This is a genomic window from Methylibium sp. Root1272 (assembly GCF_001425905.1).
Taxonomy (GTDB): Bacteria; Pseudomonadota; Gammaproteobacteria; order Burkholderiales; family Burkholderiaceae_C; genus Methylibium.
In genome coordinates, this window is the sequence record NZ_LMDY01000003.1 from 57,672 (window position 1) to 115,342 (window position 57,671).

A 57,671-nucleotide genomic window follows, 5' to 3' on the forward strand; every position below is an offset into this window, starting at 1 on the left:
GCACCGAGGCCTGCGACTGGGCCAGCATGCTGCTGCGCCAGTACCTCAAGTACTGCGAACGCAAGGGCTTCAAGGCCACCATCGAGGACGAGACCGAGGGCGACACCGCCGGCATCAAGAACGCAACGATCAAGGTCGAGGGCGACTACGCCTTCGGCCACCTGCGCACCGAGACCGGCGTGCACCGCCTGGTGCGCAAGAGCCCGTTCGATTCCTCGGGCGGACGCCACACCAGCTTCGCGTCGCTGTTCGTCTACCCCGAGGTCGACGACTCGATCGAGATCGAGATCAACCCGGCCGACGTGCGCACCGACACCTTCCGCGCCAGCGGAGCGGGCGGCCAGCACATCAACAAGACCGACTCGGCGGTGCGGCTGACGCACATCCCGACCGGCATCGTCGTGCAGTGCCAGGACGGCCGCAGCCAGCACAGCAACCGCGACGTGGCGTGGAAGCGGCTGCGCTCGCGCCTGTACGACCATGAGATGCGCAAGCGCCAGGAAGAGCAGCAGAAGCTGGAAGACACCAAGACCGACGTCGGCTGGGGCCACCAGATCCGCTCCTACGTGCTGGACAACAGCCGCATCAAGGACCTGCGCACCAATGTCGAGATCTCCAACACGCAGAAGGTGCTCGACGGCGACCTGGACGCCTTCATCGAGGCCAGCCTGAAGCAGGGCGTCTGAGGCCCCCATTCCGCTCGACCCCCACGAAGTTCCCCTGGAGACACCGCACATGCGCGAAGGCACCGCTCCCCTCGTCCGCCGCGAGGACTACAGCGCCCCGGCCTACTGGATCCGCAGCGTCGACCTCACGTTCGACCTGGACCCGCAGAAGACGCTGGTCATCAACCGCATGGAGGTCGAGCGCAACCCCGACCTGCCGGCGCAGCCGCTGCGCCTGGACGGCGAGGACATCAACCTCACACGGGTGCTGGTCGATGGCGAGAGCATCTCCTTCCGCGTCGAAGGCGCGCAACTGGTGCTCGACGGTCTGCCGGACGGCCGCTTCACGCTCGAGCTGCGCAACACCTGCGCACCGGCGAAGAACACCCAGCTGTCGGGCCTGTACACCTCCGGTGGCGGCTTCTTCACGCAGTGCGAGGCGCAGGGCTTCCGCCGCATCACCTACTTCCTCGACCGGCCCGACGTGATGGCGGTCTTCACCGTCACGCTGAAGGCCGACGCGAAGACCTACCCGGTGCTGCTGTCGAACGGGAACCTGGTGGAGCAGGCCGAGCTCGACGGCGGCAAGCACAGCGCGAAGTGGCACGACCCCTTCCCGAAGCCGAGCTACCTGTTCGCGCTGGTCGCGGCCGACCTGGTGATGCGCGAGCAGAAGGTCCGCAGCCGCTCGGGCAAAGACCATTTGCTGCAGGTCTACGTGCGCGCCGGCGACCTGGACAAGACCGAGCACGCGATGAACTCGCTGATCGCCTCGGTGGCCTGGGACGAGGCGCGCTTCGGCCTGTCGCTCGACCTGGAGCGCTTCATGATCGTCGCGGTGAGCGACTTCAACATGGGCGCGATGGAGAACAAGGGCCTGAACATCTTCAACACGAAGTTCGTGCTGGCCAGCGCCGCGACCGCCACCGACTTCGACTTCGCGCACGTCGAGAGCGTGGTCGGCCACGAGTACTTCCACAACTGGACCGGCAACCGCGTGACCTGCCGCGACTGGTTCCAGCTGTCGCTGAAGGAAGGCCTCACGGTCTTCCGCGACCAGGAGTTCAGCATGGACATGGCGGGCGCTGCCAGCGCCCGCGCCGTGCAGCGCATCCAGGACGTGCGCCTGCTGCGCCAGGTGCAGTTCTCCGAGGACGCCGGCCCGATGGCTCACCCGGTGCGTCCCGACCAGTACCAGGCGATCGACAATTTCTACACCGCCACCGTCTACGAGAAGGGCGCCGAGGTGGTGCGGATGATGCACACGCTGGTCGGCCGCGACGGCTTCGCCGCCGGCATGAAGCGCTACTTCGAGCGCCACGACGGCCAGGCCGTGACCTGCGACGATTTCGCGCAGGCCATCGCCGATGCCAACCCCGGCAGTGCCCTGGCCGGACGGCTGGACGCCTTCAAGCGCTGGTACGCGCAGGCCGGCACGCCGCAGCTCGCCGCGCGCGGCCGCTACGACGCCGAGGCCCGCCGCTACACGCTCGAACTCACGCAGCGAGGCTTGCCCACGCCCGGCCAGCCCGACAAGCAGCCGTGGGTGATCCCGGTCGCGATCGGCCTGGTGGCGGCCGACGACGGCCGGGCGCTGCCACTGCAGCTCGACGGTGAACCGGCCGCGGACGGCAGCGACCGCGTGCTGGTGCTCGACCAGCCGAGCGCCACCTTCACCTTCGTCGGTGTCGAGTCCGAACCCGTGCCCTCGCTGCTGCGCGGCTTCTCGTCCCCGGTGGTCCTGGACGCCGCGCTGACGGATGCCCAGTTGCTGGTGCTGCTGGCCCACGACCGCGACGCCTTCAACCGCTGGGAGGCTGGCCAGCAGCTCGCGTTGCGCCGCCTGCTCGCGGCCGCGCAGCGGCAGGACGACGGCACACCGGTGCTCGACCAGCCCTTCGTCGCGGCGATGCGCAGCCTGCTGCGCGACCCCGCGCTCGACGCCGCCTTCAAGGAGCTCGCGCTCACGCTGCCGACCGAGACGTACGTGGGCGAGCGGCTCGGCGTGCAGATCGACCCGCAGCGCGTGCATGCGGTGCGCGAGGCCGCCCGCCTGCAGCTCGCGCAGGCGCTGCGCGACGACTGGGTCTGGGCTTACGACAAGCACCAGCCCGCCGGCGGCTACTCGCCCGACGCGCACAGCGCCGGCCAGCGCGCGCTGGCCAACCTGGCGCTGGCGATGCTGGTGCTCGATGCCACCGCCAGCGGTGACACCGTCTGGCCCGGCCGGGCCTACCAGCGCTTCAAGGACGCCGGCAACATGACCGACCGCTTCGGTGCGCTGTCGGCCCTGGTGAACGCGCACGCCGAGCTGGCGGTGCCGGCGCTGGAGCGCTTCCACGCGCTGTTCAAGGGCGAGGCGCTGGTGATCGACAAGTGGTTCGCGCTGCAGGCCGGCGCGAGCGAGCCGGTCGGCGAGCGCGCCGGCCGCGTGTTCGCGCGGGCCAAGGCCCTGTTGCAGCATGCCGACTTCTCGCTGCGCAACCCGAACCGGGCGCGCAGCGTGCTGGCGGCGCTGTTCCTCAACAACCCGGCCGCCTTCCACCGCAGCGACGCCGCCGGCTACGTGTTCTGGGCCGAGCGGGTGTGCGAGGTCGACGCCATCAACCCGCAGCTCGCCTCGCGGCTGGCGCGCGCACTCGACCGCTGGCGTGCGCTGGCCGAGCCCTACCGCAGCGCCGCGCGCGAGGCGATCGCCCGCGTGGCGGCCAAGCCGGAGCTGTCCGAGGACACGCGCGAGATCGTCACGCGCGCACTGCAGGACTGACCTCCCCTCTTCCCCTCTCTCTCACGTCCGAAGGAACCCCGAGATGACCCGACGCATCAGCCTCACGCAATACCTGGTGGAGGAGCAGCGCGAGCGCGGCCGCATCCCGGCGCAGCTGCGCCTGCTGCTGGAGGTGGTGGCGCGCGCCTGCAAGAGCATCGCCATCAGCGTCAACAAGGGCGCGCTGGGTGGCGTGCTCGGCAGCGCCGGCAGCGAGAACGTGCAGGGCGAGGTGCAGAAGAAGCTGGACATCATCGCCAACGAGGTGCTGATCGAGGCCAACGAATGGGGCGGCGCGCTCGCGGCCATGGCCAGCGAGGAGATGGACAGCATCTACGTCGTGCCCAACCGCTACCCCCAGGGCGAGTACCTGCTGCTGTTCGACCCGCTCGACGGCTCGAGCAATATCGACGTCAACGTCAGCATCGGCACCATCTTCTCCGTGCTGAAGAAGCAGAGCGACACCCCGGGCGTCAGCACCCAGGACTTCCTGCAGCCCGGCAGTGCCCAGGTGGCCGCCGGCTATTGCGTCTACGGCCCGCAGACCACGCTGGTGCTGACCGTCGGCGACGGCGTCGCGATGTTCACGCTCGACCGCGAGCAGGGCTCGTGGGTGCTCACCGCCGACGAGGTGCGCATCCCCGAGGACACCAAGGAGTTCGCGGTCAACATGAGCAACCAGCGCCACTGGGCGCCGCCGATGCAGCGCTACATCGACGAATGCCTGCAGGGCAAGGACGGCCCGCGCGGCAAGGACTTCAACATGCGCTGGGTCGCCAGCATGGTGGCCGACGTGCACCGCATCCTGTGCCGCGGAGGCGTCTTCATGTACCCCTGGGACAAGCGCGAGCCGGCCAAGGCCGGCAAGCTGCGGCTGATGTACGAGGCCAATCCGATGGGTTTCATCGTCGAGCAGGCCGGCGGCGCGGCCACCAACGGCAAGCAGCGCGTACTCGACCTGCAGCCGGGCCAGCTGCACGAGCGCGTCAGCGTGATCCTGGGCTCGAAGAACGAGGTCGAGCGCGCGAGCGCCTACCATCGCGAAGCGGGCTGACGGCGGCGGCCGCGACCGCACCACCACGGAGGACGAGTCGATGGCAAGTAAGAAGAGGAACGCGTTCTATGCCCAGTCGGGCGGCGTGACGGCGGTCATCAACGCGTCGGCCTGCGGCGTGATCGAGACGGCGCGCCGCCACAAGGACCGCATCGGCAAGGTCTACGCCGGCCGCGACGGCATCATCGGCGCGCTCACCGAGGACCTGATCGACGCCGGCAAGGAGTCGGCCACGGCGATCGCCGCGCTGCGCTCCACGCCGTCGGGCGCCTTCGGCTCCTGCCGCTACAAGCTCAAGTCGCTCGAGGCGAACCGGCGCGAGTACGAACGCCTGATCGAGGTGTTCCGCGCACACGACATCGGCTACTTCTTCTACAACGGCGGCGGCGATTCGGCCGACACCTGCTTCAAGGTCAGCCAGCTGTCGGAGGCGATGGGCTACCCGCTGCAGGCGATCCACGTGCCCAAGACCATCGACAACGACCTCGCCTTCACCGACTGCTGCCCCGGCTTCGGCTCGGTGGCCAAATACGTGGCGGTGTCGACGCTCGAGGCCTCGTTCGACGTGCGCTCGATGGCCAAGACCTCGACCAAGGTGTTCGTCGTCGAGGTCATGGGCCGCCACGCCGGCTGGATCGCCGCGGCCGGCGGCCTGGTCGAGGACCAGGGCATCCCGGTGGTGATCCTGTTCCCCGAGATCGTGTTCGACGAGCAGAAGTTTCTCGCGCGCGTCGACAAGCTCGTCAAGCAGCACGGCTACTGCACCGTGGTGGTGTCCGAGGGCTGCCACCACGCGGACGGCAGCTTCCTCGCCGAGCAGGGCGCCCGCGACGCCTTCGGCCATGCGCAGCTCGGCGGCGCGGCGCCGGTGGTGGCGAACCTCATCAAGCAGGCGCTCGGCCACAAGTTCCACTGGGCGGTGGCCGACTACCTGCAGCGCTCGGCACGCCACATCGCGTCGAAGACCGACGTGACCCAGGCCTACGCGCTGGGGCGCAAGGCCGTCGAGCTGGCGCTGCGGGGCCACAACGCGGTGATGCCGACGATCGAGCGCCTGTCCGATGCGCCGTACAAGTACCGCATCGGCGTGGCGCCGCTGGCGAAGGTGGCCAACGTCGAGAAGTTCATGCCGCGAGACTTCATCACCAAGGACGGCTTCGGCATCACCGAGAAATGCCGTCGCTACCTGCTGCCGCTGATCCAGGGCGAGGACTATCCGCGCTTCGCGAACGGCCTGCCGTGCTACGTGAGCCTGAAGAACGTGGCGGTACCTAAGAAGCTGCCCGTCTTCGACCTGAAATAGCGCAACGCCATCGGCTAGAATCTGCGTCTTCCCGGTGCGGCATCGACGCTCCGGGGGTCTGAAAAGACCTTGCCGGTGTAGCTCAGTTGGTAGAGCAGCGCATTCGTAATGCGAAGGTCGGGAGTTCGACTCTTCTCACCGGCACCATGATTCGAGAGCTCGGCGCTGCCCGGTCTCTTCCCTGGACGTCTTGCCAAGCGGCGCAGCGCCGCTGCGCAGGCGCTTGACCAGGTAGACGGAACGATCCCTGATCGTTTGCGAGCGCCCTTGACGATCGACGACGGCGTATTCGTTCAGGAACTCCACCGCGTCGGCGTCATAGCCGCGGCGCTCGTACAGCATGCGTGCACGAGGGTTGCCATGGCTGACGCCCAGCCCGATCGCTTCGCAAGCGCGCGCCGCTGCCAGCGACTCCATCTCATCCATCAGGCGCGAGCCAACCCCCAAGGAACGATAGCGAAGGGGGACGAACAGGCGATAGATCTCCGGGATGTCGCGCCAGCGCTGCGCGATCTGCGGCGCATGCAGGCGACGCCATCCGATGAAGCCGATACCGATCGGCACGCCGCGATACCACGCCACCAGAATATCCAGGTCGCCATCGGCCTGCTCCTGCAAGCTCGACGAGTAAGGCGACACGAGCGGCGCCGGAACCGCCCGCTGCACCGCGTCGATCTCGGAGGCGATGAGCCTCCGGATGGCGATGTCGTCGATCGCTCGACGCGGTACCCCGCGCTGCCAGCACCATTCGATCAGCGTCTTGAATCGCCTCACCAGCCATCGCATGTGTTCGATATGCCGCAGACCATCGCGAGGACGCTCTGCCGGACGAATTGTTGCTCTCGGGGTGGTGGACTCCATTGCATCAAGATTGTTCCGTCTCGACGCCCGCGCGGCACGGTTCGGGACGGCGACAGTCCGATGTTCCGGTCATATTCCCGGCCACGGCGGCGCTTTCACATCGTCCCGACTCTTCTCACCTTGGCCACCGAAGCGCTAGATCGATCGCATGCGCGAGGCCGGCAGCCGCCAACCACGCCACGATCCAGAGCCAGGAGGAGGCTGCCAGAGCCCCCCGCAGCGCCAGCATCAAGCACAGCCCCGACACCAGGTTGACCGCGAAGTCGCCGATGCGCACGCCTTTGCCGGTGTGGCGGTGATAGAGCGCCAGCGCGAGGCCTTCGATCACGGTCAGACCGATGACCAGATCGACGACGACGACGCTCGAGAGCGCTTCGATCACGGCGCCCTCAGGTCCCGAACGGGCCGTTGAGCCGGACGGTCGTGAGGTTCAGGAAGCCGGCGAACGCCACCCACGCGAGATACGGCAAGAGCAGCAGGCTCGCAGGGCGCGCATAGCGGGCCAGCACCCCCATCAGCAGCAGCACCGACAGCCAAAGCAACGCCACCTCGATCAGCGCCCAGTCGGGCCGGTGCAGGCGGAAGAACAGCAGGCTCCACAGCACGTTCAGAAAGCCGTTGAGCGCGAAGAGCGCCAGCATCCACTCGCGATCGACCTGCCGCGGCGCACGCCGCCACGCAACGACGCCGGCCATGGCCGCCAGCGCGAAGATCGCTGTCCACGCGGGACCGAACAGCCAGTCGGGCGGCTTCCAGGGCGGCTGCACGAGCTGCTGGTACCAGGGGCCCAGATCGGTCATCAGGCCGCCGAGGCCGGCCACCGCGAGCGCGGCGGCTGCCGCGATCAGGACAGGCTTGAGCAGGCCACCGCGTGAGGTCATGCGCGCACCAGCCCCAGCAGGTGCCCCATGTCCTTGAAGAAGATGCGCACGTGGGCCATCGGCTTCTTGCGCACCAGTTCCTTGTTCATGTACGACTCGAAGGTGAGTTGCTGCACGTCGCGGTCCTCGCAGATCGTGACGAAGCGCTCGCGGCGGCGGTCGCTGGAGTACCAGAACCACTGCATCACGCCGAGCACGCGGAACACGGTGCCGTGGGCCTTCATGAAGCGCCGCCGCGCCTGCTGCAGGCAACGGCCGTCGCCGGTCTGCAGCACCGACTCGACGGCCTCGGCCGCGAGCCGCCCGGAGGCCATCGCGTAGTAGATGCCCTCGCCCGAGGCCGGCGCCACCACGCCCGCCGCGTCACCGGCCAGCAGCACATCGCGGCCGTTGTCCCAGCGCCGCAGCGGCTTCATCGGGATCGGTGCACCTTCGCGGCGCAGCGTCTGTGCGCCCTGCAGGCCCGAATCGGAGCGCAGGCGGCCGACGGCGGCGCGCAGCGAGAAGCCCTTGTCGGCGCTGCCGGTGCCGATGCTCAGCGTGTCGCCATGAGGAAAGACCCAGCCGTAGAAGTCGGGTGACAGGCTGCCACGGTAGTAGACGTCGCAGCGCGAGCCGTCGTAGCCCGCCGGCCGGGCCTCGGGCGTGCGGACGATCTCGTGGTACGCGAACACGCAGGGGTTGCGCTCGGCGCCCACGATGGCCTGGCGGGCCACCGCCGAGCGCGCCCCGTCGGCGCCGATGACACAGCGGGCGCGCACGCTGCGCGCCACGCCGGCGGCGTCGCCGGCCCGCTCGCGGGCCTGGTAGTGCACGACGCTCACGCCGTCGTCGTCGCGCGTGAGCCGGTCGAAGCTGCCGATCTGCCGCTGCGCGCCGCCGCCGGCCGCGCGCTCGCGCAGCCATTCGTCGAAGTGATCGCGGTCGACCATGCCGACGAAGCCGTTCTCGATCGGGATGTCGACCCGCTTGTCGGTCGGCGACACCATGCGCGCCGACGTGGCTCGCGCCACGAGCAGTTCGTCGGGGATGGCGAAATCGCGGATCAGCCGCGGCGGGATTGCCCCGCCGCAGGGCTTGGTGCGCCCGGCCCGGTCGAGCAGCAGCACGCTGCGGCCGAGGCGGGCCAGGTCGTGCGCCGCAGTGGCGCCGGCGGGCCCTCCGCCGATCACCACGACATCAAAAGTAACCGACGACGACGTTGCTTCCATGACCTCACCTCGCTTCCATGCCGACGCCAGAAGCGGCGTCGAGCGATCGATTCCGGACCTCGCGCGCGGGCGCGTGCTCCGTCTCGACCCTCGCCGCGAGCAGCGCGGCACCGACGAACAGCAAGGCCTCGAGCGCGAACACGGCGGCATAGGCCTGGGCCGGCGTTCCGACCAGCCACCGAGCCAGATCGCTCGCCGCCGTGCCGACCAGTCCGCCGAGCCCGAAGGCCACCGCCTGCGCGCCACCCCACAGACCCATGCGAGTTCCTTCGCGGGCCTGCCGGCCCTCGCCGGCCAGCCGCATCATCGAGGCGATGGCCGCGATCGAGAACGCACCGTTCGCGGCCCCGAGCAGAAAGACGGTGAGCCCCAGCCATGTGCCCTCGCCGCTCAGCCCGATCCTGACCAGGCCCATCAGCGCGACCCCCGAGGCCAGGCAGCCGCCCACCGTCCAGGCACGCAGCGAACCCCAGCGCTGTCCCGCCAGACCGCTGCCGGCCGCGGCGACGAGCAGCATGCCGACCAGCACGCCGCCATGCTGCACCCCCGACAACTGCGTCGATGCGCCGGGCGTGTAGCCGAACACGGTGCCGGCGAAGGGCTCGAGGATCAGGTCCTGGGCGCTGAACGCCAGCATCGAGACGAAGATGAAGAGCGTGAACCGGCGCGCCGCAGGTTCGGCCCAGACCTGGGCCAGCGCGTCGCGGAACGACGTTCGTGGGGCCGCGTCCGCCGCCGCGCCGACGGGCACCGCATCGTCGCCTTCGAGCCGATACAAGGCCAGCAGCGTCATGGCGAAGGCGATCGCGGACACGCCGAACGAGACCTGCACCAGACGCCACGGCGTGTAGGGATCGAGCAGCCTGCCGGCGAGCCCGGCCGTCACCGCAAAGCCCGCGATCATCATCAGCCACACCACGGTGGCTGCCGCGGCACGGCGCGACGGAGCCACGCGCTTGGCCAGCAGCACGAGCAGCGAGGTCCCGCTGGCGCTGACGCCCAGACCGATCATCAGGAAGGCCACGACGGCCAGCGCGATGCCGGCCGCCGGGTGGCTGCCCATCCAGGCGGTGGCCACCGCTGCGGCCACGCCGCCCGACGCCAGCACGGCCATGCCGCCGACGATCCACGGCGTGCGGCGCTGGCCGAGATCGGAGCCGTAGCCCATGCGCGGCCGTGCCACCTGCACCAGGTAGTGGATCGCCACCAGCAGGCCCGGCAGCAGCGCGGGCAGCGCCAGCTCGACGACCATCACGCGATTGAGCGTCGACGTGGTCATCACGACTACCGCCCCGAGCGCGGCCTGCACGAGGCCGAGCCGCAGGATGCGACCCCAGCCGAAGTTCTGCTGCGGCGTCATGCGCGCCCCGCTTCCAGCGATCGCAGCGCGAAGGCGCTGACCATCATGCCGGCCACGAACAGCGGCACGCCGAAGCCGCTGTACCAGGTGGCCCGCTCGCTCGGGCTGTCGAGGAAGCGGTCCATCATCAGCAATTGCAGCAGCAACAGCAGCCCGACCACGAGCGCCGGCACCGGCCGGCCCCAGTGCACCAGGGCCAGCACCACGAGCAGTTGTGCCAGGCTCATGATCCAGCAAGCCACACGCGCGGCCGGCTGCACGCCCAGGCGCACCGGCAGCGAGCCGACGCCCATGCGCCGATCGCCCTCGACCGACTTGAAGTCGTTCAACGTCATGATGCCGTGCGCACCGCCGCTGTAGAGCGCCGCCAGCAGCAGCGAGCGGCCGCTGGGCATGCTGCCGCCGGCCATCACGGCCGCGCCCGTGGCCCAGGCCAGGCCTTCGTAGCAGATGCCGCAGGCGGCATTGCCCCACCAGCCGTTCTCCTTGAGCCGCAGCGGCGGCGCGCTGTAGGCCCAGGCGAGCAGCAGCCCGACGACGGCCGCCCCGAAACCCCAGGGGCCGAGCAGGCTCGCCACCGCAAGGGACACGCCGGTCCAGCCGATGGCCAGACCCAGACCCCAGCGACCGGGCATGCGACCGGAGGGGATCGGCCGCTGCGGCTCGTTGATCGCGTCAACGTGCCGGTCGAACCAGTCGTTGACCGCCTGGCTGGTGGCGCAGACCAGCGGCCCCGCCAGCAGCACACCGACGATGACCACCGGCCAACGGTCTGCAACCGGCGCGCCCGAAGCGATCACGCCACAGCCGAACGCCCACATCGGAGGGAACCAGGTGATCGGCTTGAAGAGCTCGATCACTGCGGACAATGCCGGACGTGCCATGCCAAAGATTCTTGGCATGACATTAAACACTGTCAATTAGAACTTACACATCGACGGCAGGGCGCGGTATGTCGCTCACCCACCGCCACGAGCGCGAGGAGCTAGCTTTCGCTCTCGACCGTGGCGTCGCCGAGGCCGTAGCGGCGCAGCTTCACGTACAGGCTCTGACGTGACAGGCCGAGCATCTCGGCCGCCGAGGCGCGGTTGTCGCGTGTGAGTTGCAGTGCGGCCTCGATGCAGAGCTGCTCGATCAGGTCGGTCGTGTCGCGCACGATCTCGCGCAGGGGCACGCGCCCCACCAGTTCGGTCATCTGCCCCACCGAACGCGGCACCTCGCGGCTGGCGCGGGCATCGCTCGGCAGGCGGCGGCCGACGTCGCGGATGGTGAAGCCCAGGCAAGGCTGCTCGCCCTCGGTCACCGCAACGGCCGAGATCTCGACCTCAGAGGTCGAGCCGTACTCGCCGCGCATGCTGGTGGCGAACAGCCGTACCGCGCCGCGCTGACGCAGGTTGCTGATCAGCACGCTCAGATCGACCCCGGTGCGACCCAGCCATTTCTCGAGCGAGACGCCGCGCGCCTGCTCCTCGGTGGCGAGCTGCGCCAGATCGAGGAAGGCCTGGTTGGCAGTGAGGATCAACCCGTCGAGATCGGTCACGACGAAGCCGTCCGGTGCGCTCTCGACCAGGCGCAGCAGCATGTCCTTCGGGCTCGGCTTGGGCAGCTCGGCGGCATGGCGCAAAGCCGACAGCCGCACCAGGAAGTGCGACGACTTCTCCTGCCTGAACAGCGACGCCGACACCGTCCATTCGCTGCCGTCCTTGCCCAGACGCGCCTTCACGGTGTCGGATCGTCCGGTGGCGCGCACCGCAGCGAACAGTTCGTCGACCGCCGCCTGGCCCGCGGCATCGAAGGCGCGCGCCAGCGACCAGCCGGCGCGCTGCGTGGCGTCGCCCAGCAGCTTGCTGGCCGCGGGGTTGGCGTCCTCGAGCTTGAGCGTGGCGGCGTCCAGGATCAGCACCGGCTCCGACGACACCTGGAACAGCACGCGGTAGCGCGTCTCCATGTGGCGCATGCGCCAGTAGTCGCGCTCCATCGACTGCTGGGCGCTGACCAGGCGCTGCTGCAGGGCCGCGTTGGCCCGCAGGTCGCGGCCGAAGGCCACCGAGCGCCCGACCGCCAGGGCATGGCCCTTGCTCCCGACCGGCACCGCGGCGTAGAGCAGCGGCAGATCGGCGCCATCGGCCGAAGGATGGTTGATGTGGCGCCACTTCGGGGCGCCCTTCCCCCCCAGTTCGCGCAACAGCGCCTCGACCTTGGGGCGGCTCTCGACCGTCACGGTCTGGGCCCAGGACTTGCCGAGCCAGTCCTGGTAGCCGGCCTTGGAAAGTTCGTCATTGCCGAAGGCGAGGTCGCGGATGATGCCCTCGCCGTCGACGATGAGCGCCACGTCGGACGACGCCGCGATCAGCCGCCCCGCCGCCTCGGCATCCAGATCGCCGAGCGACAGCGACGGTTCATCGAACGACTTCATGTCCGACTTTCCGTTCGCGCTGCCACTCCTGACGCATGACTGCCTCTTTTCTGTTCGGTGCCTACCGAAAAGGGCAGCGCACTAGCAGCGTTGGGTTCGCTGCGCGATCAATTGTTCCGCAAGAATCGGCGCATGGCGCCCATCGGTGGCCAAAGCGTCGGCGCCGACGCTCGCCACGAACTCCGGATGCTCTATGAACATCGGACCTCCGACCATTATGCCGACCTCGCGGTTGCGGGCCCGCTGCCGTACCGAGCGGATGCACTCGCGCAAGGCGTCAAGGTGCGTCTCGCTGCCCAGCGAGAAGCCCACGACATCGAACCACTCGCTGCCGACCATCTCGTTGGCGTCGAGTTCGCACTCCCAGGCGCCGCCGGCCACGTCCCACCCCGCGCGGCGGAAGAACTCGGCCACCATCACCAGCCCGAAGGTGTGCTGCTCACCCGGGCTCGGCAACAGCAGCACGCGCCGCCCGTGCGCCGGGTGCTCGACCGACTGGCCGAACGCCGGACTCAGCTCCCGCAGCACCTGCTGCAACCGGCCCAGGCCCACGGTGACCTCGGTGAAATCGCACAGATCCTCGTTCCACAGGTGGCCGAGATAGCGCGCCGTCGGGGCGAGCAGGTCCAGGTAGATGCGCTCGATGCTCACACCGCGGGAACGGATCGCCTCCACACAGGCGAGCGGCAGATCCTCGTCGCGCGACAACACCAGCTTGGCGAAATCCTCGACGTCGCGCTGGCTGATCAGTTCGCCGTCGATCGAGGGCGTCTGCGGGCACTCGTGCACCAGGCGGTGCGCGAGCATCAGGCGCGGGATGATCTCCTGCTCGATCGCGCGCGCCAGCCGGGCCATTCGCGCGTCGGGGTTGTCGTCAACCTGCTTCGCGTCGGGCATGGCGCCGGACTCTGCCGCTTCGCCCGGCCCGGGGCAGTAGTTCACCCCTTGTTCGCCGCGCAGCAGTAGTTCGGGCACCCAGCCTTGAACCGCTCGATCCATCAGGTGTCTCCTCGCGAAGTGAGAGAGCTGGCTTCTGCGTGGCGGCTCAGGCGGATGCCCGGGGGCAGTCAAGCAACCAAACTTCTTGTTGCGTTCGATCTCGTCCGGTGTCGGCAGCCCTGGAATCCCGAGGATAGAAAGGCATCCTGCGCGGCTTGTACTGCGGTCAAAACGCAGCGTCAATTGGCGTGCGCCCGTTGCTGTGCGTGCATCCAGCCGCCCCGCGGCCAGGCCGGCACGATGCACGGACGGTGGCACGACGGCAGCTGGCAGAACGACGTTCCGGGGCACGGAGCCTCCTCGCAATCGACCCACCGCGGGAACGATCCGCGGGGCAGGACATCGGCACCGACCGGGCGTCGGCACCGTCCGAGGAATCATCGGAGTCGATTCGCAATATGTCAATCTAGATTTACGTCCATACCAATTGACACTCTCGGTCGACCGATCTAGATTCGGTGCCATGGGTGCCTGGGACAAGCCGAAATCGAGGGACGACACTGCCCGTCAGGCGGTGTGCCCGGCGCTGTACACGGCCCAGGAGAAGCGCCGGCGCGACGAGTCCGGCTGGACGCTGGTGCAGGGCGTTCTGGCGCCGGTGCAGTTCCTGATCTTCCTCGTGAGCCTGGGGCTGGTGCTGCGCTACCTCGCCACCGGCGAGGGCCAACAGGCGGCCACCGCCTCCATCGTCGTCAAGACCCTGGCGCTCTACGCGATCATGATCACCGGCTGCCTGTGGGAGAAGGCCGTGTTCGGCCGCTACCTGTTCGCGCCGGCCTTCTACTGGGAAGACGTGTTCAGCATGCTGGTCCTGGCGCTGCACACGGCCTACCTCGTCGCGCTCGCGACCGGCGCGCTCGAGACGCGCGCGCTGATGCTGCTCGCGCTCGCTGCCTACGCGACCTACGTGATCAACGCGACGCAGTTCCTGTTGAAGCTGCGGGCGGCGCGGCTGCAGCACGCGCGGCAGGCCACGCCGCCACTGGGCAGCGCCGAGGCGAGCGGCGCATGAGCCCGGTCATCCCGATCCGCGCCACCAGCGACGGCTGCTCCGACGCGCCCGTGCTGCGCGAGCGTGGCCAGCGCGAAGTGTTCTGCGGGCTGACCGGCATCATCTGGCTGCACCGCAAGATGCAGGACGCCTTCTTCCTGGTGGTGGGCTCGCGCACCTGTGCGCACCTGATCCAGTCCGCCGCCGGCGTGATGATCTTCGCCGAGCCGCGCTTCGCCACCGCCATCATCGACGAGCGCGACCTCGCCGGGCTGGCCGACGCGAACGAGGAGCTCGACCGCGTGGTGACGCAGTTGCTCGCCCGTCGCCCGGAGATCCGGCTGCTGTTCCTGGTGGGCTCCTGCCCGTCCGAGGTCATCAAGCTCGACCTGTCGCGCGCCGCGTCGCGGCTGTCGAAGACCTTCTCGCCGTCGGTGCGGGTGCTGAACTACTCGGGCAGCGGCATCGAGACCACGTTCACGCAGGGCGAGGACGCCTGCCTCGCCGCACTGGTGCCGGGCCTGCCTTCGCCGGCCGCCGACGCGCCGGCCTCGCTGCTGGTCGTCGGCGCATTGGCCGACGTGGTGGAAGACCAGTTCACCCGGCTGTTCGCCGACATGGGCCTCGGCCCGGTGCGCTTCTTTCCACCGCGGCGCGCGACCGAACTGCCCGCCGTCGGCCCGCAGACGCGCTACCTGCTGGCGCAGCCCTTCCTGGCCGACACCGCGCGGGCGCTCGAAGCGCGTGGTGCGGTGCGCCTGGCTGCGCCCTTCCCGCTCGGCGTGGAAGGCACGACGCAGTGGCTGCAGGCCGCGGCCAGCGCCTTCGGTGTCGAAGCCGCCGCCTTCGAGCGTGCGACCGCGAGCGCCCGCGCCCGCGCCACTGGCGCGCTGGCGCGCCACCGCGTGCAGCTGGACGGCAAACGCATCTTCTTCTTCCCCGACTCGCAGCTCGAGGTGCCGATCGCCCGCTTCCTGGCGCGCGAACTGGGCATGGCGCTGGTCGAGGTCGGCTCGCCCTACCTGCACCGCCAGCACCTCGCGCAGGAGCTTGCGCTGCTGCCGGCCGGCACCGTGCTGTCCGAGGGACAGCACGTCGAGCACCAGCTCGATCGCTGCCGCGCCGCGCGGCCCGACCTCGTGGTGTGCGGCCTGGGCCTCGCCAACCCGCTCGAGGCCGAGGGCCTGACCACCAAGTGGTCGATCGAGCTCGTGTTCACGCCGATCCAGGGTTACGACCAGGCCGCCGACCTGGCCGAACTGTTCACGCGGCCGCTGCTGCGCCGCCTGAAGCTCGTCGCCTAGGAGCCCGACCGTGCAGTTGACGCTCTGGACCTACGAAGGCCCGCCCCACGTCGGCGCGATGCGAATCGCCACGGCGATGAAGGACGTTCACTACGTACTGCACGCCCCACAAGGCGACACCTACGCCGACCTGCTGTTCACGATGATCGAGCGGCTGCCCCGGCGCCCGCCGGTCACCTACACCACCTTCCAGGCGCGCGACCTCGGCGGCGACACCGCGGAGCTCTTCAAGAACGCGGCGCGCGAGGCCTACGAGCGCTTCGCACCCGCGGCGATGATGGTGGGCGCGTCGTGCACCGCCGAGCTGATCCAGGACGACCCCGGCGGCCTGTGCCGCGCCCTCGATCTGCCGATCCCGGTCGTCGCGCTCGAGCTGCCGTCCTACCAGCGCAAGGAGAACTGGGGCGCGTCGGAAACCTTCTACCAGATGGTCCGCACGCTGGCCGGACCCGCTGCTGCGGCTGCGGCGTCCCGCACCCGGCCCGAGCGGGCACCGCACCAGCGTCCGCGCTGCAACATCCTCGGCCCGGCTGCGCTCGGCTTCCGCCACCGCGACGACCTGCAGGAGATCCGCGGGCTCATCGCCGCGCTCGGCATCGACGTGCACGTCGTCGCACCGCTCGGCGCCACGCCGGCCGACCTGGCGCGACTCGGCGAGGCCGATTTCAACGTGGTGCTGTACCCGGAGATCGCGGCGCTCACGGCCCAGTGGCTGACCCGTACGTTCGGGCAACCTTGCACCAAGACCATCCCGATCGGCGCCGCCGCCACGCGCGACTTCATCGCCGAGGTCGCGCAGCTCGCCGGTATCGACGCGGAGGCGGCGCTCGCCGAGGCGGCATCTCGCTCGACCTGGTACGCGCGCTCGGTCGATTCCACCTACCTGACCGGCAAGCGCGTGTTCGTGTTCGGCGACGCAACGCATGCCGTGGCCGCCGCACGCGTGGCGACGCAGGAGTTCGGTTTCACCGTGGTCGGCCTCGGCACCTACAGCCGCGAGTTCGCGCGCGAGGTGCGGGAAGCCGCCAAGCTCTACGGCGTCGAGCCGCTGATCACCGACGATTACCTCGAGATCGAGGCGAAGGTCGCCGAACTGCAGCCCGAGCTCGTGCTCGGCACGCAGATGGAACGGCACATCGCCAAGCGCCTGGGCCTGCCCTGCGCGGTGATCTCCGCACCGGTGCACGTGCAGGACTTCCCGGCGCGCCATTCGCCGCAGATGGGCTTCGAGGGCGCGAACGTCCTGTTCGACACCTGGGTGCATCCGCTGATGATGGGGCTGGAAGAGCATCTGATCGGCATGTTCCGCGGCGACTTCGAGTTCCACGAGAACGCGGCGCCTTCTCACCTGGGCGGTTCTCATGCGGCTGCCGCGAGCGCGGCCGTCGAGCCACCCGCTCCCTCGACGATCGATGCTGCTCCCGCCGCCGATGCCGGTACGGTGATCGTCGTGGCGGCCTGGGCCGCCGAAGCCGAGCAGGAACTCCGCAAGATCCCGTTCTTCGTGCGTGGCAAGGCTCGGCGCAACACCGAGCGCTACGCGCTGGACCGCGGCATGCCCTTGATCACCCTCGAGACCCTCTATGACGCCAAAGCGCACTTCAGCCGCTAGCGCCTCCGGGCCGCAGACCGTGACCGTGCATCCGGCGATGCGCGTGGTGATCGTCACGATGGACAGCCACCTCGCGAGCGCCGCCGAGCGCGCGCACCGCGCGCTGCAGCGCACGATGCCCGGCCTGCGCCTGAGCGTGCATGCCGCGGCCGAGTGGGGCGGCGATACCGCGGCGCTGGAGCGCTGCCTCGCCGACATCGCGCAGGGCGACCTCGTCATCGCGACGATGCTGTTCATGGAGGAGCACTTCCTGCCGGTGCTGCCGGCCCTGCAGGCGCGGCGCGAGCACTGCGACGCGATGGTGTGCGCCATGTCGGCGTCCGAGGTCATGAAGCTCACGCGCATGGGCAAGTTCAGCATGGACGCGCCGGCGAGCGGCCCGATGGCCCTGCTCAAGCGCCTGCGCGGCAAGCCCGAGGCCAAGGGCAACGAGTCCGGCGTCAAGGCCACCGCCGGCGCGCAGCAGATGAAGATGCTGCGCCGGCTGCCGAAGTTGCTGCGCTTCATCCCCGGCACCGCGCAGGACGTGCGCGCCTATTTCCTGACGCTGCAGTACTGGCTCGCCGGCTCCGAGGCGAATATCGCGAACATGGTGCAGTTCCTGGTCGACCGCTACGCCGACGGGCCGCGCAAGGCACTGCGAGGCCTCGCCAAGCCGCAGGCGCCGGTCGAGTACCCGGAGCTCGGCGTCTACCACCCGCGCATGGCGCCGCGCATGTCCTCGCAGCGGGCCGACCTGCCGCGCGTGGCCACCAGTGGCAAGCGCGGCACCGTGGGACTGCTGCTAATGCGCTCCTACCTGCTGGCCGGCAACACCGACCACTACGACGGCGTGATCACCGCGATGGAAGCGCGCGGCCTGCGCGTCGTGCCGGCGTTCGCGACCGGGCTCGACTCGCGCCCGGCGATCGACGCCTTCTTCCTCGACGACGGCCGCCCGAGCATCGATGCGGTCGTCTCGCTCACCGGCTTCTCGCTGGTCGGCGGTCCGGCCTACAACAATGCCCAGGCCGCGGAGGACATCCTCGCCAAGCTCGACGTGCCCTACCTCGCCGTCACGCCGGTCGAGTTCCAGACACTCGACCAGTGGGGCGGCTCGCCGCGCGGCCTGCTGCCGGTCGAGGCGACGATGATGGTCGCGATCCCCGAGCTGGACGGCGCGACCGGCTCGATGGTGTTCGGCGGTCGCGGCAGCGCCGAGCACATCGCCTGCACCGGCTGCGCGCACGGCTGCACCTTCCGCAACGTCGCCGATTCGCACGACATGCACAGCTGCATCGAGCGCGCCGACGCGCTGGCCGCGCGCGTCGGCAAGCTCGTGGACCTGCGGCGCTCGCAGCGTGCCGAGCGCAAGGTCGCGGCGGTCGTCTTCAACTTCCCGCCGAATGCCGGCAACACCGGCACCGCGGCCTTCCTGTCGGTGTTCGAGTCGCTGTTCAACACGCTGGCCGCGATGCAGCGCGAGGGCTATACCGTCGAGATGCCGGCCAGCGTGGACGAGCTGCGCGATCGCATCATCAACGGCAATGCACTGCGCTTCGGCGCCCAGGCCAATGTGCACGTGCGCATCCCGGTCGACGACCACGTGCGGCGTGAGAAGCACCTGAAGGAGATCGAGGCCCAGTGGGGCCCGGCGCCGGGCCGGCAGCAGAGCGACGGCAGCAGCCTGTTCGTGTATGGCGAGCGCTTCGGCAACGTCTTCGTCGGCGTGCAGCCCGCATTCGGCTACGAGGGCGACCCGATGCGCCTGCTGTTCGAGAAGGGCTTCGCGCCGACCCACGCCTTCTCGGCCTTCTACCGCTGGCTGCGCGAGGACTTCGGAGCCCATGCGGTGCTGCACTTCGGCACCCACGGCGCGCTGGAGTTCATGCCGGGCAAGCAGAACGGCCTGACGGCCACCTGCTGGCCGGACCGGCTGATCGGCGACCTGCCGAACTTCTACCTCTACGCCTCGAACAACCCCTCCGAGGGCACGATCGCGAAGCGCCGCGCCGCGGCCACGCTGATCAGCTACCTCACGCCGCCGGTCGCGCAGGCCGGGCTCTACAAGGGGCTGGTCGACCTGAAGGCGCTGCTGGAGCGCTACCGCGGCCTGGAGCCCGACGCGCTGCGCGAGGCCGACGAGCTCGCGGTAATGATCCAGGCCCAGGCCGCCACGCTCGACCTCGCCGCCGTCGAGCCGCCATGGGGTGCCGAGGCCGCCGTCGTGCAGATCGCGAAGCTGACCGAGGCCGTGCTGGAGCTCGAGTACACGCTGATCCCGCATGGCCTGCACGTCGTCGGCCGCGCGCCCAGCGTGACCGAGCGCGTGGACCTGCTGCTGTCGCTGGCCGAGGCCTCGCACGGTCAGCGCCCCCCGCGCCCGATCATCGAGGCCCTGGTCGCCGGTCGCACTCCGGAGGCCGCGCTGGCGGCCGCCGGTGCGGCGGCCGATGCGAAGACCGTCGAGCTGCTGCGCGAACTCGCCGCTGCCGATGCGCTGATGGCCGAGGACCACGAGATCGACGGCATCCTGCACGCGCTCGACGGCCGCTTCCTGCGGCCGGCACCGGGCGGCGACCTGTTGCGCACGCCGGCCATCCTGCCGACCGGCCGCAACCTGCACGGCTTCGATCCCTTCCGCATCCCGAGCGCCTACGCGGTGCAGGACGGCGCGCGTCAGGCGGAGCGGCTGCTGCAGCGGCACATCGCCGACGGCCACGCCTTCCCGGAATCGATCGCGCTGGTGCTGTGGGGCACCGACAACCTCAAGAGCGAGGGCGGCCCGATCGGCCAGGCGCTGGCGCTGATGGGCGCGGCGCCGCGCTTCGACAGCTACGGCCGGCTGGCCGGCGCGCGCCTGCTGCCGCTGGGCGAACTGGGCCGGCCGCGGGTCGACGTGGTCATCACGCTGTCGGGCATCTTCCGCGACCTGCTGCCGCTGCAGATCAAGCTGCTCGCCGAGGCCGCCCTGCTGGCCGCGGGTGCCGACGAGCCACTGGAACAGAACTTCATCCGCAAGCACGCGCTGGCCTTCCAGGGCGAGCACGGCGGCGACCTGGAAACCGCCGCGCTGCGCGTGTTCGGCAACGCCGAGGGCGCCTACGGCTCCAACGTCAGCAGCCTAGTCGACAACAGTCGCTGGGACGACGGTGACGAGCTGGCCGAGACCTACACCCGCCGCAAGGGCTTCGCCTACGGCGTCTCCGGTCGGCCCGTGCAGCAGGCCCGGCTGCTCGACAGCGTGCTCGCCGGCGTGCAGCTCGCCTACCAGAACCTCGACTCGGTCGAACTCGGCGTGACCACCATCGACACCTACTTCGACACGCTGGGCGGCATCAGCCGCGCGGTGCAGCGCGCCAAGGGCCGCGGCGCGGCGGTCGCGCCGGTCTACATCGGCGACCAGACCCGCGACGCCGACGGCGGCGGCACGGTGCGCACGCTGACCGAGCAGGTCGCGCTCGAGACCCGCACCCGCATGCTCAACCCGAAGTGGTACGAGGGGATGCTGCAGCACGGCTACGAGGGCGTGCGCCAGATCGAGGTGCACGTGACCAACACCATGGGCTGGTCGGCCACCACCGGCCAGGTGCAGCCCTGGGTCTACCAGCAGCTCAGCGAGACCTTCGTGCTGGACCCGGCGATGCGCGAGCGGCTGGCCACGCTGAACCCGACCGCTTCGGCGCGGGTCGCGAACCGGCTGATCGAGGCCTCGGACCGCAATTTCTGGAAGCCCGACGCGAAGGTGCTCGAAGCCTTGCGCCGGGCGGGTGAGGAGCTTGAAGACCGGCTCGAAGGTGTATTTGAAGGAGCTCCCGCATGAGTACCACGACCGTCCCGTTCCCCGACATCAAGAACCCCGGGGTTCGGAAGAACCTGCGCCTCGACGGCGAGGGCAGCGTGCAGGTCGAGCTCGATCCGAATCTCAAGATCGGCAATGCCAAGGTGTTCGCGATCTACGGCAAGGGCGGCATCGGCAAGAGCACCACGTCGAGCAACCTGTCCGCCGCCTTCAGCAAGATGGGCAAGCGCGTGCTGCAGATCGGCTGCGACCCCAAGCACGATTCCACCTTCACGCTGACGAAGAAGATGCTGCCCACCGTGATCGACGTGCTGGAGACGGTGGACTTCCACGCCGAGGAGCTGCGCGTCGAGGACTTCGTGTTCGAGGGCTACAACGGCGTGATGTGCGTGGAGGCCGGCGGGCCACCGGCCGGCACTGGCTGCGGCGGCTACGTGGTGGGCCAGACCGTCAAGCTGCTCAAGGAGCACCACCTGCTCGAGGACACCGACGTGGTGATCTTCGACGTGCTCGGCGACGTGGTCTGCGGCGGCTTCGCCGCGCCGCTGCAACATGCCGACCGCGCGCTGATCGTCACCGCCAACGACTTCGACTCGATCTTCGCGATGAACCGCATCGTCCAGGCGATCGGCGCGAAGGCCAAGAACTACAACGTGCGGCTCGGCGGCGTGATCGCCAACCGCAGCGCGGCCACCGATCAGATCGACAAGTACAACCAGCGCATCGGCCTGAAGCTGGCCGCCCACTTCCCCGACCTCGACGTGATCCGCCGCAGCCGGCTGAAGAAGTCGACGCTGTTCGAGATGGAGTACTCGCCCGAGCTGGAGGCGGTGCAGAAGGAGTACATGCGTCTGGCCGCCTCGCTGTGGCTGGGCACCGAGCCTCTGAATGCGGTGCCGATGAAGGACCGCGACATCTTCGACCTGCTGGGCTTCGACTGAGGGACGCGCGATGACACAGGCGACCTACCAGGAACGCAGGGGCCAGATCGAGACCTACTTCGACCGCACCGCGGTCGAGGCCTGGGCGCGGCTCACGTCGACCGCACCGGTCAGCGGCGTGCGCGCGACGGTGCGGGCCGGACGCGACCGCATGCGCGCCACCCTGCTCGGCTGGCTGCCGGCCGACCTGCACGGCACCCGCCTGCTCGACGCCGGCTGCGGCACCGGCGCGCTGGCGGTCGAGGCCGCGCGGCGCGGCGCGCAGGTCGTGGCCATCGACCTGTCGCCCACGCTGGTCGAACTGGCCCGCGAGCGTCAGCCGCGCGACCTGCCGGGGCAGATCGACTTCCGCTCGGGCGACATGCTCGATCCGGCGCTCGGGCACTTCGACCACGTGGTCGGCATGGACTCGATCATCCATTACGAGGCCGCCGACGCCGTGCGCGTGCTGGCCGGTCTGGCGCAGCGCACCCGCCGCAGCATGCTGTTCACCTACGTCCCCAGCAACCCGGCGCTCGTGGCCTTTCGTGCGGTGGGCCGGTTGTTCCCGCGCGGCGACCGCGCTCCGAGCATCGTGCCGGTCGCAGAGAAGACGCTGCACCGTCTGATCGCCGCCGACGCGCACCTGGGCGCGTGGCGCCCGGCGCGCACGCAGCGCGTCGCAAGCGGCTTCTACACCTCGCAGGCGTTGGAGCTGATCGCCCCATGAACGCCGCCCGGCAGCTCAACGACCGCGTGGCCAGGGCCTGGGTCCGCGTGGGCCCACGCTTCCTGCCGTTCGCCGATGCGGCGACCGCCGACCTGCCGCTCGGCCGGCTGCTGCGGCTGTCTCTGTTCCAGGTGTCGGTGGGCATGGCCATGGCGCTGCTCAACGGCACGCTGAACCGCGTGATGATCGTCGAGCTCACGGTGCCGGCCTGGCTGGTCTCGCTGATGGTCGCGCTGCCGCTGGCGCTCGCACCGTTCCGCACGCTGGTGGGCTTCCGCTCGGACACCCACCGCTCCGCGCTCGGCTGGAAGCGCGTGCCCTACATCTGGATGGGCACGTTGCTGCAGTTCGGCGGCCTCGCCATCATGCCGTTCGCGCTGCTGATCCTGTCGGGCGACACCCACGGGCCGGCCGTCTACGGCCACATCGGCGCGGCGCTGGCCTTCCTGTTGGTGGGCGCCGGCCTGCACACCGCGCAGACCGCGGGCCTCGCACTCGCCACCGACCTGGCGCCGCCCGAGTCGCGCCCGCGCGTGGTGGCGCTGCTCTACGTGATGCTGCTGCTCGGCATGGTGGCGAGCTCGCTGGCCTTCGGCGCGCTGCTGGCCGACTTCAGCCAGATCCGGCTGATCCAGGTCATCCAGGGCGCCGCGCTGCTGACGATGGCGCTCAACGTGGTGGCGCTGTGGAAGCAGGAGGCGCGCGACCCGGCACGCACCGCGCACCGCGGCACGCCGCGTCCGGCCTTCCGCACGGCCTGGCGCAGCTTCATCCGCGGCGGTCGCGCGAGCCGCCTGCTGGTGGGCGTCGGGCTGGGCACCGCCGCCTTCAGCATGCAGGACATCCTGCTCGAACCCTATGGCGGCCAGATCATGCACCTGGGCGTGGGCGCCACCACCGCGCTGACCGCGCTGACGGCCAGCGGCGCGCTGGCCGCCTTCACGCTCGCATCGCGCTGGCTGCACCACGGCGGAGACCCTTACCGGCTGGCGGCCTTCGGCGCGCTGAGCGGCGTGATGGCCTTCGCCGCCGTGATCTTCGCCGACCCGTTGAACTCCCCGCTGCTGTTCCGCATCGGCGCGGCACTGATCGGCTTCGGCGGCGGGCTGTTCTCGGTCGGAACGCTGACCGCCGCGATGAGCCTGGATACCAACGGGCAGAGCGGCCTGGCACTGGGTGCCTGGGGCGCGGTGCAGGCCTGTGCCGCGGGCCTCGCCATCGCCGTCGGCGGTGCGCTGCGCGACCTGGTGTCCGGGTTGGCCACGCAGGGCCTGCTCGGCCCCGCGCTCGCCGGTCCGTCGGTCGGCTACAGCTTCGTCTACCACCTCGAGATCGCGCTGCTGTTCGCAACGCTGATCGCGATCGGCCCGCTGGTCCGCAGTGCGGACGCCCCCCACCCCCGCGCCACCGCCAAGTTCGGATTGGCCGAGTTCCCCGGCTAGCTTGCACAAAGGAGACCTCTCATGGAAACAGGAGCCATCACCGGCTACATCGACGTGGCGCAGATCGCGCTGTACGTGTTCTGGGTGTTCTTCGCAGGCTTGATCTACTACCTGCACAAGGAGAACAAGCGCGAGGGCTACCCGCTGGAGTCCGAGCGCTCCGCGCATGTGCGGGTGCAGGGCTGGCCGCCGATCCCGAGCCCCAAGACCTTCAGGCTGCAGCACGGCGGCAGCAGCACCGCGCCGAACGAGCAGCGGTCGCCACCGCAGCACCTCGCGGCCGAGCCGACCGGCCCGTGGTTGGGCGCCCCGCTGCGCCCGACCGGCCGCAACCCGATGCTCGACGGCGTGGGCCCCGGCGCCTACGCCCAGCGCGCCGACGTGGCCGACAAGACCTTCGAAGGCCGCACGAAGATCGTGCCGCTGCGCGCGGCACCGGACTTCGACGTCTCGGCGAAGGACCCTGACCCGCGCGGCATGCGGGTGGTCGGTGCCGACGGCGTGGTCGGTGGCACGGTGCACGACCTGTGGGTCGACCGCTCCGAGGTGCTGTTCCGCTACCTCGAGGTCGCGGTGCCGAACGCCGCCCGCGGCCCGCACGTGCTCCTGCCGATGAACTTCACGCGCATCAAGAACGGCCGCGTGGTGGTGAAGTCCATCCTCGGCAGCCAGTTCGCCGACGTGCCGCGCCACCGCAACCCGGATCAGGTCACGCTGCTCGAGGAAGAGAAGATCATGGCCTACTACGGCGCCGGCACGCTGTACGCAACGGCCGACCGCCAGGAGCCACTGGTGTGAGCGACGACCACGACTTCGAGCCCGCCTACGGGCTGCCCGAGCTGCTGCCGGCCGGCGAGCGCCTGCTCTGGCAAGGCGCGCCGCAGTGGCGGGTGCTGGCGCGCGAGGCGCTCCACGTCCGCAAGCTCGCGGCCTACTTCGGCCTGCTGCTCGCCTGGCGCGCGGTGGTGGTGCTGGGGGACGGCGGGGGCCTCGCTGCCGTCGCGCTGTCGTGGCTGTGGATGCTGCCGCTGGCCGCGCTGGCGCTGGGCCTGCTCACCACGCTGGCGTGGCTGATCGGCCGCACCAGCGTCTACAGCGTGACCGACCGTCGCGTCGTGATGCGCATCGGCATCGTGCTGACGATCACCTTCAACCTGCCCTACCGCACGATCGAGTCGGCCGGGCTGCGCACCAACCCCGACGGCAGCGGCGACATCACACTCACGCTCGCGCCGGCCGAGCGCATCGCCTATCTGCACCTGTGGCCGCATGTGCGGCCCTGGAAGGTGGCGCGCACCGAGCCGATGCTGCGCGCGCTGCCCGACGCGCGGCATGTCGCGCAGCTGCTGTCGAGCGCCCTCGCAGCCTCGGCCGGCGTGGCGCCCGCCACGATGCCCACCCCCGACGCGGCCGAGCGGCCGCGTGCGTCCGACACGCCGGGCCACGCGCTGGCGGCCTGAAGCGAAGCACGGAGATCACCACCATGTCGTCGTCCACCTCCCCAGCGCACGGCGACGCCCTGCCGCGCGGCCCGTTGATTGCGATCGGCGCGATGGTTGCTGCCGTGCTGGTGTCGGTGAGCTTCGTGCGGCTCACCGGCATCGGCGTGATCCGCGTGCAGGACGCGCCGACCGTGTCGGTGCGCGAGTTCCGCTTCGAGGACCGCGCCGACGGCAGCATCGCGGTGCTCGATCCGGCCAGCGGCCGCGTCGTCGAGAGCGTGGCCCCCGGCAGCAACGGCTTCCTGCGCGGCACGATGCGCGGCCTGGCGCGCGAGCGCAAGCGCCAGGGCGTGAGCCCGGAGCTGCCGTTCCGCATGCTCGGTCGGGCCGACGGGCGGCTGACGCTGGAAGACCCCGGCACCGGCCGGCGCGTCGATCTCGGATCGTTCGGCCCGAGCAACGCCGCGGCATTCGCGCAGCTGATGGCGGCCCCGACCGCGGAACGCTGAGCCCTCGGCTGCACCGCACCCATCTCGAGAAGAAGGAGTCGCCCCATGTCCACGCCGGCCACCGCCCTGCCCCAGATCGCACCCAACGAGGCCACCAGCACCGCGCTGCAGGACACCCTGCTGACGCCGCGCTTCTACACCACCGATTTCGCGGCGATGGACCGCATCGACGTCGAGCCGATCCGGGCGCAATGGGATGCGCTGATGAGCGAGTTCCGCGCCGACGCCAACACCGACCACTTCCAGCGTCCGCCCGAGATGGTGGGCAACTACGCCGAGCTGCCGCCGGCGCTCTACCAGGAGTTCAAGGACTTCCTGATCAGTTCGGTGACCTCGGAGTTCTCCGGCTGCGTGCTCTATGCCGAGATCAAGAAGCACGTGGCCAACGCCGACATGAAGGAGTTGTTCGGCTACATGGCGCGCGACGAGTCGCGCCACGCGGGCTTCATCAACCAGTGGCTGAAGGACTTCGGGATCGGCGTCGACCTGGGCTTCCTGGCACGTGCGAAGAAGTACACCTACTTCCGGCCGAAGTTCATCTTCTACGCGACCTACCTGTCCGAGAAGATCGGCTACGCGCGCTACATCGCGATCTATCGGCAGATCGAGCGCCGCCCCGATCTGTGCTTCCACCCGATCTTCAAGTGGTTCGAGAAGTGGTGCAACGACGAGTTCCGCCACGGCGAAGCCTTCGCACTGCTGCTGCGCGCCAACCCCAAGCTGCTGACCGGCGTGAACAAGCTGTGGATCCGCTTCTTCGTACTGGCGGTGTTCGCGACCATGTACGTGCGCGACCACACGCGCCCGGAGATGCATGCCGCGCTCGGCATGGACCCGACCGCCTACGACTTCGAGGTGTTCCGCATCACGTCGCAGATCACCAAGCAGGTGTTCCCGCTGACGCTCAACCTCGACGACCCACGCTTCCATGCGGGGCTCGAGCGGCTGCGCCGGCTGTCGCTGGCGGCCGAGGCCGCGCGCGCACGCGGCGGCTTGATCGGTGGCATCCGACGTCTGGGCATCGGCCTCGCGGCGGGCGCCACCTTCGTGCGGCTCTACTGCCTGCCGGCCCAGCCGAACACGCTGCCGCAGAACGTCCGCGTCGCGCCCGCCTGGTGAGCGGCCGTCGGCGCAGTACGCAGCACTGAACACCGGGAACTTCAGCGATGGCCTCGTATGCGCTGCCCGTGCTGTTCACGGTCTTCGTCTGGTGGTTCAGCACCGGACTGATCCTCTACCTCGACGGGCTGCCGCGCCACACCTTCAAGTGGACGATGCTGGTGGCCACCGTGCTGCTGGCGCTGGCACTGGCCGGTCTGGTCATGACCGGCGACGACACGCGCGTCACCGGCGCCTACCTCGCCTTCTTCTGCGGCCTGGTGGTGTGGGCCTGGCAGGAGGTGGCCTTCCTGCTCGGCTACGTGACCGGCCCGCTGCGCGAACCCTGCCCCGAGGGGCTGGCAGGCTGGCCGCGCATGCGCCGCGCGCTGCAGGCCCTGCAGCACCACGAGCTGGCGCTGGTCGTGCTGGCGCTGGCGGTGGTCGCGGCAACCTGGGACCGGCCCAACCAGACCGGCCTGTGGACCTTCATGATCCTGTGGACCATGCGGCAGAGCGCCAAGCTCAATGTCTTTCTCGGCGTGCGCAACCTGAACGAGAACTTCCTGCCGCCGCACCTGAAGTACCTGCAGACCTATTTCCGGCGCCGGCCGATGAACGGGCTGTTTCCGGTGTCGGTGCTGCTCGCCAGCGCCGGCGCGTGGCTGATCTGGGAGGCCGCCTTCACGGCCGGTATCGGCCGCTTCGAGCTGACCGCGCTCACCTTCGCCGGCACGCTGCTGTCGCTGGCGGTGCTGGAGCACTGGTTCCTGGTGCTGCCGCTGCCGTCCGAGAACCTGTGGAACTGGGCGCTGCGTTCGCGCGCTGCGGTCGAGGTCGGCGGCAAGCCCGTCTGAGACCGGACCTCCGTTTCCCCGCTGGCGCACCCCTGTCAGGTGCGCTACCGTCGCCCTGCAGCATCCAGCAGGATGGTGCGATCAGAGCCTCGGCGAGAGGCCGTTGCGCGCGAAGTTCCGAGCGCCGGAACGAATGGGACGACCGATGAGATCCAGGCCTGGAGGAGTGGCAGCTTGAGTTCCGCCAAGGGCGACCTGCCCGATCTCGGGCCCCTGTCTCCGTGGGCACCGGAGCTGGCCGAAACCTTCGTGTCGCTGGCCAGCGACATCGCTCTCGTGATCGACGAGCAGGGCGTGATCCGCAAGGTCGCGCATGGCGGGGCCGTGCCGCTGGAACTCACGGCGCACGACTGGGTCGGCCGGGCCTGGATCGACACCGTCACCGGCGACACCCGCACGAAGATCGACAAGCTGCTCAGCGAGGTGACCACCACCGGGCTGGCGCGGCGCCGCGAGGTCAACCACCCGTCGGCCGGCGGCGAGAACATCCCGGTGGCCTACACCGCAGTGCGGCTGGGCGAACACGGCCCGGTGCTGGCGGTGGGGCGCGACCTGCGCGCCATCGCCGCGATCCAGCAGCGCTTCATCGACGCGCAGCGCGACATGGAGCGCGGCTACTGGGCCACGCGGCAGGCGGAGAGCCGCTACCGGCTGCTGTTCCAGGTGGCGACCGATGCGGTGCTGGTGGTCGATGCCACCAGCCTGAACATCCTGGAGGCCAACCAGGCCGCGGCCACGCTGTTCGACCTGGGCATCGAGCAGCTCGTCGGCCGTGCGGCGGTGTTCGGCTTCGAACACCGCTCGCGGCCCGCCGTCGACGAACTGCTGACGACCGCGCGCACCAGCGGCCGGCCGGCCGAGATCCGTGCGCGGCTGGCCGGCAAGGTCATCGCCACCAGCGTCGCCGCCACGCCGTTCCGGGCCGACGAGCAGATGCGGCTGCTGGTGCGCGTGCGCGCCATCGACGCACCGCCGGCCGCCGCCCATGCGCTCGACACCACGGTGGTTCGCCTGGTCGACCAGCTCTCCGAAGGTGTGGTCGTCACCGATCCCAGCGGCCGCATCCAGGTAGCCAACCCGGCCTTCCTGAAGCTCGTGGGCGGCCGCGCCGAGGCCGACCTCAAGGGCCGACCGCTGCTGGACTGGCTGGGGCTGTCGCCCGCCGACCTGGCCGCGCTGATCCAGCGCGCCCGCAGCCACGGACTCACACGCCGCCATCAGAGCGTGCTGGTGTCGGGTGACGCGGCGCCGGCCCAGGTGGAGATCGCCGCGGCGCTGCTGGCCGAGGGCGATCAGGAATGCATCGGCTTCACGCTGCGCCGCATTGAACCCCAGGCGGCGGCGATCGCGTCGCCACCGCCGACGGTCGTCGACGGACTGCAGGCTGCGCTCGAGCAGCTGACCACGTCGCTCGGCGACGTGGCGCTGCCGGAGCTGATGCGCCAGGCCAGCGCGCTGACCGAGCGCTACCTGATCGCCGCGGCCCTGGAACGTGCCGGTGGCGACGCCACCGCGGCGGCCGAGTTGCTGCAGGTGAGCCGCCAGAGCCTGGCCCGGCGCCACCGTCGCCACCCCGATGCGGCGGCACGCGCGCCGCACTCCGACCTCCCGCCGGAAGCACGCTAGTGCCCAACAACCCCGCCTTCGGCCAGGCCGACCTCACGAACTGCGAGCGTGAGCTGATCCACCTCGCCGGCTCGATCCAGCCGCACGGGCTGCTGCTGGTGCTGAGCGAGCCGCAGCTGCTGATCACCCAGCTGAGCGGCAATGCCGAGAGCCTGATCGGCACGCCGGCGTGGAGCCTGCTGAGCCAGCCGCTGCGCGAGTTGGGCGGCGACATCGAGCGGCAGGTACGCGAGCTGGCCGCGGCCTCCGACCTCGCCGAGCCGGCGCCGCTGCGCTGCCGCGTGCAGGTGGGCGGCGACACCGACGAGTTCGAGGGCGCGGTCCACCGTGTCGCCGGGATCGGCCTGCTGGTGGAGGTGGAGCCGGCGCATCCGCCGCGCGGCGGGACGGAGATGGTCGACATCGACAGCGAGCGCCTGCTCAAGCAGCTGAGTGGCGCGATCGAGCGCTTCAGCGCCGCCTCGACCATCGGCACGCTGGCCGATGCCGCGGTGCGCAGCTTCCGCGACCTGATCGGCTACGACCGCTGCATGGTCTACAAGTTCGACCCCGACGGCCACGGCAAGATCATCGCGGAGGCCCGCGACCCGCGGCTCGAATCGCTGCTGGGCCACCACTACCCGGCCTCCGACATCCCCCAGCGTGCCCGCCAGCTCTACCTGCGCAACCGCCTGCGCGTTCTGGTCGACGTGCACTACGAGCCGGCACCGCTGCTGCCGCGCCGGCCGGCAGGCTCGGACGAAGAGCTCGACATGTCGATGTCCTACCTGCGCAGCATGTCGCCGCTGCACCTGCAGTACCTGAAGAACATGGGCGTGACCGCGACTCTGGTGGTCTCGCTGGTGCGCGAGGGGCGGCTGTGGGGGCTGATCGCCTGCCACCACTACGCGCCACGCAACCTGCGCTTCGCGGTGCGCGCGGCGGCCGACCTGATGACCGAGGTGATCTCCACCCGCATCGCCGCGATCGAGAACTACGCGCACGCGCAGGTCGCCATCCAGGTGCGGCGGCTCGAGCAGCGGCTGGTCGAGGCCACCTCCACCGAAGGCGACTGGCGGCTGGCGCTGTTCCGCAATCCGCGCACGCTGCTGCAGCCGCTGGACGCGACCGCCGCCGCGCTGTTCTACGAGGGCGAGGTGCTGACCTCCGGCGAGGCGCCGTCGACGCCGGAGCTGCGCGCGCTGATGGAGTGGGTCGACGTCCAGGCCTTCGACGACGGGCTGTTCAGCTGCTCGTCGGTCGCGCGCGAGAACCCGGCGCTCGACTCGCTCACGCCCACGGCCAGCGGCGTGCTGGCGGTCAAGCTGTCGACCTCGCGGCCCGACTACCTGATGTGGTTCCGCAAGGAGCAGCTGCTGTCGGTCACCTGGGCCGGCGACCCGTCCAAGCCGGTGGTCGGCAACGACCCGATGGAGCTGTCGCCACGGCGCTCGTTCGCTGCCTGGTCGGAGATCGTGCGCGGCACCGCGCTGCCGTGGTCGACCGGCGAGCAGGCGCTGGCGCGCGCCTTCGGCCATTCGCTGATCGACATCATCGTGCAGATCAACGCGGTGCGGCTGCTGATCGCTGAACACCAGCTCACGCAGATCCGCAGCACGGTCGAGCATTCCAAGGAGCCGATCGTCGTCGCCGATGCCGAGCGCCGTGCGCTGTTCGCCAACGACGCCTTCTTCGCGCTTGCCGGACGTCCGCGCGAGTCGCGGCCCACGCTCGACGAGATGGCGACGCTGTTCACCGAGCCGAAGATCGTGCGCTCGGTGCTGAACACGCTCGCGCTGGAGCGCCAGCCGTGGCGCGGCGACCTGGCGCTCGACCTGGGAGAGGGCCGCACCCGTGCGGTGGCCGTGCGCGCCGAGGTCGTGCCGGCGCGCGACGGATCGGTGCTGGGTTACTTCCTGATCTTCGCCGACCTCACCGAAAGCCAGCGCGCCGAGGCGGCGCGGCGCCACCTCGAGCAATCGCTGACGCGTGGCGAGGCGGACGCCGCTGCGCCGTCCCGCACGCCGAACGATTCCGACGAGTTGATCAACGCGATCTTCGCCAACGCCAGCCTCGCCGCGATGGACATCGCCGACGGCAATGCCTCGCCGTCGGTCGCGCCCCTGCTCGAGGAACTCGAGGCCTCGACCCGGCGTGCCGCCTCGCTCTACGGGCTCATCCGCCGCTTCGGCGGATCCTGACGGTCTTCAGGCGCGCGATCCTTCGGTCACGACGGCCGAGGCGCTTCCGCATGGAGCTGATCGAACAACTCCGCGTGCATCGCGAAGGCGCGCCGCGCCTCGTCGACCACGGCGTCCGCATCGGCTTCGGTGGCGGCAGCGGCCTCGAGGCCGGCGCGGAAGCGCTGCTTGAGCTGGGCAGTCTCTTCGGAACGGCCGAAGTCATAGAAGCGCACGCCCTCGCCGCTGCGCAGGCCGAGCTGCTCCGAGACGATGCGCGCCAGCACCTGACCGCCGCTCAGGTCGCCGAGGTAGCGCACGTAGGCGTGCGCCACCAGCCGTTCCGGTTGCCCGGCGACGAGTGCGGTCAGATGCCGCGCGTACGCGGCGGCAGACGATTGCATTGCGATGTCGCTCGGCCAGTCGGGTCCGTGCAGCAGGTCCAGGTCCGCGCGCAACGCGGGCTCGCGCCACAGCGCCGGCGAGCAGACCGGCGCGACGCCGGGATGGGCCGCACAGGCTGCGAGCCCGGCCTCGAGCTCCTGGTAGATCGGGTGCAGGTTGCGCAGCAGTGCGCAGTAGGTTCGCTGCGGCATGCGGCCCCGCAGCAGTTGCTGCATCAGGGCGCTGCGTTCCAGTTCAACGTGCTGCGCTCGGGTCTCGCTTCGCAGGCGCTCGGCCAGGGTCACGCTCAAGAGGCTGCTCCATCGGATGTCCTGCTCCGATCATAGAGAGGTCCCGGGCGACCCGCGGCGCCACGAAAAAACGGGCGGCACGAGGGCCGCCCGAGTCCGGTGAAGTGCTTTGCCCTTTCACCTCCGGAAACGTCGTCAGCGCAGCGCCACCTCGACGCGCCGTGCTGCCGGATCCTCGCCAGACAGGTTGGCCTCGGCCGATTGCGGCTTCTCGAGCTGGATGCGATCCTCGGTGATGCCGGCCGCCTTCAGCGCGTCGCGCACCGCAAAGGCGCGCTGCTTCGCCAGTCCCTGGTTCTGCGACAGGGTGCCGGCCGCAGAGTGGTAGCCCGACAGCACCGCCTTCGAATCGGGGCTCGCCTTCAGCGCCTGGATCACCGGCGCCAGCGTCTTCTCCGCGTCGCCGGCCAGCGATGAGGAGCCCACGTCGAAGAACAGCACCGCGCTCTGTGCGGCTGGGGCCCCGGCGGCCGGGGCGGCGACCGACACCCGGGTGCCACCGGCGAGTTCGGGGTGGTCCTTCAGCATGCTCGCGCCGTAGAGCGGCTTGTAGGCGCCCTGGTGGCAGGTCGAGCAGTTGACCTTGGCCACGTCGCCGGTCGGCCCGTTGCGCTCGGCCGGGAACACCGACGTCAGCGGCTCCAGGTAGGCCGCGTTCAGGTCGCGCGCCATGCGGATGCCGTACCACGCCGTGGTGCGCTGCGGCGTGCTCTGATCCCAGGTCGAGAACGAGCGGCTGTTGTGGCAATAGGTGCAGTTGACGCCCAGCGACTCCGACATGTGGACCATCAGCCCGTAAGTGCCCTCGGTCTGCTTGATGGATTTCCGGTTGCCCGACGGCAGCGGCGTGTCGCCCACCACGCGGATGTCCGCCGCCTGCGACAGGTAGGCTGTGAACGGGTCGTAGGGCAGCGAGGTCAGTCCGACCGACTTCGCCGGGCTGTTCTGTCCCGCGTCGTCGCCGACCATGCCGGCCGTCTGCCTGTGCGGCGGCGCGCTGAACCAGGTCTGCGCCGGCACCGGCTGGCCGCGGTGGCAGGTGAAGCAGGTGACGCCGGTCTCGGCGACGTGCGACTTGAAGTCGGTGTTGATGTGGCGCGTCATCTGCAGCATCTTGCGGGCGACGACCTTGGTGTACAGCGCGTCTTCCGACAGGTCCTTGCCGGCGGCGTGGCAGTAGGTGCAACCCTGCTCGGGCGCTACCCACGCGGTGATGGCGGCCATCGTGCGCGTGAACTCGCCCACGCTGCTGTCGCCGAGCACCTGCACGTTCTTGAACACGTCCTTGGCACGCGGCCCCTCCGCGCTGACCGCCGGCAACGGCTCCGGCACCTGGTTGACCACCGCCTGAGCCTCCAGGGTGCGCGGGTTGTAGATCTGGTCCATGCCGGTGCCGCGGTAGCCGCGCTGCACGCTGTCGACCGGTGGTCGCTCGCAGCCGACGAGCATCAGCAGCAGGGCCGTCAGCGCGAGCCCCAGCGAGGTGTGGGCGATGCGTCTCATGGCTTCACTCCCTGCAGCAAGGACGGGTCCACGACCGGCGTGAAGACCATCGGGTAGACCGGCGCGACGTGGTGTTTCACGGCCCACAGGTACCAGTTGTCGACCACGGTGCCGGTCAGCAGGATGCCGATGCCGCCGCACAGCGGACACAGCACCGCGAACCACCAGGCCCAGCGATGGATCGACTCCATCGTGGCGTTGAAGCCCATGGTCCAGCGCCAGAACAGCGCGGCACGCTCGGAGGCGGTGCCGCGATCGACGATCTGCTCGATCTCGCGCTCGCCGCCGAAGCGACTGACCGCGAGGATGGTCGCGCCGTGCATCGCGAACAGCAGCGTCGAGCCGTAGAGGAAGGCGATCGACAGCATGTGGAAGGGGTTGTAGAACAGGTTGCCGTAGCGGATCGAGAAGGCCGCGGTCCAGTCGAGGTGCGGGAAGATGCCGAACGGCACCGCCTCGCCCCAGCTGCCCATCAGCAGCGGGCGGATGAAGCCCAGCACCAGGTAGAGCCAGATCGCCGCCGCGAAGGCCCAGGCGACGTGCGTGCCCATGCCGAGCGCGCGGGCACGGCGGTACATGCGCACCCACCACAGCAGGATCGACGCGGTGAGGAAGAAGCCCGCCATCAGCCACCAGCCGCCCTGGTTGAGCGGCGGCAGCTCCAGCCCGTACTGTGGCGGTGGCGGCTCGAGCGCGAGCCACGGCAGCTGACGGACGAACTGGATCGGATCCCAGTTCACCGAGGCCAGCATGTTCAGGCCGATGATCTCGAAGGCGATGAAGAAGCAGAGCAGCGACGCGAGGCCGAGCCAGCCCAGGTAGATCGGTCCGATCTGCGCATCGCCGAAGCGGCCGAGCAGGTGCACGTGCGCCGGGGGCCCCTCGCGCTCCTTGTTGCCGCGCGCGAGCGGAATGCCGGCATAGGCCGGCGCCACCGCCTGCACGCGGGTGAAGATGTTCTGGTACTCGGCCATGTCGGTCTCCTGCTCCTGCTCTGCTCTTGTTCTTCCGTCGGGACGGCGGGCGCTTCAGCGCCAGATCGGGAGGTTGAGCCACCAGCTCCACCACTCCGGCCAGCCGCGCGTCCAGAACGGGCCGCTGATGACGATGCAGACGGCGCTCCAGAAGCCGGCCGACAGCGCGAGGAACAGGCCCAGACGGTGGATGCCCAGCGTGCCGATCGAGTAGCCGATCGTGTCGCGGAAGAAGGTGTTCTCGTGTTCGGCGGTCTTCACCGGCTCGCCCGGCGCCGGGTTGGTGGACGACAGGATGAGCGCGCCGTGCAGCGACAGCGCGAAGGTCGTCGCGAAGAAGAAGCTCACCGCGAGCATGTGCGCGGGGTTGTAGTGGAAGTGCAGATACTGGTAGCCGGTGTTGGACACCCAGTCCAGGTGGCTCATGATTCCGTAGGGAAAGCCGTGCCCCCAGGCGCCCAGCAGCACCGGCCGCACCACGACCAGCGTGACGTAGGCCAGGATCGCCACCGAGAAGGCGAAGGGTACGTGGTAGCCGATGCCGAGCTTGCGGCAGATCTCCACCTCGCGCAGCGCCCACGACACGAAGGCGCCGATCGCACACACGGTGATCAGCTGCCACAGCCCGCCCTCCATCAGCGGCGCCATGCCCAGGCCGTACTTCAGGTCGGGTGGCGCGATGCTGATCTGCCAGAGGTTCCAGGTCGGGCCCTGCGAGGCACCCCATACGATCATCAGCGTGCCGACCAGCGCGAAGAAGGCCGTCGTGACGCCGAAGAAGCCGACGTAGAACGGCCCCACCCAGAAGTCGAAGAGGTCTCCGCCGGTCAGCGTGCCGCCGCGTACGCGGTACTTCCGTTCAAAACTGAGCATGGCCATGGTCACATCCTCATGCGGAAGGCCGACTGCACGTGGCCTTCGGGTTGCCGCGATTCACGGCAGACGGGTGCGGGCCGCCGGCCCGCCCCTCGTCCACCGCGGCTCGCACTGCGCCGCTACTTGGCGGGCACGGGTGCCGGCATCGGAGCCATCTGGCCCGCGACCGCCGGTGCCTTGCGAGCGCCTTCGAGCCAGTTGAAGCGATCGGTACTGAGCAGGATGAAATGGATCACCAGTGCCAGCACGAACAGGAAAGTGAAGAGAGCGACCAGCGTCCTGCGCGGATCGAAGAGTTGCCATAAGCGCCACATGTTTTTTCCTCCCTATGCACTGAAAGCGATGGCGATCGTCGCGACGGCCACGTCCTTGGCGTCGTGCAGGACCTGGGCGTAACCGCCCGCGCCCGGCAGCCACGGACGCCATTGCCACACCAGGAAGTGCGCAACGATCGCGATCAGCGTGAAGACGATGAAGCTCGTCATGAAGATGCTGTGAAACTCCTTGGCTTCCGTTTCCGTGAGTCCGGAAAGGGAGCCGCTCCTACTGTCAGCCATGGTGGTACCTCCAAATGAGCCTGTCGGCCGTTACCGCGAACAACCCCCGCGGAGGGGCTTGCCGCGGCGCATGCCACGGCAATCCTTGTGTCCGGCGGTGCCGGACCAGTCTTCGAATCGAGAGCGCACGCGCGGCGGCGAGGACGGGCTTCATGCCGGCTCTCCCTGACGCAGCGCATCGCGCGAGGTGACCACTCGGGCGGCCGTGACGCGGTCCTCGCCGGCACGCCGGGCATCGCGCTCGACGCGGTCGCGCAGGCGCTTGGCGGCCGAGATCTGCACCAGCACCGGCTCGGACTGCACGAACTCGCCGAGCAGTTGCTGCGCGTCGTCGTCCCACGGACGGGCATCGCCCTGGCCGAGCCGCGCCGGCGTCGGGTCCACGCGGTCCATTTCGCTGCCCAGCGGCAGGATGTGGAACAGCGCGTCGAACAGCGCGTTGCAGAACTCCTGCAGCAGGTAGGTCGCCCCCGCATAGCCCATGAAGGGCGTGCCGGTGTGGCGCCGGATGATCGGCAACGGGAACGAGGCCGGGATGAAGCTCGCGCGCATCGGCGAGCCCCCTCCTCCGCCCCCGCCGCCCTCGGCAAGGTACATGCGTTCGTTGTAGCTGCCGTACATCACCAGCGGCGGCTTCTCGTGCACGAGCTTGCGGACCGCCTCGTTGTCGGTCTTCTCGCCCGGCTTGCGCGCCACGGCAAAGTTGCACGGCAGCCCCAGCTCGTCGGCGAGGAAGTGCTTCACGCCGCGGGTGTAGGTCTCGTTCGCGACGATCGCGAAGCTCGCGGTGCCGAAGAAGTCCTGCGTGACCGAACGCCACAGATCCCAGATGGGCTTGATGGTGGTGTGCTTCTCGCGCTCGATGAAGGGCTCGGGGTCGAGGTGCAGCAACTCGCCGAGCCGGCGCAGGAACTTGGTGGTGCTGTGCAGGCCGATCGGCGCCTGCAGATAGGGCCGCTCCAGGGCCTCGCAGAGCATGCGGCCGAACTCGCGGTACAGGCAGATGTTGACGTCGGCCTCCACCAGCCGCGACACGTCGGCCAGGTGGCTGCCGAGCGGGAACACCATGTTCACCTCGGCGCCGATGCCCTGCACCAGGCGGCGGATCTCGGCCAGGTCGCTGGGCGAGTTGAAGGTCCCGTAGCTCGGGCCGATGAGGTTGACGCGCGGCTTCTCTCCGGCGGGTCGATCGGCGAACGGCGTGCGGGCCGGCACCTTCTTCAGGCCGTACTCGCTCCACAGCCAGAACATCGCGCGATTCGCGCACTGCCACTGGTCCTCGTCGATGGTGCGCGGCAGGAAGCGCAGGATGCCGGTGCCTTCGGGCGTGACGCCGCCGCCGATCATCTCGGCGATGGAGCCGGTGACCACCACCGACGGCAGATCGGGATCGAGCGTCGCATGCGCGCGCTTCATCGAGCCCTCGGTGCCCTCGCGGCCCAGCTGCTCCTCGGCCAGACCGGTCACGACGATCGGCAGCTCGTGGGGTGGCAGCGCGTCGGTGTAGTGCAGCACGCTGGTCACCGGCAGGTTCTCGCAGCCGACCGGGCCGTCGATGATGACCTGCAGGCCCTTGATCGCGGTGAAGACATACACCGCGCCCCAGTAGCCGCCCGCGCGATCGTGGTCGAGAACTAGCATGACGATGCCCCCGGCCATGCCAGCGCGCGACCCGCCGAGCACACGCCGCGGGTCCGGCTCCGCCGGTCCGCCGGCGTGCCCCTCCCGGGGGGGAGCGCCGAGGGCGCAACGGGGGGGGTCATATCATTTCCTCCGCCTTGCGCTTCTTGGCCATCTTCGCCATCTGGCGACGGTGATCGGCCTTGAAGGCAGCGTTGTCCTGGGGCACGCCCTGCGATGGCTCCCAGACGCCGGCGGTGTGCTGCGCACCGGCGTTGCCGAAGAACTCCTTCATCTCGTCGAAGCGCGCCTTGTTGCCGATGGCCGCATTGACCACCTGGGCCAGCGAGCCGGCGCCGGCCGGCCCCATCAGCGGGCGGGCGGAGATCAGGTTGGTGAAGTACAGCGCCGGGATCGACTGCTGCTTGGCCGCCTGCACGATCGGCGTGGTGCCGATCGCGAGGTCGGGTTGGAATTCGGCCATCGCCGCCAGGTCCTGCTCCAGCGAGGCGCGGTACTGCACCTGCACGCCATGCGATTCGAGCCACTGGCGGTCCGCGTCGCTCCACGCGGTACGCGGGCAGGCGGTGCCGACATAGCGCAGGTCCGCACCGCTCTCCACCAGCAGGCGACCCACCAGCAGCTCCGAGCCCTCGTAGCCGCTCAGCGTGATGCGGCCCCGGATCGGCGTCTTGCCGAGCACCGCCTTGATGACGGGCAGGAAGCGGTTCTTGGCGGCATCGATCTTGTCCTGCGCGATGTTCAGTGCGCTGCCGACAGCCTGCAGCCAGGCTTCGGTGCCGTCGTGGCCCACCGGCGCCGAGCCGACGACGGACCGGCCCGCGGCCTCGAACTCGCGGATGCTGGCGGTGTAGAACGGATGGATCGCCGCGACCGCTGCGCCGTCGAGCGCCGCATAGAGCTCGCGCCATTCGCGCGTCGGGACCACCGGACCGGCGGCCAGGCCCATCGGCTCGAGCAGCGCGCCGATCACCATCGGATCGGCCGGGAACATCTCGCCGAGCAGCGTGACCGTGGGCTTCCCGGAGCGCCCGGCCCTGGGTGCCTGCACCGGCCCGGCCTGGATCTCTGCGCGCGCGTAGCGCAGCATCGCGCCGGCCAGCACGTCCTTGGCCTCGGCATGGGTCGGCACGCCGAAGCCCGGCACGTCGATGCCGATGATGCGCACGCCGTTGATCTCCTTCGGCAGGATCTGCAGCGGCACGCCGCTGGCCGTCGGCACGCACAGGTTGATGATGACGATGGCGTCGTACTTCGCAGGGTCCGCCTGCTGGTGCACGGCGTCGCGGATGTCCTCGAACAGCTTGCCGGTCACCAGGCTCTCGCTGTTGAAGGGCACGTAGCCGACGCTGCGGCGCGCGCCGTAGAAGTGCGACGTGAAGGTCAGGCCGTAGACACAGCAGGCCGAGCCCGACAGGATGGTCATCGTGCGGCGCATGCGCAATCCGACGCGCAGCGAGCCGAAGGCCGGGCACATGCTCTGCGGCTGGTCGTGCGGGCCAGCCTTGGGGTCGCGCGGGTAGTCCTTCGCGTACTGGTCGAGCACCGCGCTCTTGCCGGCCGACTTGGCTGCTGCGAGCAGGGTCTCGCCGCCGGCATGGCAACCCATCCCGTCGCCTTCGAGGGCGGTCTTCACGCCGGGGGTCGGCGCGACGACGATGGGAGGAATGACGGCGCTCATGGGGCTGCTCGCTCAGACGTCGTCGTAGACCACTTCGAGGGTCTCTTTCCTGATCTCGGTCTTGCCGCACATGTCGAACTGCGTGGCCGGCTCGAGCACGACGTTGCGGCCCACGCTGTCGGCCGAGAACAGGCCGAGCAGCTGGTCCTGCGTCATCGGCTTGGGCCGCATCGGCGTGGAGTTGCCGACGTTCTCGGCCAGCTCGGCGAACATCGGGCCCCAGTCGGAGCCGGGCCGGCCGATGATTTCGTAGCTGGCACTCTTGCGGCGGATGTCGTCGTTGGCGGGGATGGTCGAGAGCACCGGGATGCCCACGTTCTCGGCGAACTTCGCCGCCTCGCCGGTGCCGTCGTCGCGGTTGATCACCATGCCGGCCACGCCGACGTTGCCGCCGAGCTTGCGGAAGTATTCGACTGCCGAGCACACGTTGTTGGCCACGTACAGCGACTGCAGGTCGTTGCTGGCGACGACGATGACCTTCTGGCACATGTCGCGCGCGATCGGCAGGCCGAAGCCACCGCACACCACGTCGCCCAGGAAGTCGAGCAGCACGTAGTCGAAGCCCCACTCGTGGAAGCCGAGCTTCTCGAGCAGCTCGAAGCCGTGGATGATCCCTCGCCCGCCACAGCCGCGGCCGACCTCGGGGCCGCCGAGTTCCATCGCGTAGACGCCGTCGCGCTTGAAGCACACGTCGCCGATCGCGACCGCCTCGCCGGCCAGCTTCTTCTTGCTGCTGGTCTCGATGATGGTCGGGCAGGCCTTGCCGCCGAACAGCAGGCTGGTGGTGTCGCTCTTCGGGTCGCAGCCGATCAGCAGCACCTTCTTGCCCTGCTGCGCCATCATGTAGCTGAGGTTGGCGAGCGTGAAGCTCTTGCCGATGCCGCCCTTGCCGTAGATCGCGATGATCTGCGTGGTCTTGGCGATCGGCGAGGTGACGGGCGCTTCGGGCTCGATCGCGGCCTCGGCGCGCAGGTCCTTCATCATCAGCGTGATCGGCGTGGCCTTGGCGGCGGAGCTCGGTACGGCAGTGCTCATGAGCAGGCTCTCCAGTCGAGGATCATCTTCAGACAGGCCGGATCGCCGAAGGCGGTGCGGTAGGCGGCGTCGGCGTCGCCCGGTTCGGCGCGGTGGGTGATCAGGCCGTCCAGCGACAGCTGTCCCGACTCGGCCAGCGCCTTGGCGGCCTGCAGGTCGGCCGGCTGCCACTGCGAGGCGATGCGCAGCCGGGCCTCGCGCATGAAGGCCGGCGGAAAGCTGAACGTGAGCGTGTCGTAGAAGCCGGCCAGCACCACCTCGCCGCCAGGGGCGAGGCGCGCGATCAGCGTGTCGAGCAGCGCGGCATCGCCGCTCACGTCGCAGATGCAGCGGTAATCGCGCCGCGTGTCTTCGGCCGGGTCGATGACGGCATAGCCGGCCGCGCCTTCGCGCCGCGCCGCATCGGTGTCCCACACCACCGGCGCGCCGCCGGCCATCACCGCGAGCCGCGCGATCATCCGGCCCAGCACGCCGTGGCCGACGATGAGCTCGGGCAGTCGGCAGCCCTCGGCCAGGATCGCATGGTGTGCGGTCGCCGCCAGCGCCAGCAACACGCCCTGCTCGCCGAGCGATTCGGCGATCGGCAGCGCGCGCGCGCCGGGCACGACCACGCGCGATGCGGCACCACCGAACAGGCCGCGCACGTCGCCGAAGCAGCGGGCGCCGGGCACGAACACGCGCCCGCCGAGCCGTCCGCCGGAGCGTGCGCCCGCCGCGCTGATGCGCCCGACCGACTCGTAGCCCGGTACCAGGGGGTAGCCCATGCCCGGGAAGGCCGGCATGCGGCCGAACCAGAGCAGCTTCTCGGTGCCGGTGCTGATGCCGCTCCACTCGATGTCGACCACCACGTCGTCCTCGGTCGCCGCCTCGAGATCGAGCCGGCTCAGCGCGAGCTGCTCGGGCTGCTCGAGCACGACGGCGAGCGCGTTCACGCAGAGCCTCCCGGGGTCGATCGCGGTGCTGCGGTGCGCGCAGGGCTGGAAGGGGGGCGAAGCATGTCGGGCTCGTTGGCAGGTGTTTGTGTCATCTTAAACTTACTCAATCATGTGTCAAGCATGATTTACAGCTAGTCCGCTTGCGCGACTGACACGCCGGGATGGGCCAGGATCAGGCTGGTCTGCAAGGGCATGCGAGTCGGCAGGATCCGGATCCGCGCGAAACCCGCTGCCTCGAGCATCTGCGTCAGTCGCGCGGCGGTGCGCGGCCGACCCTGGCCCATGGCCAGCAGGTAGAAGCCGAAGTAGGCGTCGCCCATCGGCTCCTGCCCTCGGGTGCCGGCCATCGGCTCGGCCAGCAACAGGCAGCCGTGGGACGGCAGCGCGGCGCGCACCGCCTTCAGCAGCATCAGCGCCTGGGCATCGTCGTGGTCGTGGACGACGCGGATCAGCGTGGCAATGTCGGCCCCGGTCGGCAGCGGATCGGCGAGGAAGTCGCCACCGGCCACCACCGAGCGTTCGCCCAGGCCCTGCGCTGCCAGCCGCGCGCGCGCGCGCGCCGCGACCGCCGGCAGATCGAACAGCATCAGCCGCAGCCGCGGCGCCCGCAGCGCCGCCTGCGCGAGGAAGGCACCCTCGCCGCCTCCGACGTCGAGCAGGCAGCGATGGCGTGCGAGCGGGTAGGCGTCGAGGATCTGCTCGGCCACCAGCGGCTGCGAGGCTGCCATCAGGGTGGAGTAGTCGGCCACGTCGGCAGCCCGTGCCGCGCCGGGCGTGGACGCAGCCGCATAGGCCCAGTAGCGCGAGAGGCGCGCGGGCCGGTTGTCGTCGCCACGCAGCAGCGCAACCGGGTCGCTCAGGTCGGCGTACAGCGCGGCGTGGTGCTCGACCATCGCGGCCAGAGCCCGGTTGCCGACCATCGGCGCGCCCAGCGGCCCCAGCCCGTAGCGCCCGCCGCTCCGCCGCTCGGCGAGGCCGAGCGACACCGCGGCGTCCAGCAGGCGTTCGGCGGCGTCCTCGGTCAGGTCGAACCGCAGCGCCAGCGCCCGGAGGTCCTGCGGCCCCTCCGCCAGCACGTCGAACGCACGCAGCCGCACGCAGGCGAGCAGCACCTGCGAGTAGACGAAGCCGGCCACCAGATCGAACAGCGCGCGGGCCCGCCGCTGTGCGGTGCGGCGCGTGAACGGGAACGCCGCCGCCCAGCGCCGGAAGCGGGGGCTCGCCAGCAGCGCATCGCGCTGCGCCAGCCAGCGCTCGCGCCACGCCACGCCGTGGGGCGGTGGGCGGGCCGCTTCGGCGATGTCGAGCGGTTGCATCGCAGCGGCGCGTCGGCGCGGATCAGGCGGCCACGCGCACCAGCTCACCGCTCAGGGACTGGGGCACCAGGCGCTCGGCCTCGGCGCGCACCAGCGCACGCAACTGCGACGCGCCCGGGCAGGGCGGGATCGCCGCGATGGCCCGCTCGACCAGCCCGTCGAACAGCCGCACCGCACCCTCGAGCCCGAGCTGGCCGGCGGCGCTGGGGCGGCACAGCGCGGCGTCCCGGCCCATGGGCTTGCCCAGCAGTTCGGGATCGGCCGCGACATCGCGGATGTCGTCGGCCACCTGGTAGGCCTCTCCGAGACAGCCGCCGAGCGCTCGCCACGGTTCCGGCTCGACGCCGCAGGCCTGCGCCCCGGCCATCGTGGCGGCCACGAACAGCGCACCGGTCTTGGCGCGCTGGTACTGCGCGAGCGACACGCGCGGCTCACACTCCCAGGCCTGGCCCGCGACGATGCCGTTGGGCATGCCGACGCCACGAGCGATGGTGGCCAGCAGCGGCGCGAGCCGTTGCGGCGAGCGGACCGCGCCCTCGGACAGCGACTGGAAGGCCAGCACGATCAAGGCATCGCCAGCCAGCACCGCCAAGCTTTCGCCGAACGCGAAATGCACCGAGGCGCGCCCGCGCCGTGTCGCCGCATCGTCGAAGCACGGCAGGTCGTCGTGGACCAGCGACGCGCAATGGAGCAGCTCGATCGCCACCGCTGCGGCCTCGCTGAGGCCGGGGTCGTCATCGCCGCAAGCCTGCGCCACCGCCAGGCACAGCTGCGGGCGGATGCGCGCGCCGCCGGGAAACACCGCATGCCGGATGGCGCCAGCGAGCTTCTGCGGGCAGTCCTCCTGCTCGCCGGTGGCGAGCGCTGCCGCCAGAGATTGCTCAATGCGTGTGATCGGCTTCATCGTGGTTCTCCATGGACGGTGCACGGTGTCAGGCAAGATGTACATTAAACATGTCAACTTAATGTGTCAATCAATGTAGACACATCAGGTCGACGCGTCAACAGACCTTGCTCGGAGGACCACGATGCAAAGCGAGCGGGTGGTGGTGGTCGGCGCCGGCATCGGCGGCCTGGCCTGCGCGCTGGAGCTGGCGCACCAGGGGCTCGAGGTCGTCGTCGTCGAGCGCGGCCCGGCGCCCGGCGGCAAGATGCGCGAGGTGGGCGAGCACGGCGCCCGCATGGATGCCGGGCCGACGGTCTTCACGATGCGCTGGGTGTTCGAGGAATTGCTCGACCGCGTGGGCGAGCGCCTGGCCGATCACCTGACGCTGCGTCCGCTGACAGTGCTGGCCCGCCACGCCTGGAACGCCGACGAGCAGTTCGACCTGTACGCCGATGTCGAGCGCTCGGCCGAGGCGATCGGCCGCTTCGCCGGCGCCGCCGAGGCCCGGGCCTACCGCGCGTTCTGCACGCGGGCGCGCCGCGTCTATGCCGCGCTGGAAGGGCCGTTTCTGCGCGGCAGCCGGCCGACGCCCTGGGGCCTGGTGGCACGCGCCGGGCTGCGCGGGCTGCCAGAGCTGGCGCGCATCTCGCCGTTCTCCACCTTGTGGGACGCGCTCGGCGATCACTTCCGCGACCCACGCCTGCGGCAGCTGTTCGGCCGCTACGCCACCTACTGCGGCGCGTCGCCCTTTCTCGCGCCGGCCACGCTGATGCTGGTGGCCCATGTCGAGCAGGACGGCGTGTGGAGCGTCGATGGCGGCATGCACCGCGTCGCAGTGGCCCTCGCCGGGCTGGCCCAACGCCGCGGCGCGCGCTTCCACTACGACGCCTCGGTGTCGGATCTACTGATCCGCGACGGACGGGCCTGCGGCGTGCGGCTCGCCGACGGCCGGCAGATCGACGCCACGGCGGTGGTGTTCAACGGCGACCCCGGCGCGCTCGCGGCCGGCCACCTGGGCGACGACGCAATGCGCGCGGTGCGGCCGCCGACGGCGTCGGCGCGCTCGCTGTCGGCGCTGACCTGGAACCTCGTGGCGCGGACGCGGGGCTTTCCGCTGCATCGCCACACCGTGTTCTTTTCCGGTGACTACCGCGCCGAGTTCGACGACCTGTTCACCCACGCACGCCTGCCGGCTTCACCGACGGTCTACGTGTGCGCGCAGGACCGCGGCGATGCCGATACCGACGTGGCCGGCGAGCGCGGCGCCGAACGCCTGCTGTGCCTCGTCAACGCCCCACCCACGGCCGACCGGCGGCCCCTCACCGCCCAGGAGATCACGCGATGCGAACAGAAGAGCTTCGAGACGCTGGCGCGCTGCGGACTTCACGTGGAGCCGAACCCGCTGCAGCCCGTGACGACGACGCCGAGCGACTTCGAGCGCCTGTTCCCGGGGACCGGCGGCGCGCTCTATGGCCCGGCCTCCCACGGGTGGAGGGCCTCGTTCACGCGACCCGGGTCGCGCAGCCGGATGCCGGGCCTCTATCTCGCGGGAGGCGGCACGCACCCGGGGCCGGGCGTGCCGATGGCGGCGCTGTCGGGCCGGCTGGCGGCGGCGAGCGTGCTGCAGGACCACGCGGCGGTCCGCGGTTCGACGGCGTGGTCCCGCCCGGCGGCTATGCCTGGTGGTATGTCGACGCGCTGAGCGACGACGGTGAACACGGTCTCACGCTGATCGGCTTCATCGGCAGCGTGTTCTCGCCCTACTACGCCTGGGCGCGGCGGCGTGCGCCCGGAGGCGCGGCCGATGCACAGCAGCACTGCGCGATGAACGTCGCGCTCTATGGCGCGGCCGGCAAGCGCTGGGCGATGACCGAGCGCGGCCGCGGCCAGCTCGAGCGCGATCGAGCCTCGCTGCAGATCGGCCCGAGCGCGATGACCTGGCGCGACGACACGCTGACGATCCGTCTCGACGAGGTCTGCGCGCCCTTCCTGTCGCGCATCCGCGGCCAGGTGCGCGTGCACCCCTCCGCGCTGACGGACGCCGTGCACGTACTCGATGCGGCCGGCCACCACCGCTGGGGGCCGATCGCTCCGCGCGCGCGCGTCGAGGTCGAGCTCAGCCACCCCGCGCTGCGCTGGAGCGGCACCGGCTACCTCGACCACAACGCCGGCGAGCGTCCGCTCGAGCAGGACTTCAACCGCTGGGACTGGTGCCGCGCCACGCTGGCCGATGGGCGCACCACGGTGCTGTACGACGTGGCACGCAGCGACGGATCACCGCACGCGCTGGCGCTGCAGTTCAGCCCCACGGGCGAAGCGTTGCCCTCCTTCACCTTGCCGCCGCCGGCGCCGCTGCCGGCCACCCGGCTGTGGCGCATCGCGCGCGGCACGCACAGCGACACGCCGGCCACCGTCCGCGTCGTGAAGACCCTGGAGGACACGCCGTTCTACGCCCGCTCGCTGCTCGACACGCACCTGCTCGGCCAGGCCGCGGTCGCGGTGCACGAGAGCCTGTCGCTAGCCCGGTTCCGCAGCGGCTGGGTGCAGGCGATGCTGCCGTTCCGCATGCCGCGCACCCGCCGCTGAAGTCGGCCGACTCGCTCAGGGCGGTGGCTTGCGCGGGGCGCCGGGGTCGGGCGCCGCATCGTCGTTCGCCGCCTGCTCGGCCTGCCGGCGCCGGTCACGCGCCAGCGAACGGCGCACCGAGACGAGCTGCCACACGCCGAAGCCGAGCACGCCGCCGAACACGAGCAGCCCCTCGAGCAGGCCGAGCGTCGCACCATCCACGTCAATGCGGTGCTGGGCCGCAGGACGACTGCCCGTACTGCAGTTGCTCGCGGCGCTCCAGGCGCTCGAACAGGTCGATCAGCCACACCACACGCGCCTCGACGCCCCCGGTCGGCGAGGTCGCCACCCGCGACGCCGACGCGGCCGCGACGTCGCGCGGGACCACGGCCTCGACGAGAAAGCGAGTCGCGTCCAGCGGCGGCGGCGGCGATGCGGCACGCGACGGCCACAGCCGCAGCACCGCCTGCAGCAGCAGCCAGGCCTTGCGCGACGGCGCCACCGTGGCCCGCGCGGCCACCGAGTCCAGCCCGCGACGCGCCACCTCGAGGCCGATGTCACGGTACAGGAAGCGCGCCGCGTTGATGCCGGGGCGGCAGGACATCGGCAGTTGCGCCACGCCGGCGTCGACACGGCGGTACAGCGCCTCGGCGGCGTCCAGCAGACGGCGCACCACCGCGCCGAGTGCAGGCGTGAAGCGCGGCTCGGCCAGCCAGGCGTCGGGATCGATGCCGGCCTCGCGCAGCCACTGGCGCGGCAGGTAGAGCCGGCCCATGCGGGCGTCCTCGCCGACGTCGCGGGCGATGTTGGACAGCTGCATCGCCACGCCCAGGTCGCAGGCGCGCGCCACGCCCTCGGTCGAGCGCACGCCCATCAGCACGGCCATCATCGCGCCCACCGTCCCGGCCACGCGGGCCGCGTAGTCCTGCAGTTCGTCGAGCGTTTCGTAGCTTCGGCCCCGAGCGTCCCACTCGAAGCCCTCGATCAGGCCTTCCGGCAGCGCGCGCGGCACGTCGAAGCGGGCCACCACAGCGGCCAGCGCGCGGTCGGCCGGCAGGGCTCGCGGCGTACCGGCGTAGGCGCGCGCGAGGCGGTCGCGCAAGTCAGCCACCGCGTCGGCCGGGCCGCCCTCGAGATCGACCGCGTCGTCCGCCAGCCGGCAGAAGGCATAGAGCGCCGAGGCCGGATCGCGCAGCGAGCGCGGCAGCAGCAGCGAGGCCGCGAAGAAGCTGCGCGAGCCGTGACGCAGCAGACCGCGGCAGGCCGCGATGTCGGCTGCCGCCGCAGCATCGGGCGCGGGCGGCGAGGCCTCAGGCCGGGAGGGCAGAGAGCGTGTCGGAAAGGGCATCTGCATGGGGCACCACCGTGTCGAGGACGCGGGCCGAGGACAGGACGCCGGGCAGACCGGCGCCGGGATGGGTACCGGCTCCCACCAGGTAGAGCCGGTCGATCTCTTCGCTGCGGTTGTGCGGGCGGAACCAGGCGCTCTGGCTCAGCACCGGCTCCAGGCCGAAAGCCGCGCCTCGGAAGGACGACAGGCGGTCCTGGAAGTCCTGCGGCGTCAGCAGTCGCGAGGTGACGACCTGCTGCGACAGGCCCGGCAGCAGCGTGGCCTCCAGGCGTTGCTCGATCGCCCGCCGGTAGGGCTCGGCCTGGCGGGCCCAGTCGGTGCCGCTCTGCAGGTGGGGCACCGGCGACAGCACGTAGAAGGCGTCGCAGCCCGGCGGCGCGAGCGAGGGGTCGGTCGCCGTGGGCCGGTGCAGGTAGAGGCTGAAGTCCTCGGCCAGCAGCTTGCGGTCGAAGATGTCGCCCAGCAGCTCGCGGTAGCGCGGTCCGAGGGCGATGGTGTGGTGCGCGACGTCGGGGTACCGGCGGCGCGTGCCGAAGTACCAGACGAACAGGCTCATCGAGTAGCGCGCCTTCTCGATGCGCCGGTCGGTCCAGCGGCGGCGGTGCTCCGGCGCCAGCAGGTGGCGGTAGGTCCAGGCCGAATCGGCGTTCGACACCACCACGTCGGCGGCGATCTCCTGGCCGCTCGCAAGGCGCACACCGCAGGCGCGCTTGCGCTGCACCATGATTTCGGTCACCGCCTGGTTGCAGCGCACGCTGCCGCCCTGCCCTTCGATCAGGCCCACCAGGCCCTGCACCAGGCTGCCGGTGCCGCCCATCGCGAAGTGCACGCCGAAGCGCCGCTCGAGGAAGGCGATCAGGCAGTAGATCGAGGTGGTGGCGAAGGGATTGCCGCCCACCAGCAGCGACTGGAAGGTCAGCACCACGCGCAGCCGCTCGTCCTGCACATGCTTGCAGGCCAGCGCATAGACCGAGCGGTAGCCCTCCAGCTTCAGCAGTTCGGGCAGCACGCGCGCCATGTCGGTCCAGCTGTCGAAGGGCACGTGGCCCAGTTGCTCGAAGCCGACCTTGTAGATCGCCTCGCTGGCGGCGAGGAAGCGCTCATAGCCGGCCACGTCGCCCGGCGAGAAGCGGGCGATCTCGGCGCGCATCGCCGCGGCATCGCCGCTGTAGTCGAAGCTCGCGCCATCGTCGAAGCGGATGCGATAGAACGGCGAAACCGGTCGCAGGTCGATGTCGTCGGCGAGGCGTCGGCCGCACAGGCTCCACAGCTCCTCGAGCAGGAAGGGCGCGGTGATCACCGTCGGCCCGGCATCGAAGGTGAAGCCATCCTGGCGGTGCACATAGGCCCGGCCGCCGGGCGCATCGAGCTTCTCGAGCACGCTGACCCGGTAGCCCCGCGCGCCCAGCCGCACCGCCGCGGCCAGGCCACCGAATCCGCTGCCGATGACGACGGCATGCGGCTGGGCCCGGGGCCCGCGCCGTGCCGACAGCGGCAGGGTGCCGGGCAGCGGAAGTGTCAACATTCTCCAATAGTATGAGTGTCATGTTTATCTGACAACCCCGGCGCTTCCCTGCCGCCGCTCGACCTGATCGACATGCGGCGCCCGCCATCGGCGACGGGCGTCCGCGGCCTCAACCGTCCCGGCGAAGGATGCGCTGCTCGCGCGCGACCCGCAGCACCAGCTCGGCCACCTCCGCGGGCCGCTCCTCGTGCGCCAGATGCCCGAGCCCGGGCAGGTCGATGCGCTGCGCCGAAGGCAGCAGCGCCTGCACACGCCGCGCGTGATCGGGCGAGATCGTGCGGTCGTTGCCGGCGGCCACCAGCGTCAGCGCGGGCCGCAGCCGGGGCAGATCCAGCTGCATCGGCTTGAGATCCCAGTGCGCCATCATGCCCAGCGCGGCAGCGGCATGCCCCGGGCTACGCACCAGCCGGCCGTAGAGCGCCAGGCCCTCGGCATCGAGCGTCGAGCCGGTGCCGTCGATCAGACCCTGGACGACCGCGGCGTCGCCGGCGCGCCAGGCGAAGAGCTGCGGCACCAGCGGCGTCATCGCCATCAGCTTGGCCGCTGGCGAGAACAGTTGGCCTGCCAACCCGCCCAGCGGCAGGAAAGCGCCGTTCAGGCTGATCAGCGCGGCCGGTGCCATGTGCCCATCGAGGCACATGCGGGCCGCGATCGCAGCGCCCGCCGAATGGCCGATCGCGAGCCGCGGCGAGCTGTCGAGCACCGCCAGCAAGGCGCCGACCGCCTGCGCCATGCCCGGCAGCGACAGCTGCCACGCCGGCGGCATGTCGGCGAAGCCGTGCCCCGGCAGGTCGCAGCTCAGCACGCTGAAGTCCTCGGCCAGCAGGGGCGCCAGGCCGCGCCAGGAGTGGGTGGACGAGCCGGTGCCATGGAGCAGCAGCAAGGCGGGCCGCCGCGCCGCGCCGAAGTGCTGCACGTGCCAGCGCAGCCCGCCGGCCTGGACGAAACGGCTCGCCGCGCGGTGCGGCCAGTCGAGGCCGTCTCGCTCCCAGACCAGGCGGTCCCCGCCCACCGCGCCGTCCGTCAGCGTGGCGCCGTCGGCGCCGTGGCGAGCCGTACCGCCTGCGACAGCTCGGCCGCGCCCGCATGCGGCAGCGGCAGGTAGGCGGCGCCCATCTGGGCGGCGAGCTGGCGCGCCGTGGCCTGCGGCTGCGGCGATGTGTCGAGCAGCAGTGCCGTGACGCCGGCGGCCTGCAGTTGCCGCGCCGCGGCCAGCGCGTCCTCGCCGGCGCGTGTGCGGCCGGGTTCACCGTCGCGCGCGATGTTGGCGCGGCCATCGGTCAGCAGTACGACGACCGGCGTCTCGCCACGCCGGCGCACCGCCTCGGCCAATGCCAGCGCCGCATCGATGCCGGCCGCCAGCGGCGTGCCGCCACCGCCCGGCAGGCCAGCCAGACTGCGCTTGGCGCGTACCAGCGAGCGCGTCGGCGGCAGCAGCAACTCGGCCGTCTTGCCCCGGAAGGCCAGCACCGCCACGTTGTCGCGGCGCACGTAGCAGTCGGCCAGCAGCAGTTCGACCGCGCCCTTGGCCTCGGCCAGCCGGTGCAGCGCCGCGGAGCCGGAGGCGTCGACGGCGAAGATGGTGGTGGTCTCGCTGCGCTGCGTGAAGCGCGTGACGTGGAAATCCTCGCGCCGCACCTGGATGCGCGCGCCGCCGCCACCGGGGCTGGCTTGCCGCAGCCGCTGCCACGGCGCCGCCGCGCGCAGCGTTTCGATCACGTTCAGGCGCGCGCCGGTGCGTGGCTCACCACGCCGCGCGCCGACCGGCCGGCCGCGCAGCCCGCTCTGCTGCAGCGCACCGGCGCGGCCGGCGCCCTTGGCGCGCAGCCGGGCGGCCTGGCCGAGCGCGAGTGCCGCCAGCAGGCCGGGTGGCAGTGCCGCCCGCGCGGCCTCGAGCACGAGCTCGTCGAGGTCGGCAGGCCGGTCGTCCGCGTCGCCGTCCTGCTGTTCGGACGATGCCTCGGCATCGCCGTCGGCCGCTTCCGCAGGCTCGGGAGGCGGGGGGGCCTCGGTCGCCGCGGCCTCGTCCTGCTCTGGCGGCGACGTCGCCGGCAACTGGGTGGCGCGCGGGGCCAGCACGAGCCGCGCAGCGAGCGCCGCATCGCCTTCGCTCACGGTGCGGCGGCCGTCGAGCGCGGCGGCGGCACGCGCCACCCGCAGCGCCAGCACGGGCGCGCGCAGCGATGCGATGCCGAGCGCCAGCGCGGCCGCGCACAGGGCCTGCACGGTGTCGTCGTCGGCCTCGACCTGCGGCAGCAGCTCACGAGCCGCGAGCACGTCATCGCGCCGCCAGCGGCCTGCCGCCAGCGCCTCGTTGCGCGCGCTCGCCGCGTCGAGCGCCACGTGGAAGGCCAGCCGATCCAGCAGTGCCGAGGGCACCCGCTCGTCGGCGTCCATGCTTTCGTCCAGCGCCACGATGCCCAGCCGCGCGGGGAGACGGCGCGCGAGACCTTCGCGCTCCATCGCGACCACCTGGGTGTCGAGCACCGCCGCCAGCCGCGCGGCGCCGGCCACACCCAGCCGCTCGGCCATGGCCAGCAGCACCACGCCGCCGTCGGCCTCGGCGAGCACGCCGCGTTGCGCGACGGGCCGCCCGGCCTGCAGCGTGGCGGCCAGGTCGAGGCCGCCGAGCAGGCGCTCGTCACCGATGTGCAGCGGCACGCGGCGCAGCGGCGCAGCGGCCGGCAGCAGATCGCGCAGCAGGGCCAGCCAGCGTTCGCGCGCGCCGCCCGCCAGCGAACGCAGCGACACGCCGGCCGTGCCGACCGGATCGACCGCGAACAGCGCCGCAACGTGGGCCACCTCGGCCCAGCGCTCGAGCGCTGCGGGGTCCGAATCGTTCACGGCCCGAACAGCTCCGCGACGGCGCGGTCGACTCGGACCGAGGAGCCGGCGTCGTCGAGCGGATTGCGGCGCAGCCGGTGTCGCAGCGCCGGCGGCGCGACGCGCTTCAGGTGCGCATCGGCCACCTCGGCATCGCCCTGCAGCGCGGCCAGCGCGCGCGCCGCGCGGATCAGCGTGAGCTCGCCGCGCAGGCCATCGGTGCCGAGCGCCATGCACAGCTGCGCGGCACGCTCGAGCATCGCATCGGGCACGCGCACGCCGTCGAGCCGCGAGCGCCCGGCCACGAGCCGCCGGCGCGTGCGCTCGTCCTCCTTCTTCCACCGCTCGGTGAAGGCGTGGGGGTCGCGCTCGAAGGCGTCGCGGCGCCGCACGACCTCGACGCGCTCGGCCAGCACCTCGGGCGTCCGGACCTCGACCGACAAGCCGAACCGGTCGAGCAACTGCGGCCTCAGTTCGCCCTCTTCCGGGTTGCCGCTGCCGACCAGCACGAAGCGCGCCGGGTGGCGCACGCTCAGGCCTTCGCGTTCGACGACGTTCTCGCCGGAGGCCGCCACGTCGATCAGCAGATCGACGAGGTGGTCCTCGAGCAGATTGACTTCGTCCACGTAGAGGAAACCGCGATTCGCTCGTGCCAGCAGGCCAGGCTCGAAGGCCTTGACGCCCTGCGACAGCGCGCGCTCCAGGTCCAGCGCGCCGACGACGCGGTCTTCGGTGGCGCCGAGCGGCAGGTCGACCACCGGCACCGGCACCAGGACGGACTTGCGCGCAGCCCCTGCCGCACGGCCCCGGGCCTCGCACGCCTCGCAGCCCGAGGCTGCCGCGGGATCGCATCCGTACGGACACCCCGCGACGACGCGCATCTTCGGCAGCAGGGCCGCGAGCGCGCGCACCGCGGTCGACTTGCCGGTGCCGCGATCACCGAACACCAGCACGCCACCGATGCGCCAGTCGACGGCGGCGAGCAGGATCGCCAGCTTCATCTCATCCTGACCCACGATCGCCGAGAAGGGGAACTGCACTGCCATGTCGTCGAACATCCGGGAGAGACGGAGCGTTCGACGGTAGCAGAAGGCGCGCTGCCGCGAACCTGCTGAAAGCGCGCAGCCGGGCGCGCTGCGATCCGGCGCTACACCGGCCTCAATCGAGGCTCCACACGCCCAGCGCGGCCTGCAACCGCTGCGCCTCGCGGATCGCATCGGCGCTCGACGCGGCGCTGGCGCGCGCCAGTTCGGCATTCTGGTGCGTGGTCGCGTCCAGCGTCTGCAGCCTCGCGTTGATGTGCTCGACGCCGGCACATTGCTCCTGCGCAGCGAGGCTGATCTGCGAGACCATCGCGCTGACCTCCTTCACCTGCTGCGCTACGCCGTTGATGCGCGTGCCGACCTGGGCCGCCAGCTTCTCGCCGGCACCGGTCTGCTGCTGGGATTCGTCGACCAGTTGCTTGATCTCCTTGGCCGCGGCGCCGCTGCGCTGCGCCAGCGTGCGCACCTCGCCGGCGATGATGTTGAACGTGCGCCCCTGCTCGCCGGCACGGCTCGCGGCGGCGGCGGCGTTGAGCGCCAGGATGCCTGTCTGCAGCGCGATCTCGTCGATGACGTGGCTGATCTCGCCGATGCGCCGGCTGCACACGGTGATGTCGTGCATGGCGGTGTGCATGGCGGCGGCAGCGGCGCAGGTCTGGTCGGCTTCGTCGGAGGCCCGGTGCGCCGACCGGCTCGCCTGGGTGGCCGCGTCGGTGTTGCGCTGGCTCAGCACGTCGATGTCGGCGGTGCTGCGCGTGACGGCTTGCACGTCGTCGGCCTGGCTCGCCGAGCGCTCAGCGAGGCGGCTCGCGCCGTCGGCCAGCTCGTCGACCACCGAGGCGACCTCGGCGGCGTGGAGCCGCGCGTCACCGAGCACAGCGGTCATCTTGGCCACCATCTGCCCGAGCGCGAGATTCAGTTCGAGCAGTTCGCCGGCGGTGCGCGTGTCGTCGAACTGTCGCGTGATGTCGCCGCCGGCGATGGCCATCGCGGCATCGAGCGACTGGCGCAGCGGCGCGACCACGCGCTGCAGGAAATACACCGCCACCGCGATCGATGCCATCAGTCCGATCGATCCGCCGACCAGCGCCCAGATGCGCCAGCCGCCGGTCAGTGCCATCGGCACGGACAGGGCGTCGGGCAGCAGAGCGCTCGCGAGCAGCACGCTGAACAGCACCGCGAGGATCGCGGCGGTGCCCTGCATGCGCCATTGCACAGGCAGATCCAGAGGATTCTTCACGGCCTTGACCAGTGCACGCCACCCGGTCTCGACGATGCGACCGGCGCGCAGCACGTAGTGCGCGCCAGCACCGGCCTGCCAAAGGCCGTAGACCTGCTCGGCCTGGCGGACCTCGGTCTCCTCGGGCGGGCACTGCACCGAGGTGAACCCGACGGTCTGACGGTCCTTGAACATCGGGATGATGTTGGCCTTGACCCAGAAGGCATCGCCGGAGCTGCTGCGGTTCTTGACAAGGCCCGTCCAGGGCCGCCCGGCATGGAGGGCCGCCCACATGTCCGCGAACACCTTCGGGGGCATGTCGGGATGCCGCACGATGCTGTGCGGAGCACCGAGCACCTGCTCCATCGCGAGGCCGCAGGTTCTCAGAAAGGCGGTGTTGGCGAAGCTGATCGTGCCCTGCAGGTCGGTGGTGGTGATCAGCGGCGCCTGCTGCGACCCCGACACGTTGCGGTCCGCGCCGCCCTGCTGGATGGGTATGTGGTTCACGCTGTCTCCGTCCGCGCCTTGCGCTGTTGTGAGGTGCACTACCCTGCCGCCAAGCGGGGCGGGCTGCGGTGGCAGCTCACGCAAGCTTCGAACCCGTCGGCGTCACGGTCAATGAGCAGAAAGAACGGCAAATCGACTTGCAGCTTGGCGCAGCGAGTGGTCAGTTGGATGCCAGCCAGCTCAGCGCTTGCGCGACTGATGGCCGGCCGGCCGGGTCGTCGACTCGACCGCTCTCTGCAGCTGGGCGTGAATGAGCCGCTGCCCATGTCCGGTCAGGAACTGCTCGAACGCCACCGCCACCTGCGGCAGTTGCCGCGACGCCAGGTGCATCACGAACCACTCGCGCTCGACGGGGTTGTTGTCCAGCGGCAGCAGTTGCAGCAGGCCGGCGTCGAGTTCGAGCCGGCAGGTGTGCAACGACAGGAAGGCTACGCCGAAGCCCGCGGCGCACATCTGCTTGATGGCCTCGTTGCTCGACAGCTCGGAGCCGATGCGCAACATGATGGCCTCGTCCTTGAACAGCCGCTCCAGCGTCGTGCGGGTGCCGGAGCCGCGCTCGCGCGCCAGCAGGTTGGCTCCCGACACGTCGGCCAGTGAGACGTCCCGCTGCGCCATCAACGGATGGCGCGGCGACGCAATGAAGGCCATCGGGTGCTTGGCAAAAGCGGTCGACACGGTCTTCAGTTCGCACGGCGGCCGGCCCATGATCACCAGGTCGACCTCCTGGGTGGCGAGCATGCGAGCGATCTCGTCGCGGTTGCCCACGCGCAGCTTGACCTTCACATTGGGATGCTCGTTCGCGAAGCTCACCAGCAGCGGCGGCAACAGGTACTCGGCGGTCGTCACCGCACCGACACGCAGGGTTCCCGAGAACACGCCGCGCAGCGTGGCCATCTCGTCGCCGACATCGCGCCACAGGTCGAGGATGCGGCCTGCATAGGACGCCATCAGGTCCCCTGCCTGCGTGAGCCGCACGCCGCGGCCCTCGCGCTGCAGCAGCGGCGTACCGGCCGATTCTTCCAGCAATTTGAGCTGGATCGAGACCGCGGGCTGGGTCAGATAGAGCTCACTCGCCGCGCGCGACACGCTGCCCAGCCGAGCCACGGCGTGGAAGGCCGAGAGCTGGCGCAGCGTGGCGTTCTTAAGCATTAGCAAGCACCAATATTTCACTAAACATAATTAATTTTTTTTAGTGAAATCACGTTTGTATATTCATGTTCATCAAAGGTTTGACGGGTCACTGCAAGGCCTGTGCCGCCAAGCCCTTGCATGCAGAACCGCCAACCAAACCGCTGTCGAGCAAGGAGAGTGCCGTGGGCAAGATGAACGAACCAACGCAGATCACTGACACCAAGAAGCGCTACGCCGCCGGGGTCCTGAAGTACGCCCAGATGGGCTACTGGAACGGCGACTACGTGCCGAAGGACACCGACATCCTGGCGCTGTTCCGCATCACGCCGCAGGACGGCGTCGACCCGATCGAGGCCGCCGCAGCGGTGGCCGGCGAGTCCAGCACCGCGACCTGGACCGTGGTGTGGACCGACCGTCTCACCGCCTGCGACATGTATCGCGCCAAGGCCTACAAGGTCGAGCCGGTGCCCAACAACCCCGGGCAGTACTTCTGCTACGTCGCCTACGACCTGAGCCTGTTCGAGGAAGGCTCGATCGCCAACGTCACCGCATCGATCATCGGCAACGTCTTCAGCTTCAAGCCGTTGAAGGCCGCGCGGCTCGAGGACATGAAGTTCCCGGTCTCGTATGTGAAGACCTTCGCCGGCCCGCCGACCGGCATCGTGGTCGAGCGCGAACGGCTCGACAAGTTCGGCCGTCCGCTGCTGGGTGCCACCACCAAGCCCAAGCTCGGCCTGTCGGGACGCAACTACGGCCGCGTGGTCTACGAGGGCCTCAAGGGCGGCCTCGACTTCATGAAGGACGACGAGAACATCAACTCGCAGCCCTTCATGCACTGGCGCGACCGCTTCCTCTTCGTGATGGACGCCGTGAACAAGGCGAGCGCGGCGACCGGCGAGGTCAAGGGCAGCTACCTGAACGTCACCGCCGGCACGATGGAGGAGATGTACCGCCGCGCGGAGTTCGCGAAGGAGCTCGGTTCGGTCATCATCATGATCGACCTGGTGATCGGCTACACCGCCATCCAGAGCATGAGCAACTGGTGTCGGCAGAACGACATGGTGCTGCACCTGCACCGTGCCGGCCACGGCACCTACACGCGGCAGAAGAACCACGGCGTGAGCTTCCGCGTGATCGCCAAGTGGATGCGCATGGCCGGCGTCGACCACATCCATGCCGGTACGGCCGTCGGCAAGCTCGAGGGCGACCCGATGACGGTGCAGGGCTACTACAACGTCTGCCGCGACACCCACACCAAGGTCGACCTGCCGCGCGGCATCTTCTTCGACCAGGACTGGGGCGCGCTGCGCAAGGTCATGCCGGTCGCCTCGGGCGGCATCCACGCCGGCCAGATGCATCAGCTGATCGACCTGTTCGGCGACGACGTGGTGCTGCAGTTCGGCGGCGGCACGATCGGCCA

Annotated in this window: 49 protein-coding genes and 1 tRNA gene (2 of these 50 cut by a window edge); 22 read left to right on the forward strand and 28 right to left on the reverse strand. The window is 70.4% G+C overall.

The genetic code is table 11. The features are described 5' to 3' along the window. The 5 genes from prfB to ASC67_RS04400 all read left to right on the forward strand — a co-directional run. The gene (prfB, locus tag ASC67_RS20470) for a peptide chain release factor 2 (protein ID WP_156466657.1) occupies positions 1–686 on the forward strand (it extends 419 nt beyond the left edge of the window). Within the gene, positions 1–686 belong to an annotated coding region that runs on past the window's edge; the region does not span the whole gene. 49 nt (positions 687–735) lie between these two features. Then, positions 736–3,432 carry an aminopeptidase N gene (pepN, locus tag ASC67_RS04385; RefSeq protein WP_056315534.1) on the forward strand — a complete coding sequence of 899 codons (2,697 nt, stop codon included), beginning with the start codon at positions 736–738 and terminating at the stop codon, positions 3,430–3,432. 43 nt (positions 3,433–3,475) lie between these two features. Next, a complete protein-coding gene (locus ASC67_RS04390) occupies positions 3,476–4,486 on the forward strand; it encodes a class 1 fructose-bisphosphatase (protein WP_056315536.1) in 1,011 nt (336 codons plus the stop codon). A gap of 40 nt (positions 4,487–4,526) precedes the next feature. Beyond that, entirely contained in the window at positions 4,527–5,789 is a 1,263-nt protein-coding gene (locus ASC67_RS04395; RefSeq protein ID WP_056315538.1) for a 6-phosphofructokinase, read from the forward strand. A 71-nt stretch (positions 5,790–5,860) separates the two neighbouring features. After that, positions 5,861–5,936 (forward strand) — tRNA-Thr (locus ASC67_RS04400). Here the strand turns inward: ASC67_RS04400 and ASC67_RS20150 are convergent. The 8 genes from ASC67_RS20150 to ASC67_RS04435 form a co-directional block, all read right to left on the reverse strand. Further along, the gene (locus tag ASC67_RS20150) at positions 5,925–6,650 is read right to left on the reverse strand and encodes a GNAT family N-acetyltransferase (protein ID WP_082535819.1); all 726 of its coding nucleotides are present in this window, start codon (positions 6,648–6,650) and stop codon (positions 5,925–5,927) included. The genes ASC67_RS04400 and ASC67_RS20150 overlap by 12 nt on opposite strands. A gap of 115 nt (positions 6,651–6,765) precedes the next feature. Next, the gene (locus ASC67_RS04405; protein ID WP_056315540.1) at positions 6,766–7,032 is read right to left on the reverse strand and encodes a hypothetical protein; all 267 of its coding nucleotides are present in this window, start codon (positions 7,030–7,032) and stop codon (positions 6,766–6,768) included. Between the two features lie 7 nt (positions 7,033–7,039). Next, positions 7,040–7,531 (reverse strand): TspO/MBR family protein, encoded by a 492-nt coding sequence (locus ASC67_RS04410; RefSeq protein ID WP_056315542.1) that lies wholly within the window; start codon positions 7,529–7,531, stop codon positions 7,040–7,042. Next, entirely contained in the window at positions 7,528–8,742 is a 1,215-nt protein-coding gene (locus ASC67_RS04415; protein WP_056315544.1) for a geranylgeranyl diphosphate reductase, read from the reverse strand. The genes ASC67_RS04410 and ASC67_RS04415 overlap by 4 nt, the downstream gene beginning before the upstream one ends. 4 nt (positions 8,743–8,746) lie before the next feature. Next, positions 8,747–10,102 carry a BCD family MFS transporter gene (locus ASC67_RS04420; RefSeq protein ID WP_056315546.1) on the reverse strand — a complete coding sequence of 452 codons (1,356 nt, stop codon included), beginning with the start codon at positions 10,100–10,102 and terminating at the stop codon, positions 8,747–8,749. Further along, a complete protein-coding gene (gene chlG, locus ASC67_RS04425; protein ID WP_082535820.1) occupies positions 10,099–10,986 on the reverse strand; it encodes a chlorophyll synthase ChlG in 888 nt (295 codons plus the stop codon). The genes ASC67_RS04420 and chlG overlap by 4 nt, the downstream gene beginning before the upstream one ends. 101 nt (positions 10,987–11,087) lie before the next feature. Next, positions 11,088–12,518: a transcriptional regulator PpsR gene (gene ppsR, locus ASC67_RS04430; RefSeq protein WP_056315547.1), complete on the reverse strand. Its 1,431-nt coding sequence runs from the start codon at positions 12,516–12,518 to the stop codon at positions 11,088–11,090. Positions 12,519–12,599: 81 nt separating this feature from the next. Beyond that, a complete protein-coding gene (locus tag ASC67_RS04435) occupies positions 12,600–13,808 on the reverse strand; it encodes a B12-binding domain-containing protein (protein ID WP_162245601.1) in 1,209 nt (402 codons plus the stop codon). Between the two features lie 172 nt (positions 13,809–13,980). Between ASC67_RS04435 and bchF the strand changes: the two genes are divergently transcribed. From bchF to ASC67_RS04505, 14 genes are all read left to right on the forward strand, one after another. After that, positions 13,981–14,529 (forward strand): 2-vinyl bacteriochlorophyllide hydratase, encoded by a 549-nt coding sequence (bchF, locus tag ASC67_RS04440; protein WP_056315551.1) that lies wholly within the window; start codon positions 13,981–13,983, stop codon positions 14,527–14,529. Beyond that, complete coding sequence (locus tag ASC67_RS04445) at positions 14,526–15,812, forward strand: ferredoxin:protochlorophyllide reductase (ATP-dependent) subunit N (RefSeq protein WP_056315553.1); 1,287 nt, start codon at positions 14,526–14,528, stop codon at positions 15,810–15,812. The genes bchF and ASC67_RS04445 overlap by 4 nt, the downstream gene beginning before the upstream one ends. A gap of 10 nt (positions 15,813–15,822) precedes the next feature. Continuing rightward, entirely contained in the window at positions 15,823–17,424 is a 1,602-nt protein-coding gene (gene bchB / locus ASC67_RS04450) for a ferredoxin:protochlorophyllide reductase (ATP-dependent) subunit B (RefSeq protein WP_056315555.1), read from the forward strand. Between the two features lie 19 nt (positions 17,425–17,443). Further along, positions 17,444–21,226, forward strand: a complete 3,783-nt coding sequence (locus ASC67_RS04455) for a magnesium chelatase subunit H (protein ID WP_235566220.1) — start codon at positions 17,444–17,446, stop codon at positions 21,224–21,226. Beyond that, positions 21,223–22,146, forward strand: coding sequence for a ferredoxin:protochlorophyllide reductase (ATP-dependent) iron-sulfur ATP-binding protein (gene bchL / locus ASC67_RS04460; protein WP_056315559.1), 924 nt, complete (start codon positions 21,223–21,225; stop codon positions 22,144–22,146). The genes ASC67_RS04455 and bchL overlap by 4 nt, the downstream gene beginning before the upstream one ends. Before the next feature lie 10 nt (positions 22,147–22,156). After that, positions 22,157–22,855: a magnesium protoporphyrin IX methyltransferase gene (bchM, locus tag ASC67_RS04465; RefSeq protein WP_056315560.1), complete on the forward strand. Its 699-nt coding sequence runs from the start codon at positions 22,157–22,159 to the stop codon at positions 22,853–22,855. Continuing rightward, positions 22,852–24,297 carry a PucC family protein gene (locus ASC67_RS04470; RefSeq protein ID WP_056315563.1) on the forward strand — a complete coding sequence of 482 codons (1,446 nt, stop codon included), beginning with the start codon at positions 22,852–22,854 and terminating at the stop codon, positions 24,295–24,297. Before bchM ends, ASC67_RS04470 begins: the two co-directional genes overlap by 4 nt. Positions 24,298–24,318: 21 nt before the next feature. Beyond that, positions 24,319–25,095, forward strand: coding sequence for a photosynthetic reaction center subunit H (gene puhA, locus ASC67_RS04475; protein ID WP_056315565.1), 777 nt, complete (start codon positions 24,319–24,321; stop codon positions 25,093–25,095). Next, entirely contained in the window at positions 25,092–25,757 is a 666-nt protein-coding gene (gene puhB, locus ASC67_RS04480) for a photosynthetic complex putative assembly protein PuhB (RefSeq protein WP_056315567.1), read from the forward strand. The genes puhA and puhB overlap by 4 nt, the downstream gene beginning before the upstream one ends. A 23-nt stretch (positions 25,758–25,780) precedes the next feature. After that, a complete protein-coding gene (gene puhC / locus ASC67_RS04485) occupies positions 25,781–26,248 on the forward strand; it encodes a photosynthetic complex assembly protein PuhC (RefSeq protein ID WP_056315569.1) in 468 nt (155 codons plus the stop codon). Positions 26,249–26,293: 45 nt separating this feature from the next. Continuing rightward, positions 26,294–27,367, forward strand: a complete 1,074-nt coding sequence (acsF, locus tag ASC67_RS04490; protein WP_056315572.1) for a magnesium-protoporphyrin IX monomethyl ester (oxidative) cyclase — start codon at positions 26,294–26,296, stop codon at positions 27,365–27,367. A gap of 47 nt (positions 27,368–27,414) precedes the next feature. Further along, positions 27,415–28,203: a putative photosynthetic complex assembly protein PuhE gene (gene puhE / locus ASC67_RS04495; RefSeq protein ID WP_056315575.1), complete on the forward strand. Its 789-nt coding sequence runs from the start codon at positions 27,415–27,417 to the stop codon at positions 28,201–28,203. A 174-nt stretch (positions 28,204–28,377) separates the two neighbouring features. After that, a complete protein-coding gene (gene ppsR / locus ASC67_RS04500; RefSeq protein WP_056315578.1) occupies positions 28,378–29,829 on the forward strand; it encodes a transcriptional regulator PpsR in 1,452 nt (483 codons plus the stop codon). Next, positions 29,829–32,009 carry a PAS domain-containing sensor histidine kinase gene (locus tag ASC67_RS04505; RefSeq protein ID WP_056315580.1) on the forward strand — a complete coding sequence of 727 codons (2,181 nt, stop codon included), beginning with the start codon at positions 29,829–29,831 and terminating at the stop codon, positions 32,007–32,009. The genes ppsR (ASC67_RS04500) and ASC67_RS04505 overlap by 1 nt, the downstream gene beginning before the upstream one ends. Positions 32,010–32,035: 26 nt before the next feature. Here ASC67_RS04505 and ASC67_RS04510 read toward each other — a convergent pair whose 3' ends face one another. From ASC67_RS04510 to ASC67_RS04565, 12 genes are all read right to left on the reverse strand, one after another. Next, positions 32,036–32,677, reverse strand: coding sequence for a heme oxygenase (biliverdin-producing) (locus tag ASC67_RS04510; RefSeq protein ID WP_235566224.1), 642 nt, complete (start codon positions 32,675–32,677; stop codon positions 32,036–32,038). Positions 32,678–32,818: 141 nt separating this feature from the next. Then, positions 32,819–34,186: a photosynthetic reaction center cytochrome PufC gene (pufC, locus tag ASC67_RS04515; RefSeq protein ID WP_082535824.1), complete on the reverse strand. Its 1,368-nt coding sequence runs from the start codon at positions 34,184–34,186 to the stop codon at positions 32,819–32,821. Then, positions 34,183–35,160, reverse strand: a complete 978-nt coding sequence (gene pufM / locus ASC67_RS04520; RefSeq protein WP_056315586.1) for a photosynthetic reaction center subunit M — start codon at positions 35,158–35,160, stop codon at positions 34,183–34,185. The genes pufC and pufM overlap by 4 nt, the downstream gene beginning before the upstream one ends. Before the next feature lie 54 nt (positions 35,161–35,214). Continuing rightward, a complete protein-coding gene (pufL, locus tag ASC67_RS04525; protein WP_056315588.1) occupies positions 35,215–36,039 on the reverse strand; it encodes a photosynthetic reaction center subunit L in 825 nt (274 codons plus the stop codon). 116 nt (positions 36,040–36,155) lie between these two features. Then, the gene (gene pufA / locus ASC67_RS04530; protein WP_056315591.1) at positions 36,156–36,350 is read right to left on the reverse strand and encodes a light-harvesting antenna LH1, alpha subunit; all 195 of its coding nucleotides are present in this window, start codon (positions 36,348–36,350) and stop codon (positions 36,156–36,158) included. A 12-nt stretch (positions 36,351–36,362) separates the two neighbouring features. Next, on the reverse strand, positions 36,363–36,593 hold the full coding sequence (gene pufB / locus ASC67_RS04535; RefSeq protein WP_082535825.1) for a light-harvesting antenna LH1, beta subunit: 231 nt from the start codon (positions 36,591–36,593) through the stop codon (positions 36,363–36,365). A 150-nt stretch (positions 36,594–36,743) separates the two neighbouring features. Beyond that, the gene (gene bchZ / locus ASC67_RS04540; protein WP_056315783.1) at positions 36,744–38,234 is read right to left on the reverse strand and encodes a chlorophyllide a reductase subunit Z; all 1,491 of its coding nucleotides are present in this window, start codon (positions 38,232–38,234) and stop codon (positions 36,744–36,746) included. 118 nt (positions 38,235–38,352) lie between these two features. Beyond that, a complete protein-coding gene (gene bchY / locus ASC67_RS04545) occupies positions 38,353–39,915 on the reverse strand; it encodes a chlorophyllide a reductase subunit Y (protein ID WP_056315599.1) in 1,563 nt (520 codons plus the stop codon). Positions 39,916–39,927: 12 nt separating this feature from the next. Next, positions 39,928–40,950, reverse strand: a complete 1,023-nt coding sequence (locus ASC67_RS04550) for a chlorophyllide a reductase iron protein subunit X (RefSeq protein WP_082535826.1) — start codon at positions 40,948–40,950, stop codon at positions 39,928–39,930. Continuing rightward, positions 40,947–41,882 carry a chlorophyll synthesis pathway protein BchC gene (bchC, locus tag ASC67_RS04555; RefSeq protein WP_056315602.1) on the reverse strand — a complete coding sequence of 312 codons (936 nt, stop codon included), beginning with the start codon at positions 41,880–41,882 and terminating at the stop codon, positions 40,947–40,949. Before bchC ends, ASC67_RS04550 begins: the two co-directional genes overlap by 4 nt. Before the next feature lie 134 nt (positions 41,883–42,016). Then, positions 42,017–43,201 (reverse strand): methyltransferase, encoded by a 1,185-nt coding sequence (locus tag ASC67_RS04560; RefSeq protein ID WP_056315605.1) that lies wholly within the window; start codon positions 43,199–43,201, stop codon positions 42,017–42,019. Positions 43,202–43,223: 22 nt separating this feature from the next. Further along, complete coding sequence (locus tag ASC67_RS04565; RefSeq protein WP_056315612.1) at positions 43,224–44,105, reverse strand: polyprenyl synthetase family protein; 882 nt, start codon at positions 44,103–44,105, stop codon at positions 43,224–43,226. 124 nt (positions 44,106–44,229) lie between these two features. Here ASC67_RS04565 and crtD point away from each other — a divergent pair, with 124 nt between their 5' ends. Together crtD and ASC67_RS04575 are read left to right on the forward strand one after the other, a co-directional pair. After that, positions 44,230–45,789: a 1-hydroxycarotenoid 3,4-desaturase CrtD gene (gene crtD, locus ASC67_RS04570; RefSeq protein WP_056315614.1), complete on the forward strand. Its 1,560-nt coding sequence runs from the start codon at positions 44,230–44,232 to the stop codon at positions 45,787–45,789. Next, a complete protein-coding gene (locus ASC67_RS04575) occupies positions 45,744–46,673 on the forward strand; it encodes a carotenoid 1,2-hydratase (protein ID WP_056315619.1) in 930 nt (309 codons plus the stop codon). The genes crtD and ASC67_RS04575 overlap by 46 nt, the downstream gene beginning before the upstream one ends. A 15-nt stretch (positions 46,674–46,688) precedes the next feature. Here the strand turns inward: ASC67_RS04575 and ASC67_RS04580 are convergent, their stop codons facing one another. From ASC67_RS04580 to ASC67_RS04615, 8 genes are all read right to left on the reverse strand, one after another. Further along, positions 46,689–46,874, reverse strand: coding sequence for a hypothetical protein (locus ASC67_RS04580; RefSeq protein ID WP_056315625.1), 186 nt, complete (start codon positions 46,872–46,874; stop codon positions 46,689–46,691). Between the two features lies 1 nt (position 46,875). Beyond that, complete coding sequence (locus ASC67_RS04585) at positions 46,876–48,006, reverse strand: phytoene/squalene synthase family protein (protein ID WP_235566221.1); 1,131 nt, start codon at positions 48,004–48,006, stop codon at positions 46,876–46,878. Continuing rightward, a complete protein-coding gene (locus ASC67_RS04590) occupies positions 47,963–49,528 on the reverse strand; it encodes a phytoene desaturase (protein ID WP_056315629.1) in 1,566 nt (521 codons plus the stop codon). The genes ASC67_RS04585 and ASC67_RS04590 overlap by 44 nt, the downstream gene beginning before the upstream one ends. Positions 49,529–49,637: 109 nt before the next feature. Then, positions 49,638–50,540: an alpha/beta fold hydrolase BchO gene (gene bchO, locus ASC67_RS04595; RefSeq protein WP_056315631.1), complete on the reverse strand. Its 903-nt coding sequence runs from the start codon at positions 50,538–50,540 to the stop codon at positions 49,638–49,640. 11 nt (positions 50,541–50,551) lie between these two features. Next, on the reverse strand, positions 50,552–52,372 hold the full coding sequence (locus ASC67_RS04600; protein ID WP_056315634.1) for a magnesium chelatase subunit D: 1,821 nt from the start codon (positions 52,370–52,372) through the stop codon (positions 50,552–50,554). Then, positions 52,369–53,397 carry a magnesium chelatase ATPase subunit I gene (gene bchI, locus ASC67_RS20475; protein ID WP_056315790.1) on the reverse strand — a complete coding sequence of 343 codons (1,029 nt, stop codon included), beginning with the start codon at positions 53,395–53,397 and terminating at the stop codon, positions 52,369–52,371. Before bchI ends, ASC67_RS04600 begins: the two co-directional genes overlap by 4 nt. Positions 53,398–53,509: 112 nt before the next feature. Next, positions 53,510–55,120: a methyl-accepting chemotaxis protein gene (locus ASC67_RS04610; RefSeq protein WP_056315637.1), complete on the reverse strand. Its 1,611-nt coding sequence runs from the start codon at positions 55,118–55,120 to the stop codon at positions 53,510–53,512. Between the two features lie 180 nt (positions 55,121–55,300). Next, the gene (locus tag ASC67_RS04615; RefSeq protein ID WP_056315640.1) at positions 55,301–56,269 is read right to left on the reverse strand and encodes a LysR family transcriptional regulator; all 969 of its coding nucleotides are present in this window, start codon (positions 56,267–56,269) and stop codon (positions 55,301–55,303) included. A gap of 164 nt (positions 56,270–56,433) precedes the next feature. Between ASC67_RS04615 and ASC67_RS04620 the strand changes: the two genes are divergently transcribed. Continuing rightward, a protein-coding gene (locus ASC67_RS04620; protein ID WP_056315792.1) for a form I ribulose bisphosphate carboxylase large subunit crosses the window boundary here: on the forward strand, positions 56,434–57,671 show its 5' portion. The gene runs 229 nt beyond the window's last position; the window shows 1,238 of its 1,467 coding nt (coding positions 1–1,238); its start codon is at positions 56,434–56,436; its stop codon lies off the right edge, out of view.

Excerpts from the sequence above, each read along its gene's own strand:
- pepN (WP_056315534.1), top strand. The coding sequence starts at position 736 with ATGCGCGAAGGCACCGCTCCCCTCGTCCGCCGCGAGGACTACAGCGCC.
- ASC67_RS04390 (WP_056315536.1), top strand. The coding sequence starts at position 3,476 with ATGACCCGACGCATCAGCCTCACGCAATACCTGGTGGAGGAGCAGCGC.
- ASC67_RS04395 (WP_056315538.1), top strand. The coding sequence starts at position 4,527 with ATGGCAAGTAAGAAGAGGAACGCGTTCTATGCCCAGTCGGGCGGCGTG.
- ASC67_RS20150 (WP_082535819.1), bottom strand. The coding sequence starts at position 6,650 with ATGGAGTCCACCACCCCGAGAGCAACAATTCGTCCGGCAGAGCGTCCT.
- ASC67_RS04410 (WP_056315542.1), bottom strand. The coding sequence starts at position 7,531 with ATGACCTCACGCGGTGGCCTGCTCAAGCCTGTCCTGATCGCGGCAGCC.
- ASC67_RS04415 (WP_056315544.1), bottom strand. The coding sequence starts at position 8,742 with ATGGAAGCAACGTCGTCGTCGGTTACTTTTGATGTCGTGGTGATCGGC.
- ASC67_RS04420 (WP_056315546.1), bottom strand. The coding sequence starts at position 10,102 with ATGACGCCGCAGCAGAACTTCGGCTGGGGTCGCATCCTGCGGCTCGGC.
- chlG (WP_082535820.1), bottom strand. The coding sequence starts at position 10,986 with ATGGCACGTCCGGCATTGTCCGCAGTGATCGAGCTCTTCAAGCCGATC.
- ppsR (WP_056315547.1), bottom strand. The coding sequence starts at position 12,518 with ATGAAGTCGTTCGATGAACCGTCGCTGTCGCTCGGCGATCTGGATGCC.
- bchF (WP_056315551.1), top strand. The coding sequence starts at position 13,981 with ATGGGTGCCTGGGACAAGCCGAAATCGAGGGACGACACTGCCCGTCAG.
- ASC67_RS04445 (WP_056315553.1), top strand. The coding sequence starts at position 14,526 with ATGAGCCCGGTCATCCCGATCCGCGCCACCAGCGACGGCTGCTCCGAC.
- bchL (WP_056315559.1), top strand. The coding sequence starts at position 21,223 with ATGAGTACCACGACCGTCCCGTTCCCCGACATCAAGAACCCCGGGGTT.
- bchM (WP_056315560.1), top strand. The coding sequence starts at position 22,157 with ATGACACAGGCGACCTACCAGGAACGCAGGGGCCAGATCGAGACCTAC.
- ASC67_RS04470 (WP_056315563.1), top strand. The coding sequence starts at position 22,852 with ATGAACGCCGCCCGGCAGCTCAACGACCGCGTGGCCAGGGCCTGGGTC.
- puhA (WP_056315565.1), top strand. The coding sequence starts at position 24,319 with ATGGAAACAGGAGCCATCACCGGCTACATCGACGTGGCGCAGATCGCG.
- puhC (WP_056315569.1), top strand. The coding sequence starts at position 25,781 with ATGTCGTCGTCCACCTCCCCAGCGCACGGCGACGCCCTGCCGCGCGGC.
- acsF (WP_056315572.1), top strand. The coding sequence starts at position 26,294 with ATGTCCACGCCGGCCACCGCCCTGCCCCAGATCGCACCCAACGAGGCC.
- puhE (WP_056315575.1), top strand. The coding sequence starts at position 27,415 with ATGGCCTCGTATGCGCTGCCCGTGCTGTTCACGGTCTTCGTCTGGTGG.
- pufC (WP_082535824.1), bottom strand. The coding sequence starts at position 34,186 with ATGAGACGCATCGCCCACACCTCGCTGGGGCTCGCGCTGACGGCCCTG.
- pufM (WP_056315586.1), bottom strand. The coding sequence starts at position 35,160 with ATGGCCGAGTACCAGAACATCTTCACCCGCGTGCAGGCGGTGGCGCCG.
- pufL (WP_056315588.1), bottom strand. The coding sequence starts at position 36,039 with ATGGCCATGCTCAGTTTTGAACGGAAGTACCGCGTACGCGGCGGCACG.
- pufA (WP_056315591.1), bottom strand. The coding sequence starts at position 36,350 with ATGTGGCGCTTATGGCAACTCTTCGATCCGCGCAGGACGCTGGTCGCT.
- pufB (WP_082535825.1), bottom strand. The coding sequence starts at position 36,593 with ATGGCTGACAGTAGGAGCGGCTCCCTTTCCGGACTCACGGAAACGGAA.
- bchZ (WP_056315783.1), bottom strand. The coding sequence starts at position 38,234 with ATGCTAGTTCTCGACCACGATCGCGCGGGCGGCTACTGGGGCGCGGTG.
- bchY (WP_056315599.1), bottom strand. The coding sequence starts at position 39,915 with ATGAGCGCCGTCATTCCTCCCATCGTCGTCGCGCCGACCCCCGGCGTG.
- ASC67_RS04550 (WP_082535826.1), bottom strand. The coding sequence starts at position 40,950 with ATGAGCACTGCCGTACCGAGCTCCGCCGCCAAGGCCACGCCGATCACG.
- ASC67_RS04560 (WP_056315605.1), bottom strand. The coding sequence starts at position 43,201 with ATGCAACCGCTCGACATCGCCGAAGCGGCCCGCCCACCGCCCCACGGC.
- ASC67_RS04565 (WP_056315612.1), bottom strand. The coding sequence starts at position 44,105 with ATGAAGCCGATCACACGCATTGAGCAATCTCTGGCGGCAGCGCTCGCC.
- crtD (WP_056315614.1), top strand. The coding sequence starts at position 44,230 with ATGCAAAGCGAGCGGGTGGTGGTGGTCGGCGCCGGCATCGGCGGCCTG.
- ASC67_RS04585 (WP_235566221.1), bottom strand. The coding sequence starts at position 48,006 with ATGCAGATGCCCTTTCCGACACGCTCTCTGCCCTCCCGGCCTGAGGCC.
- ASC67_RS04590 (WP_056315629.1), bottom strand. The coding sequence starts at position 49,528 with ATGTTGACACTTCCGCTGCCCGGCACCCTGCCGCTGTCGGCACGGCGC.
- bchI (WP_056315790.1), bottom strand. The coding sequence starts at position 53,397 with ATGGCAGTGCAGTTCCCCTTCTCGGCGATCGTGGGTCAGGATGAGATG.
- ASC67_RS04615 (WP_056315640.1), bottom strand. The coding sequence starts at position 56,269 with ATGCTTAAGAACGCCACGCTGCGCCAGCTCTCGGCCTTCCACGCCGTG.